Raw genomic sequence first — 57,277 nt, 5'->3', positions numbered from 1 at the left:
CAACATCAGACACGACGTTGCCAGCCCCAGCGCATGCACCTGACGACGCTCGCCAGCCAGCAGCGGATCGACACCCAGCGGCCAGTGCAACACGAAGTTGTTGATCAGTGCAGCACTGAAGAGCGTAAGCATGAGTTCGGTCATGGTTCTGCCGGTGTGAGCGGGCGGGTGTCACTTAAGATTAGGCATTATCGGACCGCCATGACGGTTGGGCCAGATATGAAAAATCCCACAGGCGCACGGGGTACGCCGGTGGGATCGGATCAGTGCAGAACCTTACTTGATGCGCTGACCTGGCTTGGCACCGCTGTCCGGGCTCAGCAGGTAGATTTCTTCACCGCCAGGGCCGGCTGCCATCACCATGCCTTCCGAGATGCCGAACTTCATTTTCCGTGGCTTGAGGTTGGCGATCATCATGGTCAGACGACCGTCGAGCTTGGACGGATCGGGGTAAGCGCTCTTGATCCCGGAGAACACGTTGCGTTGCTCGTCACCGATATCGAGAGTCAGACGAAGCAGCTTGTCCGCGCCTTCCACGTGTTCGGCCTTGACGATCAGCGCCACGCGCAGGTCGACGGCGGCGAAGGTGTCGAAGTCGATTTCCGGCGACAGCGGATCCCTGGTCAGTTCGCCATTACCGGCAGGCGCGGCGGCGCCGGTGTCGGTCTGGCTGGCGGTCAGGTCTTCTTTCGAGGCGTCGGTCATGGCTTGCACTTTTACCGGGTCGATGCGGGTCATCAACGGTTTGAATTCGTTCAACTGGTGGTTGGCCAGCAGGGTGGTGTGGTCGTTCCAGGTCAGCGGGGCGACGTTGAGGAACGCCTCGGCATCGGCGGCCAGCACCGGCAGCACCGGCTTGAGGAAGATCACCAGTTGGCGGAACAGGTTGATCGCGGTGGCGCAGACCGCCTGGACTTCATCCTGCTTGCCTTCCTGCTTGTTCAGCGACCACGGCGCCTTGTCGGCGATCCAGGCGTTGGCGCGGTCGGCCAGGGCCATGGTTTCGCGCATGGCACGGGCGAAATCGCGGGCTTCATAGGCGTCGGCGATGCTTGGCGCGGCAGCCAGGAAGGCTTCGGTCAGCTCCGGTGCGGCGTTGGTGTCAACCAGCAGGCCGGCGTTGCCCTTCTGGATGAAACCGGCGCAACGGCTGGCGATGTTGACGACTTTGCCGACCAGGTCGGAGTTGACCTTCTGCACGAAGTCTTCGAGGTTCAGATCGAGGTCGTCCACGCCACGGCCCAGTTTGGCCGCGTAGTAGTAGCGCAGGTATTCCGGCGACAGATGATCCAGATAGGTGCGGGCCTTGATGAAGGTGCCACGGGACTTGGACATTTTCTGGCCGTTGACGGTCAGGTAACCGTGCACGTTGATCCCGGTCGGCTTGCGGAAACCCGCGCCTTCGAGCATCGCCGGCCAGAACAGGGCGTGGAAGTTGACGATGTCCTTGCCGATGAAGTGGTACAGCTCGGCGGTGGAGTCCTTGCCCCAGAACGCGTCGAAGTCCAGCCCCGGCGTGCGGTTGCACAGGTTCTTGAAGCTGGCCATGTAGCCGATCGGTGCGTCCAGCCACACGTAGAAATACTTGCCCGGCTCGCCCGGAATCTCGAAGCCGAAGTACGGCGCGTCGCGAGAGATGTCCCACTGTTGCAGGCCGGCATCCAGCCATTCGGCGATCTTGTTGGCCACGGCGTCCTGCAGCGTGCCGCTGCGGGTCCAGGTCTGCAGCATCTGCTGGAAGTCCGGCAGCTTGAAGAAGAAGTGCTGGGAATCCTTCAGTACCGGAGTGGCGCCGGAGATGGCCGACTTCGGATCCTTCAGATCGGTCGGGGCATAGGTCGCGCCGCATTTTTCGCAGTTGTCGCCGTACTGGTCTTCGGTGCCGCATTTAGGGCAGGTGCCCTTGATGAAACGGTCGGCCAGGAACATTTTCTTTTCCGGGTCGAAATACTGGGTGATCGAGCGCTGGGCGATGTGCCCGGCATCACGCAGCTTCAGATAGATCTGGCTCGACAGCTCACGGTTTTCTTCGGCGTGAGTGGAGTGGAAGTTGTCGAAATCCACCAGAAAGTCGGCAAAGTCGGCGCTGTGTTCGGCCTGGACGTTGGCGATCAATTGTTCCGGGGTAATGCCTTCCTTTTCCGCGCGCAGCATGATCGCCGAGCCGTGGGCGTCGTCGGCGCAGACATAAATGCACTGATTGCCGCGATGTTTCTGGAAGCGCACCCACATGTCGGTCTGAATGTACTCCAGCATGTGGCCAAGGTGGATCGAACCGTTGGCATAGGGCAGGGCGCTGGTGACGAGAATCTTGCGTGGTTCGGACATGTGGGGCTTCGCTACTTGATGAAACGGAGGTCGGCCACTATAAAACGCCCGAGCATATTTTTCACCCTGTGAGCGCGTTATCGGGTTTGTGTCGTAGGATACCCGCCATCTTTTCCAGTCTTGTTATCGGAGTTGCCCATGAGCGCCGTCACTCGCGCAGCGGTGGAAGCCGTCCTCAGCCAATACACCGACCCTTACCTGAACCAGGATCCGGTCAGCGCCGGTTGCGTGCGCAACATCGACATCGCCGGTGACCGCGTCAGCGTGCAGCTGGAAATCGGCTATGCCGCCGGTCTGTTCAAGAGCGGCTGGGCGCAACTGCTGCAACTGGCCATCGAAAACCTCGACGGTGTCGTGACAGCCAGGGTCGAGGTCAACAGCGTGATCGCCGCGCACAAGGCCCAGGCGCAGATTCCGGGGTTGGCCAACGTCAAGAACGTGGTCGCGGTGGCATCGGGCAAGGGCGGTGTGGGCAAGTCAACCACCGCCGCCAACCTGGCGCTGGCGCTGGCCCGCGAAGGCGCGAAAGTCGGGATTCTCGACGCCGATATCTACGGCCCGAGCCAAGGGATCATGTTCGGCATTCCCGAGGGCACCCGTCCGCAGGTCAAGGATCAGAAGTGGTTCGTGCCGCTGCAGGCCCATGGCGTGGAAGTGATGTCGATGGCCTTCCTGACCGACGACAACACGCCAATGGTCTGGCGTGGGCCGATGGTGTCCGGTGCACTGTTGCAACTGGTCACCCAAACTGCCTGGGGCGATCTGGATTACCTGGTGATCGACATGCCGCCAGGCACTGGCGACATTCAATTGACCCTGGCGCAGAAGGTCCCGGTGGCTGGTGCCGTGATCGTCACCACGCCGCAGGATCTGGCGCTGCTCGATGCGCGTAAAGGTGTGGAAATGTTCCGCAAGGTGAACATTCCGGTGCTGGGCGTGGTGGAAAACATGGCCGTGCACATCTGCTCGAACTGCGGACATGCCGAGCATCTGTTCGGTGAAGGCGGTGGCGAGAAACTGGCGACCCGGTACGGCGTCGAACTGCTGGCTTCGCTGCCGCTGTCGATGTTGATCCGCGAGCAGGCCGATGGCGGCAAGCCGACGGTGATTGCCGAGCCGGACAGCCAGATCGCCATGGTCTATCAGGAGCTGGCCCGCCACGTCGGCGCGCGGATCGTGTTGCAGGAAGCGGCGTCGCCGGCGATGCCGAACATCACCATCAGCGACGATTGATTTTGCCGCGCCGCTGAAAAAAAACTGTGGGAGCGACGGTTCGACGGTTCGACTTGCTCCCACATTTGGTTTTGTGTTGTCGGCTAGATGCGCAAACCGCCATCCATCTCCAGGATCCGGCCGGTGTAGTAATCGTTCTCGAAAATGTACGCCGCCGAATGGGCGATTTCTTCCGGCTTGCCCATGCGCTTGAGCGGAATGCCCGACGTCATTTTCTCCAGCGCTTCGGGTTTCATGCCCAGAGTCATCTCGGTTTCGATGAAGCCCGGTGCGATGCCGGCCACGCGAATGCCGTAACGCGCCAGCTCCTTGGCCCAGGTCACGGTCGCCGCAGCGACACCGGCCTTGGCGGCGGAGTAGTTGGTCTGGCCGACGTTGCCCGCGCGGGAGATCGACGAGATGTTGATGATCGCGCCGCTGTTCTTCAGCTCGACCATTTTGGCTGCGACTTCACGGGTGCAGAGGAACACGCCGGTCAGGTTGACGTCGATCACCGCCTGCCACTGGGCCAGGCTCATTTTGGTCATCTCGCCGTCCTTGACCTTGAGCAGCAGACCGTCACGCAGGATCCCCGCGTTGTTGACCAAGCCGTGGATCGCGCCGAAGTCTTCGGCGACCTGGGCGACCATGTGCGTCACCTGCTCTTCATTGGCAACGTTGCACAGGTAGCTGCGGGCTTCGACACCCTTGGCCTTGCAGGCCGCGACTGCGTCATCGAGCTTTTCCTGGTTCAGATCGACCAGTGCCAGTTTCGCGCCCTTGCCTGCGAAATACTCGGCCATCGAGCGGCCCAGGCCTTGGCAACCGCCGGTGATAATGATTACTTTGTCGTTGAGTTGCATTCGCATGCCCCCGAGAGCAGGTGAGAGTGGTGTTGCTTGCAGGGCGGCTCTCGATCTGCACCGGCTTTGGGCAGGTTGCACATGAGAATTGCCCGATGGTGTAAACGGGACTTGATCCCGAGCGCCCGTCCGTTTTTATGACGGATTTTATTTAAGGAGTCATAAATTGAGCGTTGAAGCGGCCAAGAATGCCCGAGAATTGCTTCTCAAGGAATACCGTGGCGTATTGTCGACCCACTCCAAATCAATGCCCGGTTTTCCGTTCGGCTCCGTGGTTCCCTACTGCCTGGACGAGCAGGGCCGGCCGTTGATCCTCATCAGCCGCATCGCCCAGCACACCCACAACCTGCAAAAAGACCCGAAGTGTTCGCTGCTGGTGGGTGAGCGCGACGCCGATGACGTGCAGGCCGTTGGCCGCCTGACCTACCTGGCGGAAGCGGAAAAGCTCGAAGACGCTGCGGCCATCGAAGCGGCTGCCGAGCGTTACTACCGCTATTTCCCCGAATCGCAGAATTACCACAAGGCCCACGACTTCGATTTCTGGGTGCTCAAGCCTGTGCGTCATCGCTACATCGGCGGTTTTGGTGCGATTCACTGGGTCGATCACCTGACCCTGGCCAACCCGTTCGCCGGCAAGGCCGAGATCAGCATGGTCGAACACATGAACAGCGATCATGCCAAGGCCATCGCGCATTACGTCGATCTCGCCGGGCTGCCGAAAACCGTCCCGGCACAAATGGCCGGGATCGACACCGAAGGCATGCACCTGCGCATTGGTCAGGCGCTGTACTGGCTGCCGTTTCAAGCGCCTTGTCATACGCCGATACAAGTGCGCGAGGCCTTGGTTTCTCTGGCTCACGCGCAGGTCTGGCCAAAAAATGCGGTGGCCGGCGCTTGAATTCACGAAAGGGCGACGTCATCTAGGGCTTACTGCAAGGCATTTCTTGCGTTGAGGAAATTTTGATGCGCCCTTTCTTGTTGCTCTTTCTACTGTTCCCGGTGCTGGAGCTGTTCGTATTCGTCAAGGTGGCAGGATCGATCGGATTTTTCCCGGCCCTGCTGCTGATCATTCTCGGCTCTATGTTTGGCGTATTCGTGCTGCGCATCGCCGGCCTGGCCACGGCCCTGCGTGCCCGTGAAAGCCTGAACCGCGGCGAACTGCCTGCGCAAACCATGCTCGAAGGCCTGATGCTGGCGCTGGCCGGTGGCCTGTTGATCCTGCCGGGCTTCATCAGTGACGTGGCGGGTCTGGTGCTGCTGTTGCCGTTCAGCCGTCGTCTGTTTGCCAACAAAATGCGTCAGCGCGCCGAAGAGCAGGCCATGCGTCAGCGTGCGTTCGCCGATGACCTGCAACCTCGCGGCGGTCCTGCACCGCGCCAGCCTCTGGGCCGCGAAGGCGATGTGATCGAAGGCGAATTCGAACACCGCGACAGCAAGTGACTTCTGCACTCGCACGGCACCTTCGGGTGCCGTGTTCGTTTGTGGGGCAAATCGATGAAGCTCACCGCAAAAATTTTAGCCCCCACCCTTGTAATAAGCATATGCGCCCCTATGTATCGGTCACCGAAAGGTTTCCGGTTATCTGAACCGGACAGACTTGCGCGGTTCGCTCGACGAACCGCAACCGGCGCAGGCCGGATTCGTTAAACCCGCCGGGACTACACCGGCCGATGAAAACCACAATTAGGAGAGATCGACAATGAAGCTTCGTCCTCTGCATGACCGCGTCGTCATCCGTCGCAGCGAAGAAGAAAAGAAAACCGCTGGCGGTATCGTCCTGCCAGGTTCGGCTGCCGAGAAAGCCAACCACGGTGAGATTCTGGCTGTAGGCCCGGGCAAGGCACTGGAAAGCGGTGAAGTGCGCGCACTGTCGGTAAAAGTGGGCGACAAGGTTGTGTTCGGTCCGTACTCCGGCAGCAACACTGTGAAAGTCGACGGCGAAGACCTGCTGGTAATGAGCGAGAACGAAATCCTCGCTGTTATCGAAGGCTGATTACCCGCTCATTTTCCCGCTACTACAAAGTATTTAAGGAATATCGATCATGGCTGCTAAAGAAGTTAAATTCGGCGATTCCGCTCGCAAGAAAATGCTGGTTGGCGTAAATGTCCTGGCTGACGCGGTAAAAGCGACCCTGGGCCCGAAAGGCCGTAACGTGATCCTCGAGAAAAGCTTCGGCGCTCCGACCATCACCAAGGACGGCGTTTCCGTTGCCAAGGAAATCGAGCTGGAAGACCGTTTCGAAAACATGGGCGCGCAGCTGGTCAAAGACGTTGCCTCCCGTGCCAACGATGACGCCGGTGACGGTACTACCACCGCTACCGTTCTGGCTCAGTCGATCGTCAACGAAGGCCTGAAAGCCGTCGCTGCCGGCATGAACCCGATGGACCTCAAGCGCGGTATCGACAAGGCGACCATCGCCATCGTCAAAGAGCTGAAAGCCCTGTCCAAGCCATGCGCCGACACCAAGGCCATCGCTCAGGTCGGCACCATCTCCGCCAACTCCGACAACTCCATCGGCGACATCATTGCCGAAGCCATGGAAAAAGTCGGTAAAGAAGGCGTGATCACCGTTGAAGAAGGCTCGGGCCTGGAAAACGAACTGTCGGTTGTAGAAGGCATGCAGTTCGACCGTGGCTACCTGTCCCCGTACTTCGTCAACAAGCCGGACACCATGGTTGCCGAGCTGGAAGGCGCGCTGATCCTGCTGGTCGACAAGAAGATCTCGAACATCCGCGAAATGCTGCCAGTACTGGAAGCCGTCGCCAAAGCCGGCCGTCCGCTGCTGATCGTTGCCGAAGACGTCGAAGGCGAAGCCCTGGCGACGCTGGTCGTGAACAACATGCGTGGCATCGTCAAAGTCGCAGCCGTCAAGGCGCCAGGCTTCGGCGACCGTCGCAAGGCCATGCTGCAGGACATCGCCGTTCTGACCGGCGGTACCGTCATCTCCGAAGAGATCGGCCTGAGCCTGGAAAGCACCACTCTGGAACATCTGGGCAGCGCCAAGCGCGTGACCCTGTCCAAGGAAAACACCATCATCGTTGACGGTGCTGGCAACCAGGCTGACATCGAAGCCCGTATCGCCCAGATCCGTGCCCAGGTGGCCGAGACTTCCTCGGACTACGACCGTGAAAAACTGCAAGAGCGTCTGGCCAAGCTGTCCGGCGGCGTTGCAGTGATCAAGGTTGGCGCCGGTTCCGAAGTAGAAATGAAAGAGAAGAAAGCCCGCGTTGAAGACGCCCTGCACGCTACTCGTGCAGCCGTTGAAGAAGGCGTGGTGCCTGGCGGTGGCGTTGCGCTGATCCGCGCTCTGCAAGCCATCAGCGAACTGAAAGGCGACAACGCCGATCAGGACGTCGGTATCGCTGTGCTGCGTCGTGCCGTTGAAGCACCGCTGCGTCAGATCTCCGCCAACAGCGGTGACGAGCCAAGCGTTGTGGTCAACGAAGTGAAGAACGGCAAAGGTAACTTCGGTTACAACGCTGCTTCCGGCGAATACGGCGACATGATCGAAATGGGTATCCTGGACCCAACCAAGGTGACCCGTTCGGCTCTGCAAGCTGCAGCTTCCATCGGCGGTCTGATCCTGACCACCGAAGCGGCTGTTGCCGAAGCACCGAAGAAAGATGCACCAGTGGGCGGCGGCATGCCGGACATGGGCGGCATGGGTGGCATGGGCGGCATGATGTAAGCCAGCCTTGCCCCGAAACGAAAAAACCCGCCTGCGATGAGCAGGCGGGGTTTTTTATTGCCCGTAAAAAAGCCTCGGGATCATCGGCCCGAGGCGTTTCGATCAGCGTTCACTGACTTGCGGATTGCCCTCTTTGGGGGCTTTCCAGCCAAGCAGCTGTTGCTTGAAACCATAACTGGCGGTCTGGTAATACGAGATCGCGCGGCTGATCAGCGGATCGTTGCTGTCGACCCGGGATTCGCGGCTTTCGCTCAGCGCATCGTCATGCCGGCGCAGGCCCTGGCGTGGGCTGAGAATCGCCAGGTCCTTGCCGTCGAACAGACCCAGGTGCTGATAGTTGCCCACCACGACCCGAGGCGGCAGCGGGTTGTCCTGCAGCAGATTGCGACCGAAGAACGTCGATTGATAATCCAGGTTCAGCAACCCCAGCAGGGTCGGCGCGAGATCGATCTGGCTGGCCAGTTGCGCGTTTTCCCGTGGCTCGATCAGCTTGGGCGCATAAATGAACAGCGGGATCTGGTAGTTGGTGATCGGCAGGTCTTCCTTGCCCGCACTGCCGGCGGTGTGGTCGGCGACGAAGATAAAGATCGTGTTGTCGAACCACGGTTTCTGCCGCGCCTGTTCCAGGAACTGGCCGATGGCATAGTCGGTGTACTTCACCGCGCCGTCGCGACCGTTACCCGACTTGATATCGATGCGGTTTTCCGGATAGGTGTACGGACGGTGATTGGACGTAGTCATCAGTTGCAACAGGAAAGGTTGCTGCCTGGCGTAATCGGCGTCCGCCAGTTTCAGGGTCTGCTTGTACAGATCCTCGTCGGCCATGCCCCAGGCATTCTTGAAGTGGATTTCCGACTCATCGACGCTGCTCTGATCGACAACGCGATAGCCGTTACCGCTGAAGAACGCGTTCATGTTGTCGAAGTAGCCACGGCCGCCGTACACGAACACGCTGTCATAGCCCACCGCGCTCAGTTGCTGGCCGAGGCTGGCGAAACCGCTTTCGCGACCGATGCGTTTGACGATCGAACGGCCCGGTGTCGGTGGAATGGCCAGGGTGATGGCTTCCAGACCCCGGTCGGTACGGGTGCCGGTGGCGTAGAAATTGTTGAAGTAAAGGCTCTGCTTGCGCAACGCGTCGAGGTTCGGCGTCAGGTTGCGCCCGTCACCGTTGCTGCCCAGGTATTTGGCACTGAGGCTTTCAATGGTCACCAGCACGATGTTCGGTTTGCGGGTGACACCGGGGTTGTCGATATTGCGGCGGATATCCTGTGGATCCTGACCGACGAAACGGGCATCGGGCTCATTCAGTTCGGCACGCATCTGACTGGCGACTTTATCCGTCGGCAGGCTCTTGTAGAACTGACTGTAATCCAGCTCGTTATTACGGAATGCGGCGAAGAACTGATACGGGCCATTGCTCGCCAGTTCGTTCTGATAGGCGTTGCCACCCTGGGCGCGCGGTGCGTCCTGGCTGATCAGTTGCAGACTCAGACCTGCTACCACCAACAGCGCCAGCGCATTGAGCAGCCGACCACGCAATGGCGGCAGCGGGGCGTCGAGTGCGGCGTTGAACGGCTTGCGCAGCGCGAAACTCAGCGCGATGGCCAGCACCGCCAGAAGGCTCAGCAACTTGCCGATCGGGTAGGACTCGAGCACGTTGTTCAGCACTTCGTCGGAATACACCAGATAATCGACGGCGATGAAGTTGAAGCGAACCCCGAACTCGTCCCAGAACAGCCATTCGGCCACGGCCGTGAACAACATGGCGTACAGGCTGACGGTCAGCAGTCCCTGAAGGAACCAGCGGTGACCGCGGCGGCGCCACAGTGCCGGCGGGCACAGCAACAGATACAGCCCCATTGGCAGGGCGGCATAGGCGAGGAAGGCCAGGTCGTACACCAGGCCAATGCCGAACACGGACAACGTTCCACCACCGGCCTCATTCAGATGAGTCAGCAGCAGTACGATACGGGTGAGGAGGAATACCGCCAGCCAGGTGCCGGTGACCAATTGCAGATAGCGCATCGGCGCCGTCTTGAGAAAAACCATTGTGTTTAGTTCCTTTTATCAATGGCGCGGGAGTTTCGCGGCGCCACTGTAATCAGGTTGTGAATCGATGGTGAAAACTTTGTTAAAAAATTATTTAAGTCGGGCAAATTCGGCTGTCGGGCCGCCAACCCTAGCCCTGAACCGAAACAGGCCGTAAGCTGCGCGGGCCATGATGGCCGTTACTGTGTACGCAAGAGGTGCCCATGCGAATTCTATTGGTCGAAGACAACCGCGATATCCTGGCCAACCTGGCTGATTACCTGGGCCTGAAGGGCTATACCGTCGATTGCGCCCAGGACGGTCTGTCGGGCCTGCATCTGGCAGCCACCGAGCACTATGACCTGATCGTGCTCGACATCATGTTGCCCGGCATCGATGGCTATACCCTGTGCAAACGCCTGCGCGAAGATGCCCGCCGCGACACGCCGGTGATCATGCTTACCGCCCGCGACCAGCTCGATGACCGCCTGCAGGGCTTCAAGTCCGGGGCCGACGATTATCTGGTCAAACCTTTCGCCTTGTCGGAGCTCGCGGCGCGAGTCGAGGCGGTGATGCGCCGGACCCAGGGCGGCGGTCGTCGCTCCCTGCAGGTCGGCGACCTGAGTTACGACCTCGACACGCTTGAAGTGACCCGCGAAGGCAAACTGCTCAAGCTCAACCCGGTCGGCCTGAAACTGCTTGCGGTGTTGATGCAGAAGAGCCCGCATGTACTGCGTCGGGAAATTCTCGAAGAAGCCCTGTGGGGCGATGACTGCCCGGACAGCGACAGCCTGCGCAGCCACGTCCACCAGTTGCGCCAGGTGATCGACAAGCCTTTCGCCAAACCACTGCTGCACACCGTGCACGGCGTGGGCTATCGCTTGGCCGAGGGCCGCGATGGAGTTTAAGCAAAGCCTTGCCCAGCGGATCATCATCGCTTTTGCATTGATGAGTGCACTGGTGGCAGGGGCCTTCGCCATGGGCATCGTCGCGACGGTGCACCTGGTGGAAGAAAAACTGATCTCCGCCGGGCTGGGCGGCGACCTGCAGCGCCTGTTGCTGATGGACAACGTCTCGGACTGGAGCCATCGGCCGGAGCCGGATCAGCTGTTCTATTTCAGCGGTGGTCCGGGCGACTTCGAACTGCCCAAGGATCTGCGGCACCTGGATTCGGGGTTCCACGAAGTTTTTCGCGAACAGCTGTCGTATCACGCGATGGTCGAAATCGTCGACGGCCGACGCTATGTGTTGCTGCAGGATCAAAGCGATTTCGAAGAGCGTGAGCGCGTGCTGTTTGCCGTGGTGCTGGTCGGCTTCGTGCTCAGTCTGGCGCTGGCGGTGTTCCTGGGCTGGGTGCTGGCGCGCAAGGTGATGGCGCCCGTGGTGCGGCTGGCGCGTCAGGTGCGTCACCGCGATCAGTTGTTGGGGCTGGCCCCGCCGCTGGCCCCGGACTACGCCGCCGATGAAGTGGGTGAACTGGCGGTGGCCTTCGATGCGACGTTGGGGCGTCTGCGCCAGGCACTGACCCGCGAGCGGCTGTTCACCAGTGATGTCAGCCATGAGCTGCGTACGCCTTTGATGGTGTTGGCCAGTTCCTGTGAATTGCTGCTGGAAAACCCGGATATCGATCAGCGCGGTCGTGCCCAGGTCGAGCGGATTGCCCGGGCCAGCGAAGAAATGCGCGAACTGGTGCAGACTTTCCTGATGCTGGCCCGCGCTCAGCGCGAAGATGCGGGGGCGGGCCCCCGGCACAGCCTCGGCCAGGTGGCGGACAATTTGTTGGGCCTGTGGCGCGAGCCGATCGAATCCAAGGGACTGAAGCTGATTTTCGAACCGGGCAACCCGCCGGACACTCTTTACAACGCCACGCTGCTCAATGCAGTGATGGGCAATCTGCTGCGTAACGCATTGCACTACACCGAGCAGGGTTTCATCCGGTTGACACTCAATGCCAACGGTTTTGTGGTCGAAGACTCGGGCGTGGGCATTCCCGAGGAGAAGCGTCAGGAGATGTTCAAGCCTTTCGTGCGTGGTAATGAAAAACGCGGAGAAGGCCTTGGCCTCGGGCTTTCACTGGTTCAACGGATCTGCGAAAACCAGGGCTGGAGCGTCACTTTGAGTACGATGGATCCCAATGGCTGCCGTTTCGAAGTAGATCTTGGCAAACGCGAATCCCTCTCAAACAGCACAAAAAAGCTGCCAACCTGAACAAATGCTGTATAACCTTGAAATAGTTCGTGGGTTTACGCGACGTTTTTTTCACAAAGGGATGACCTGACGCTGACACGCCCCTGCATAAGGTGGGGATATAAGCAATTCAGGAGTCCCGATAATGGCCGGCCCGATCAAGCTCGATTTTTCCGAGAAGTACGACGATAACCATGCGCAGAAATATCTGCGCAAGCACCAGGATGGCCTGGGGCGTCGCCTGTCCAACTGGCGTGATCAACAGTTGGCCCGCAAGGCGTTGACTCTGGTCGGCGAACCGGGACTGGTGTTGGATCTGCCGTGCGGTGCCGGGCGTTTCTGGCCGTTGCTGGCAGAAAAACCCAATCGGGTGATCATCGGGGCAGACAATTCCGAGTCGATGATCAGGACGGCGATGCAGGCGCAGCCGGCGGATGTGGTGAAGCGGGTACAACCCCTGCACACGTCGGCGTTCGACATTGCTTTGCCTGACAATGCCGTGGACAGCATTTTCTGCATGCGTCTGCTGCATCACATCGGCGAAGCCGAACATCGGCAGGCCATTCTGCGTGAATTCGAACGCGTGACCCGGGACAGTGTGATCATTTCGTTGTGGGTGGATGGCAATTTCAAGGCCTGGAAACGCAAGCGCGCCGAGAAACGGCGCGGACAGGAAGGTTACCAGAACCGGTTTGTGTTACCGGCCGCTACGGTTGAAAAGGAATTCGAAGCGGCGGGATTCAGGATCCAGGAACAACTGGACTTCATTCCGCTCTATGCCATGTGGCGAGTTTACGTATTACGCAAGAGGTAAGAGGATGGCAGTGCAATTTGCAGCAGAAACGGAAGTCGCTCCCCAGGATCGCTTCGACTATTACTGGAACCAGCGCGGTGAATGGGTGGAAGAACCCAACGTGCGTCGTGGTGGCGAAAGTGGAGTGCAGCGAGTGGTGGGGCGCGATGGGCAACTGCTGTATGCCAAACGCCAGACAGGACATATCTATCGCAGTTGGCTGCATCCGTTCGGACGGCCGACCGTATTGCGTGAACTCGATGCGCTGACCGGCGTGACACGGTTGGGCGTACGGGTACCGGAAATCGTTTTCTGTGGTGCGCAGCCCGATCCAGAGCACAAGTGGCGAGCGTTGCTGGTCACCAAATCGCTGGACGGTTTCCAGGAACTTGAACAGTGGGAAGCGGGAGGCGGCCGCGAGCGACACGGTGAAGCCGTTTATGAACGCGTGCTCAAGGACCTCGCCGAGAATCTGGCCCGCATGCACAAGGGCCGCTGGCAGCACAGCTGCATTTATATCAAGCACGTTTTTGTCAGTGTCACCGGCGAGGGTGAGTCGGCCAACGTTCAAGTGGCACTGATCGATCTGGAAAAATGCCGCCAGCGCCTGACCGCTTATCGTGCGGCGTCCCACGACATGAAACAGTTGCGTCGCCACTCGTCGTTCAGCCCGGCGGACTGGAAAAAACTCGTCTATTTTTACGAGACGGCGTTTGGCAGCGCTATCAAGGGTTTATAGCGATGAAACTAGAAATTGCACGAGGTTTGTTTCTGGTAGGAGCCTTGGCAGTTGCATCATTGGCGGTGGCGGCCTGGGAACAGCCACAAATGCAGGTGATCGGCAAATCGGGCAACGATGCCCATTGCCCCATGCCACGGGTGGCCAAGGCCACCGTGGCAACTCAACCGGACCATGATCTGCTGCTGTTCATGTTCGGGCTTTCTCAACGGATGAGGCCGCAGAGTTGAATCGATTGAAGCCTCTTTCTACAAGAGCCAAAGGCCTTGCACATGCGAGGCCTTTTTTATTGCGGCATCAGCTGGAAGGCTTGGGGTCGGGGCTCGCCAGCAGGGTATAGACACAGGGCAGGACAAACAGGGTAAACAGTGTCCCGATCGACATCCCGGTGGCAATCACCGTACCGATATCAAAACGGCTGACCGCGCCTGCACCCGTGGCCACGATCAGTGGCACCATGCCGAACACCATCGCGGCAGTGGTCATCAGCACCGGCCGCAAGCGAATGGCTGCCGCTTCCTCTACGGCCTCCCGAGCCGTCAACCCCTTTTCCTTGCGCAGCTGATTGGCAAACTCGACGATCAGGATCCCGTGTTTGCTGATCAGGCCGATCAGCGTCACCAGGCCGACCTGGGTGTAGATGTTCATGCTCGACCAGCCGAGGAACAATGGAATCAACGCGCCGCAGATCGACAGCGGTACGGTCACCAGGATTACCAGCGGATCGCGGAAGCTCTCGAACTGGGCGGCCAGCACCAGGAAAATGATCGCCAGCGCCAGGGCGAAAGTGACCCACAACGCGCTGCCTTCCTGCACGAACTGCCGTGAGGCGCCGCCATAGTCGAAGGCAAAACCGGCAGGGGCCTCTTCCCGGGCGATCTGCATCACACTGTCGATGGCTTCGCCCATGCTGACCAGCGGAAACCCGGACAGCTTCGCCGCATTGAGCTGCTGGAACTGGTTGAGCTGTCGCGGTCGTGCCCGGTCGGTCACGGTGATCAGGGTCGACAGGGGCAGCAACTCGCCCTGTGTGTTTTTCACGTAGTAATTGTTCAGCCAGTCCGGATTGTCGCGATAGGCCCGCTCGACCTGGGCGATGACCTTGTAGCTGCGACCTTCGATGGTGAAACGGTTGATTTCCGCCTCGCCCAGCAAGGTGGCGAGCGTGCCGCCCAGATCCTGCATCGACACGCCCATCTGTGCCGCCTTGGCACGGTCGATATCGACCACGACTTCCGGTTTGTCGAAGGCCAGATCCAGGTCGACGAACGCGAACTTGCCCGATTCCATCGCACGTTTCTTGATCCGGTCGGCCACCTGCAGCAACGGCTCGTAGTCATTGGCGGTGTTGATCACGAACTCGAACGGCAGACCTTCACCGGTGCCGGGCAGGGACGGCAGGTTGAAACCGAAGATCTGCAGGCCTGGAATGCTCCCGAGCTTGCCCTGGACTTCAGGAAGGATCTGCATCTGGGTACGGTGGCGTTCGTTCCATGGCTTGAGCAGGAAGCCGCCGATGCCGCTTTGCACACCGTTGTAGCCATTGATCTGGAACGACGAGTAGTACTCCGGGAATTCCTTGAAGATCTTCACGAACTCTTCGGTGTAGGTGTTCAGGTAATCGAGGTTGGTCGGTTGCGGGGCGTTGGCCATCATGAAAATGATGCCCTGGTCTTCATCCGGCGCCAGTTCCGATTTGGTGAACTTGAGCAGCACCGGAATCAGGCACAGCACGATCACCGCGAACACCAGCACCACCGGGCGCGTATCGAGGGTGCCGTGCAGCATGCGCTGATAACGGCGCTTGAGGCTGTCGAAGATCCGGTCGAGTCGATGGGCAAGGCCCGTGGGGTTTTCCTCGTGGCGCAACAGCAGTGCGCACATCATCGGCGACAAGGTCAGGGCGACGATGCCGGAAATCACCACGGCGCCGGCCAGAGTCAACGCGAACTCCTTGAACAGCGCACCGGTCAGCCCGGTGAGGAAACCGATCGGTGCATACACCGCCGCCAGGGTGATGGTCATCGATACCACCGGCATCGCGATTTCCCGTGCCCCCTCCAGAGCGGCCTCCAGCGGCGTCTTGCCTTCCTCGATATGCCGGTGGATGTTTTCCACCACGACGATGGCGTCGTCCACCACCAGCCCGATTGCCAGCACCATTGCCAGCAAGGTCAGCAGGTTGATCGAGTAACCCATCATCTGCATGAAGAACATCACGCCGATCATCGACAACGGGATGGTCACCACCGGGATCACCACCGAACGCAGGGCGCCGAGGAACAGGAACACCACCACGATCACGATCAGCACCGCCTCGAACAGGGTTTTCACCACCTCGTCGATGGACGCCTGGATGAACAGCGTGGCGTCGTAGGCGATCTCGCTCTTGAGGTTGGGCGGCAACTGGGCTTCCAGCTCCGGCATGATCTTGCGCACTTCCTTGATCACGTCCAGCGGGTTGGCCCCGGGGGTGGCCTTGATGCCGATGTACACCGACGGCGTACCGCCGAAGGAACTGATGGAGTTGTAGTTCTCCGCCCCCATTTCCACCCGCGCCACATCGCTCAGCAACACGCGACTGTCACCGTTGACCTTGAGCGGAATCTTGCCGAAGGCCTCGGCGGACTTCAGCTCGGTGTTGGCGTTGATGCTGGTGACCACGTATTCGCCTTTCACCTCACCGGCGGCCGAGAGGAAGTTGTACTGGCGCACGGCGTTGGTCACGTCGCCGGCGCTGAGGCCGAATCCCGCGAGCTTCACCGGGTCGATCCACAGACGCATGGCGAACACCTGGTTGCCGAGGATTTCCGCCTCGGCCATGCCCGGCAAAGTCGCCAGTTTCGGCTGGATCACCCGTGACAGGTAGTCGGTGATCTGCGGGTTGCTCAACTCCTTGCTGAAGAAGCTGATGTACATCAGCGCCGAAGCATCGGCGGACTCCTTGCTCAGCACCGGGTCTTCGGCATCCTGCGGCAGCTTGTTCTTGACCTCGTTGGCCTTGGCCAGCAGTTCGGTGAACAGGCGATCGCTGTTGGAGCCGATGCGCGCGTAGATCGAGATCACCGAGAAGTTCTGGCGGCTGACCGAGGTCATGTAGTCGATGCCCTCGGCGCTCGCCAGACTCTGTTGCATCGGCTGGGTGATATAGCCCTGAATGGTTTCGGCGTTGGCCCCGGGATAAGCGGTGGTCACCGTGATCAGGGCGTTTTCCATTTGCGGGTACTGGCGCAGCGGCAGCTTGCTCCAGGCCTGGAAGCCCAGCAGCACAATCAACAGGCTGACCACGGTGGCGAGCACCGGGCGGCGAATGAACGGATCGGTAAAGGCCATGGGGGTTCCTTGATCAGTCGACGCGGCGCAGACTGTTCTGTCCGCCGAGGGTCTTGTCGTCGCTGATGGCGATGTGGGCACCGTTGTCCAGTTTGATCTGGCCGGCCGTCACCACTTGTTCGCCGCTCTGCACGCCCTTGTTGATCATCACCAGGCCATCACGGCGTTCACCGGTCTCGATGAAGCGGCGCTCGGCGATCAGCACCGGCTGGCCCTGGTCGTCCTTCTCGACGCTGCCGTCCTCGGCCTTCTTCTGTCCGACCACGTACAGCGAGTTGCCGTAGAGGGTGTAGGTGACAGCGCTCTCCGGTACCACGACGTGCTTCTGCGGATCCGGCAGCAGCACTTCAAGGCTGGCGAACATGCCCGGCAGCAACTTGCCGTCAGGGTTGGCCAGCGTCGCGCGAACCAGAATGTTGCGGGTGGTGCTTTCGACGATCGGGTTGATGGCGCTGATGGCGCCGGGGAAGTTCTGCCCGGGGTAAGCCGCGACCGAGATCTGGACTGGCTGACCGATGGCCAGTTTCGGCACGGATTGTTCAGGCACGTAAAAGTCGGCGTAGAGGCTGCTCAGATCCTGCAGGGTGGCGATTTTCGTACCGCTGGCGAGGTAGTCGCCGACGTCCACCTGACGGATGCCGATGGTGCCGCTGAAGGGGGCGACGATGCGTTTTTTCGCCAGCGAGGCATTGAGTTGATTGACCGTGGCGCGGTTCTTTTGCAGGACCGCCGAGAGCCGGTCGTATTCGCCTTTGGAAATGGCGCTGCTGCCCACCAGTTGACTGCCGCGACCGAAATCCAGTTGCGCCAGACCGAGGTCGGCCCTGGCGGTTTCCAGCAGGGCGGACTCGACAGCGCTGTCGAGTTGCAGCAACGGTTGCCCGGCCTTGACCTTCTGCCCCGATTCGAATTTCAGCTCGGTGACGGTGCCGGCGACTTCCAGGCTCAGCTCGACGCCTTGCAGGGCCTTCAACGTGCCAACGGTGGGCAGACGCATCTGCCACGGGCGCTCTGTGGCAGTGGCCACGGCGACGCTGATCGGCGGCTTCGGTTTGGCAAAGCCCTGGATCATGGTGTAGATCGAGAAGGCCTTGTAACCGGCGAGAAGCAGAACGATCAGCAGTACAACACCCAACATGATCAGCATGCGGCGACGCAGCATATTCCGGTTCCTTGGAGAAAATCAGGCGAGACAGGCGGGCACATTACCCCGACTCCGGCAGGGATTCCAACTGCCAGTTTTTACAGGGTATGGGGGATAAGGCAGAGGAGGGGAGCACCGCCGACCGGACGGTCGGCGGCGATCTTCAGGCCATCAGGTGCAGATGGTTGTCCCAGAGCCCTGCGGGCAGATCCAGCGGCCTGGCCAGCAGTTCATCCTGGCGGCAATCGTAGTAGCGGCAACGTCCTTGCCCCGAAGTCACGACAAAGCCGTCTTTCACTGCACCGACGCCGGCGCAGTCGGGCAGTGGTGCATCGAGGCGCACTTCGCCGCTGTCCAGATCCCAGATGAAGAAGCGGTTGCCACGCGGTGCGGTCAGCGCCACCAGACGCAGTTCGCTGTGCACGGCGACGCTGGCGGTGTAGTGCCCCATCGACTGCAACTGATGATCCGGCACCGGAAACGCCACGAACGGCTGGCCCGGACGCTTGATCGCCAGCAATTCGGAGCGCTCCTGGGAAGGCCCCATGAACTGCTGGCCGGCGACGATGGTGCCGTCGCTGGCAATGCCCAGGTGACGCACGCTGTTCATCTGCTGGGCGAGGGTTTCCTTGCTCAGCAGGGTGCCGTCGCGTTGCATCAGCACCAGGCTCGGTTCCATGGCGTCGAGGTTCATGTCGACCCGGCTTTCGGCCTCGGTGCGGATTCCGCCGTTGGCCACCACCAGGGTTTCGCCATCGGGCATCCACGACACCTGATGCGGGCCGAGGCCGTGGGTGGAAATCTCGCCGCTGTGCACCAGCCGTTCACCCTCGAACCTGTACACCCCGAGCAGGCCGCGGCCCGGATCGCTGGTGTCGTTCTCGGTGGCGTACAGGTAATCGCCGCTGTGGTGGATCACCGCGTGGCCGTAGAAATGCCGGTTCGGCTGCGAGGTCACGGTCTGCAGCAAGGCACCGTCGCGCAGGTCGATCAGGTAGCTCTCGGTGCCCGGACGCCGGGCGACGAACAGCGCGATCGGCAGCGTCGGGTGATTGATGATGTCGTGGCAGCGCTGGCCGACTTCGGTGGCGAACACCCGGGTGCCGTCCAGCCGATAACCGACGGCGTAGTGCCTGCCGTCGGTGTCGTCCCGCGCCGACAGCAGCAGCGGGCTCTGATCCTTGCGCTTGAACAGCGTCCAGCCGCCCAATGTCACTGCTCCCAGCAGCAAACTACCTAAAGTCAGAGCCTGGCGTCGCAGCATGGCACTTGCCCTCATCAGTCACCGTCGTTGGCGTTGAAGCCCAGTTGAATGCCCAGCGCCTTGGCCAGTTCGCCTTCGTGCAGGCGATGGACGACGTTGAGGCTGTCGTAGATATCGTTGAGCTGCTGGCGACCGGCGTCGTCTTCGAGCATTTCGGTCAGCGAACGCTGAGTGCTGCCGAACAGCTTGAGCGAGGCCGCGTACGCCGCGTCGATCTTGTCCGCCAGCGGTTTCTGTTCGGCCGGCAGCAAGCCGCGCAGGCCTTTGTTGTCGACACCTTCCCAGACGGTTTTGGCAGCGGCCAGGCTGGCTTCCATCGCCGTCAGCGACGACTGGCTGCGCCATGCATCGGCCTGGAACGGTTGCGGCACGCCTTTGCTCTGACGGCCCATCGGGGTACCGAGCTTTTTCTTCAGGGTGTCGAGGGCGGTGACCTGTACCCGCAGCAGATCGGCGATCGCTTCGTGGGAGTCGGCGTAGCGCTGGTTGGGGAACTTGCTCATCTGCGCGAGCATGCCGTCGGTGTTGTTCCAGTTGCTCAGAATCTCTTCGGCCAGTTGTTTCTGGCGCTCGCCGATGGCCACCAGCAACGGGCAGTATCTGGCTTTCTGTTCGTCGTTGGCCACGTCAGGCTTGGCGTCGAACAGGATGTATTCGTAAGCCGACAACCCCTGGACCACGACACTGGACTTGGCCAGAGCGGCGGCATCGATCTGCGGCTGGCTGTTGACCAGTCGCTCGACCTGACGGCCGACCAGGTTTTTCTTGTCCGGCCAGAACTGCACCTGCCACGAACGGTTGCCTTCAGACAGCGGGCCGATCAGTAGCGGTTGAAGCTCGGCCCAGGCTTTCTGTGCGTGCAGGAAGTCGGCGCGGGCGGTTTCCAGATTTTCCTTGCCCTGGCAGTAGGCGAGGGCGCTGACGGCCAGTTGCCGGTCAGCCTCGACCCAGCGGGTGTAAGTCGGCAGGATCACCGATTTGGCGATGGCGGCCGAGGTGACGGCTTGCGGATCCTGCGGCGAGCAGGCGCCGAGGGCCAGTGCGGCAAGGCTGGTGAACAACAGCTTGGGACGGAACATGTCGGGCTCCCGATTCTTTTAAGTGTTTAAAGTGAATTCAAGAACGCCAGCAGCGCGGCACGCTGCCCGGCATTGAAAGACAAAACCTGTTGCTGCGCCGCACGGGCTTCGCCGCCATGCCAGAGCACGGCTTCGAGCAGGTTGCGGGCGCGACCGTCGTGCAGGAACTGGGTGTGACCGCTGACCGCCTGTGTCAGGCCGATGCCCCACAGCGGCGGGGTGCGCCAGTCACGGCCACCGGCCTGGAATTCGCTGCGGTTGTCCGCCAGGCCCTCGCCCATGTCATGCAGCAACAGATCGCTGTACGGACGAATCACTTGATTGGCCAGTTCAGGTTCGGCCGCGTTGGCGGCGGTGGTGTATTTCGGTGTGTGGCAGGACTGGCAGCCTGCCTGGAAAAACAGATTCTTGCCGGCCAGTACCTGCGCATCGTTGACGTTCCGGCGGGCGGGAACGGCCAGGTTGCGGGTGTAGAACAGCACCAGGCGCAGAATGTTGTCGCTGACTTCCGGTTCGCCGTCCGGGCCGTTGCCATCGGGCGCCTGTTTACAGGCGGTTTGCGCATCGGTGCAGTCATCGAACGGTCGCAGACTGGTCGTGAGGCCCATGTCTCCCGAGAACGCGTGAACATTTTGCTGATTGAGATTCGGTTGCCCGGCTTTCCAGCCAAATCGGCCCATTACGGTCTTTTGCTGCTCGTCGTCCCAGACCCGGTTGGGTCGGCCGTTGATGCCGTTGTTCTCTTTGGCCTGCGCGGTGGCGTTGGCGAGGATGGCTTCTTCCGGAATGGCTTCGAGCAGGCCCAGACCGATCATCGGTGGCGCGACCCGTGCGGAGAAACGTGTGTCCGGGTGCATCGGGCCATAGCCGAGCTGGCTGAACTGCAGGACCGGTTTGCGCAGCTCGACTTCGGTGCCGTCCTTGAAACGCACGGGCACTGGCGTGTAATCGACCCGCACCTTGCCTTCCGGCGCCACGCCCGGGATCGCCATATCCTGGAACTGCCCGCCGTAAACGGGCTCCGGCACCACCCCGAGCTGCTCGATCAATCTGGCGTACTGCGGCGCATCGGGAATCGACAGACGCACCAGCATTGACACGGCGTTGGGTGCATCCGGCGTCGGTGGATGGCCGCGCCCGTCCTTGATGTGACAACCCTGGCAGGCGTTGGTGTTGAACAGCGGGCCAAGGCCATCGCGGGCGGTGGTGGTCGACGGCGCGATCACCCAGGGGCTGCGAAAGAAACTGTTGCCGACGCTGAAGTCCACGCGGCGCGAGGGCGGCAGATTGGCCGAGGGCTGGGAGAATGCATTCTGATCCGTCTTGCGCACGGTCGCCGCGCCGCCGGAACGGGCCTCGCCGGGTTCGGCCTTGGTGAAACGCGGGGCGTCATCGCAGGCACTCAGGCCCAGGGCCAGAAACAGTGCGGACAAGCGAAGAGGCAACGACGGCATCAGACTTCCTGCGGACGGGCAAAAATAAAGGCGCAAAGTCTAACAGGGCGCGGGAGTTTGAATAAGAGGAATTATCGTTTGCTTGATGCAGGGCAGGGGTTTCACAAATCTTAAGCCTGGGTGCAAACCTTGTGGGAGCGAGCTTGCTCGCGAAAGCGCTGGTTCAGCCACCGATGCGTTGCCTGACAGGACGCTATCGCGAGCAAGCTCGCTCCCACAGGTTTCGTATATGGCGGAAATGAACAAGGCGACCCGAAGGTCGCCTTGTTCAGTCAGACAGTGTCGATCAGAACTCGTGATCGGCGTTGTCCGGGTTCAGGTCGCTGATGCCCAGTTTGCCGGCAGCCGCTTCGATCGAGGCGGTCTGCTTGACCAGCGAGGCAATGGCGTCACGGACGATCTGGTTGCCGGCGGTGTTGCCGGCGGCGATCAGCTGGTCGTAGTGCTCACCCTTGTTGGCGTGATCGACCATGACCTGGATCCTGGCTTCGGTAGCGGCCAGATCGGCTTTCAGGGCGGTGTCGGCAGCCGGGTCAACCTTGGCCACCAGCGACGACAGGCTCGGGCCGGTCATTTTGGTGCCGTCTACGCGGGTGTATTCACCCAGGTAAACGTTGCGAATGCCCTTGGCATCGTAGAAGTGCGAGTTGTGGGTGTTGTCGCTGAAGCAGTCCTGTTCGTCTTCCGGGGAGTTCGCTTCCAGTGACACCTTCATGCGCTCGCCGGCCAGCTCGCCGAGGGACAGGCTGCCCATGCCGAACAGCATTTTGCGCAGGCCGCTTTCAGCAGGCTCGGCTTCCAGGGTGGCGCGGTAGTTGTCGGCCACGTTCGGTTTCCAGTTGCCGACCATTTCTTCCAGGTCGCTGACCAGCAGTTGGGTCACGGCTTTCAGGTAGGCACGACGACGATCGTTGTGACCGCCGGTGGCACCGGCGCCTTCCAGGTAGTCCGAGGCCGGACGGTTGCCGGCGCCCGGGCCGGTGCCGTTCAGGTCCTGGCCCCAGAGCAGGAATTCGATGGCGTGGTAGCCGGTGGCGACGTTGGCTTCGGAACCGCCCAGCTCGTTCAGGCTGGCGAGTTTTTCCGGAGTGATGTCCTTGACGTCGACCTTGTCTTCGCCGACCTGTACTTCAGTGTTGGCAATGATGTTGGCGGTGGCGCCCGGATTGCCCAGTGCGTGTTCGTAGGATTTGTCGACGTAGTCGATCAGACCTTCATCCAGAGGCCAGGAGTTAACCTGGCCTTCCCAGTCGTCGATGATGGTGTTGCCGAAGCGGAACACTTCACTTTGCAGGTAAGGAACGCGGGCGGCGATCCAGGCTTCGCGCGCGGCTTTGAGCGTGTCGGCGTTCGGCTTGGCGAGGAATGCATCGATAGCGGTCTGCAGGGTTTTCGCAGTGGATTCGGCATCGCTGTAGACGGCGAAGACCATGTCGGCGTAGTGCGCGACCACAGCCTTGGCGGCGGCTTCGTCGACTTTACCGGCAGCGGCAGGTGCAGCCGGTGCGGCGGTGCTGGCGGCTGGCGTCGGCGCAGCCGGAGCGGCGGCCTTGTCTTTGCCTTCGCCGCAACCGGCGAGGGAAATGGCAATGGCCAGCAGACTGGCGGTAGCCAGAGGCATACGAATCATGGCGAACATCCTGCTTCGGTAATTGAGTGGACAGGCGCTTGGGTGCGCAAAAGCTGCGACATAATGCAAATCTTTCGCATTATGTGTAAAGGGTTGCAGCTGGAAATATTTCTTGTTTGCGCAGGGGTTGCCCTGGATCGACGGCGCCGGTTTCGCCCCGGCAGCGGTTGGCGGCGACAGGTTCAGAGAATCGCGGCGTTGCTGCGTTGCGCCTGCTTGAGATAGACGCTCAGCTCCCGCGCCGGCAGTGGCTTGCTGTAGTGATAGCCCTGACCTTCGTGGCAGCCCTCGGAGATGATGTAAGTCTCCTGCTCGGCGGTTTCCACGCCTTCGGCGATCACCTGCATGCCCAGGCTCTTGCCCAGTTGAATGATGGCGCGAACGATGGTCGCGTCATCGTCGTCGTCCAGCAGGTCCTGGACGAAACTCTTGTCGATCTTGATCTTGTCCAGTGGCAGGCTCTTGAGATAGCTCAGCGAGGAATAGCCGGTTCCGAAGTCGTCGATGGCGATCAGTGCGCCGGAGCGGCGCAGGCTCAGCAAGTGCTGGGCGGCGGTGCTGATGTCTTCCATCAGGCCGGTCTCGGTGACTTCCAGCTCCAGGCTGCGTGGTGGCAGGCGGTACATCTGCAGCAGGTTGTTGACCACTCGCGGCAGCTCGGCGTGGTGCAGTTGCACCGTGGACAGGTTGACCGCCATGCGCAGGTCGACGAAACCCTGATCGTGCCAGTCGCGCAGTTGCTTGCAGGCCTGATCCAGCACCCATTCGCCGATGGCAATGATCGTGCCGTTCTGCTCTGCCAGCGGAATGAACAGGTCCGGCGGCACCAGTCCGTGCTCCGGGTGTTGCCAGCGGATCAGCGCCTCGACGCCTACCACGCGATGATCGCGATAGCTGATCTGCGGTTGATAGACGAGGTAGAACTGATCCCGCAGCAAGGCGTCGCGCAAGTCTTTTTCCAGTTCGCGACGGCGGCGCATTTCGCTGTCGACGCTGGCGATATAAAACTGATAGCGGTTGCGCGAACGGGCCTTGGCCAGGGTCATGGTCTGCTCGGCTTTCTGCAACAGCTTCTCGGTGCTGTCGCCATCCTCCGGAAACAGCGTGATGCCGATGGTGGCGCGCAGGCGGATCTCTTGATGGTCGAGGGCGAAAGGGGCTTCCAGATCGTCGAGGATGCTTTGCGCCAGTTCCGCCGCTTCGTAAGGTTGTTCGATGTCGGCCTGCACCAGGGCGAACTGGTCGCCACCGAGTCGGGCGAGGGCGCCGAGACGGCCGCTGTGGGCGCGCAGACGATCCGCCAGGGCCAGTAGCAACTGGTCGCCGGTCTGGTAGCTGAATTGTTCGTTGATGCCCTTGAAGTCATCCAGCCCGACACACAACACTGCGACCCGACGCTGCAGCTTTCCGGCGTCCACCAGGATCTTGTCCAGTTGCTGTTGCAATTGCTGGCGGTTCGGCAGACCGGTGAGGAAGTCGTACTGGGCCATGCGCAGCAGGCTGTTTTCCGCTTCATGACGCAGATGGGTATTGCGTTCGATGGATTCGAGGAGCTGATTGGCGGTGTTGATCCAGATCCCGAGTTCGTTCTTCTCGTGTCCCTTGATCTGCGGAATCTTGTGTTCGCTGGGCCGGTCCGGGTTGATTTCGGTGAGGTGTTCGATGATCCGCGACAGCGGTTTGGTCAGCAGCCAGTGATAGACCAGATACAGCACCAGCCCCAGGGCCAGTGCGCGCAACACGCCGGAAATGAAGATGATCACCGAACTGACGATGAAACTCTGGCCGTAGGTCGCGGTATCGAGGGTGATGCTCAGGTCGCCGTAATACTCGCTGTAGGGGCCGCGACCCACCAGTTGGGTGGTGAACGTGCGTTCCTGGCCGAGGATCAGGTCGGTCAGCCAGCGGCTGCTCGATTGCTGCAATTCACGGGACTTTTGCGCGAGCATCGCTTCGTTGGGATGCCCGATGGATGCCTGGCGCACGGCGTCGTCCTGGAACAGGCCTTCGATCACCTGCATGCCCATTTCCCGGTCCAGGCTGTAGACCGCCTGGGTGGAGGGATCGCGGAACATGTCGAGGATGCGTTCGGCGTCGCCGGCGACCGCCTGGCGTGTCTTGTAGGCATCGAAAACGATTTGCGCGCAGCTCAAGACCACGCCGACGATCAATGCCGAAAGGAGCACGACCCGGAGCAACTTCACCGACAAGCTGTTCTTGAGTTCCAGCTTCAAAGGGTTATTCCTTGTTCCGTGCGGGTAGCGTCAAGTTGCCATGAGTATTGGCAATCCCGTGATGGCAGTCAAAGGGACAATCGAGCCGCGGAAAAATTGTCCGTGGCCTTGGCCGAAATGCGGCTGCCTGGAGCGTTTGCCCTGATTGTACTGTGTCGGTAGTTTTGCCCTGCAACTTGAGGGACGACAGACAATTTTTCCTCTGTTTGATGGTAGTCCGCCGTGGCTCTGGAGCAAGGGCGCAAGGGCTGCTTTGCGCGTGGGAAACGGCCCTGTTTGTGACGGAATTCGCCGACCTGATCGTGCAGAAATGAAAAACCCGGCAAAAGCCGGGTTTTTGTCTGGCGTGCAGCTCAAGCGGTGAAGGTCTTGCCTTCGAACTGCTCGGCCACGAACTTCCAGTTGACCAGGTTCCAGAACGCCTCGACATACTTCGGACGCAGGTTGCGGTAGTCGATGTAGTAGGCGTGTTCCCAGACGTCGCAAGTCAGCAGCGGGGTGTCGCCGCTGGTCAGCGGGTTGCCGGCGCCGATGGTGCTGGCCAGGGCCAGGGAACCGTCAGCCTTCTTCACCAGCCAGCCCCAGCCGGAACCGAAGGTGCCGATCGAGGTTTTGCTGAACTCTTCCTTGAACTTGTCGAACGAACCGAACGCGGCGTTGATGGCGTCAGCCAGTGCGCCGGTTGGCTGACCGCCGGCGTTTGGTGCCAGGCAGTTCCAGTAGAAGGTGTGGTTCCAGACCTGAGCGGCGTTGTTGAAGATACCGCCCGAGGAAGTCTTGACGATTTCTTCCAGGGTCTTGCCTTCGAACTCGGTGCCTGGCACCAGGTTGTTCAGGTTCACGACGTAGGTGTTGTGGTGCTTGTCGTGGTGGAATTCCAGGGTTTCCTTGGAAATGTGCGGCTGCAGGGCATCGTGTGCGTAAGGCAGCGGCGGCAATTCGAAAGCCATGATGATTCTCCTAATCAGGTCTGTTGCGGTGAGCGCAAGGCCGATCACGGGCGGCCAGAAATGCACCGGCGAGTTTTTACTCTTTGCGGCGCAGGGTTCGGATCATAGCACCGGGGGTGCGGCATAACCACGCAACAACTGTGTGGGATAGAGGTTCCAGAGCCTTTTGGAATAAATCACGAAGCCAATATCAATTGCCCGGCTACCGTGAACATCATCACCGCCACCAACAGATCGAGAATTCGCCACGTACCCGGACGCGCCAGCCACGGTGCCAGCCATGCCGCGCCGAACGCCAGGGTGAAAAACCACAGCAGCGAAGCACTCGCCGCGCCCACGACATAAGCGCCCGGCACCGACTGTTGCGCACCGAGGGAGCCGATCAGCAGCACGGTGTCCAGATAGACGTGCGGGTTGAGCAGGGTCACCGCCAGTGCACTGAGCATCACCGCCCGCAGTGAACGCACGGTCTGGTTTTCACCTTGTTGCAGACTCTGTTTCGAGCAGGCCCGGCGCAACGCCTGGCTGCCGTACCAGATCAGGAATACCGCGCCGCCCCAGCGGGCGACCGCCAACAGTGTCGGATTCTGCGCCAGCACCGTGGCCAGGCCGAATACCCCCGCCGCCACCAGCAATGCATCGCACGCCACGCACAGCGCGGCGACCGGCAGGTGATGTTCGCGACGCAGGCTCTGGGCCAGGACAAAAGCGTTCTGGGTGCCGATCGCCATGATCAGCCCGAAGGCCACCAGCAGGCCGTTGGTATAGCTTTGCCACATGACGGTTACTCCGCGTTGGCTGCGAGATCACGCAGTACTTGCATGGCGCGTTCGGCATCGGCCTGGCCGACGAACAGATGGTCGTGGTAGTAGCCGGCAATCACGTTGCAACTGATCCCGGCCTTGCCCAAAGCAGTGGCGAACGCGGCGGTCAGGCCGACGGCCTCCAGTGCCGAATGCACGTTCAAGGTGATCCAGGCCGCGACGTAGTCGTAGCTGAAACCGGCTCGCTCGGCGTGGGACCGTTCGAGAATCACCGTCAGGCCTTCCTCTTCACGGAAACTTCCGACAACGTCCAGACCGCTCGGCAACTGTCCGTCGCGCAAGGTGCAGAACACGTATTCGCCGGCATTGAGCTGCGGGCTCATGCTGCGCAGCAGGGTGGTCAACGAGGTTTCGCCAGCCATGGGGGTGGTCCTTGATAAAGAGTGCTTGCTGGCTATTCTCCCGGTTGACGCTGTATAAGAAAAACCAATAGTGCTGATCGCTCATTAGGAAAACTGATGTTCGACTACAAATTGCTTTCCGCTCTGGCCGCCGTGGTCGAGCAGGCCGGATTCGAACGGGCGGCGCAGGTGTTGGGCCTTTCGCAATCGGCAATTTCCCAGCGGATCAAACTGCTGGAAGCGCGGGTCGGCCAACCGGTGCTGGTACGCGGGACACCGCCGTCACCCACCGAGATCGGCCGGCGCCTGCTCAACCATGTGCAGCAAGTGCGTCTGCTCGAACGGGATCTGCAGACACTGGTGCCGGCGCTGGACGAAGAGGGCCTGCCGGAACGGCTGCGTATCGCCCTGAACGCCGACAGCCTCGCCACCTGGTGGGCTGAGGCCGTGGGCGACTTCTGCGCCGAACAACACCTGTTGCTGGACCTGATCGTCGAAGACCAGACCGTCGGCCTCAAGCGTATGCGCGCCGGCGAAGTAGCCGCCTGCCTGTGTGCCAGTGAACGACCGGTGGCGGGCGCCCGCAGCGTGCTGCTCGGCGCCATGCGTTATCGGGCGCTGGCCAGCCCGGCATTCATCGAGCGGCATTTCCCCGACGGCGTGCGGGCCGAACAACTGCCGCGCACCCCTGCGCTGGTGTTCGGCCCGGACGACTTTCTGCAACATCGTTATCTCGCGTCCCTGGGGGTCGATGGTGGTTTCGAACATCATTTGTGCCCGTCGTCCGAAGGTTTCATCCGCCTGACTGAGGCCGGGCTCGGCTGGGGGTTGGTGCCTGAACTGCAGGTGCGCGAGCAACTGGAGCGCGGCGTTTTGCGTGAACTGTTGCCAGATAAACCGATCGACGTGCCGTTGTACTGGCATCATTGGCGCAATGGCGGCCAACTGCTGGGGTTGTTGACCGAGCAATTGGTGCGTTCGTCGTCGCAATGGCTGGTGCCGTTGGACTGACGGCCAGCGTCAAGACTCACGAATCAGGCAAAACGAAAGACAGCGGAGCTCTACATGAAAATTCTGGTCACCGGCGCGAGCGGCTTCATTGGCGGACGCTTTGCGCGTTTTGCCCTGGAGCAGGGCCTGGACGTGCGGGTCAACGGCCGCCGGGCCGAAGGCGTCGAACATCTGGTGCGTCGTGGAGCCGAGTTCGTTCAGGGTGATCTGAGTGATCCGGAGCTGGTGCGTACGCTCTGCGCCGATGTCGAAGCCGTGGTGCATTGTGCCGGCGCCGTCGGGTTGTGGGGGCGCTATCAGGACTTTCATCAGGGCAATGTGCAGGTCACCGAAAACGTGGTCGAGGCCTGCCTCAAGCAGCGGGTGCGGCGCCTGGTGCATCTGTCGTCGCCATCGATCTACTTTGACGGCCGCGATCACCTCGGCCTGACCGAAGAGCAAGTGCCCAAGCGTTTCAAGCACCCCTATGCGGCGACCAAGTATCTGGCCGAGCAAAAGGTCTTCGGCGCCCAGGAGTTCGGCCTCGAAACCCTGGCCTTGCGCCCGCGCTTCGTCACTGGCGCCGGGGACATGAGCATTTTTCCGCGTCTGCTGAAGATGCAGCGCAAGGGGCGTCTGGCGATCATCGGCAACGGTTTGAACAAGGTCGATTTCACCAGCGTGCACAACCTCAACGAGGCTTTGTTGAGCAGCCTTCTGGCAGCCGGTTCGGCGCTGGGCAAGGCCTACAACATCAGCAACGGTGCGCCGGTACCGTTGTGGGATGTGGTCAATTACGTGATGCGCAAAATGGAAGTCCCACAGGTCACCCGCTACCGGTCCTACGGACTGGCCTACAGTGTGGCGGCCCTCAATGAAGGCGTTTGCAAACTCTGGCCGGGACGCCCGGAGCCGACGTTGTCGCGTCTGGGCATGCAGGTGATGAACAAAAATTTCACCCTCGACATCAGTCGCGCCCGGCATTATCTGGACTACGATCCGAAAGTCAGTCTCTGGACGGCCCTCGATGAGTTCTGCGGCTGGTGGAAGGCGCAGGACATTCATTGATACGAAGTGCTGAACCCAGCCGCAGGTCGAGGGTCAATCCCTGCGGTTGCGGGGTTTATACTGCGCCGCAATCAGCCATTACCGGGTTTCACAAAGGTTGCCTCAATGTCCATGCGTAACGATGCTCACGACGACGATTTCGACGATGTACCCAGTCTGCGTGCCGACACCCTCGATGATGACGATTTCCCCACCACGGCGCGCACGTCCGTGCATTCGCGCACGCCGCCGGCCGTCAAGGTCAAGTCTGCCAGTACCGGGCCGTTGTGGGCGCTGGTCGGCGCCTTGTTCTTTGCCTTCATCGGTCTGGCCTGGTGGAGTTTCCAGCAGATCTCGCTGATGGAGCAACAACTGGTGGCGACCCAGGAAAGTTTCGCGCGGATCAGTGAGGAAGCGGCAGGGCGTCTGCAGGATATTTCCGGCAAGGTCGTGGCCAGCCAGACCAACGTCAACACCGACAGCGAAGCGCTGAAATTGCAGATCAAGCAATTGCAGAATGCGCTTCAGGATCAAAGCAAACAGCAACAGGGCGTGGCCGGGCAGGCGACGGACCTGGACAAGCGTCTGGCGCAGATGAGCGCCCAGACCGCTGAGCAACAGAACGCCAACACCCAGTTGCAGGCCCAGGTCAAAGCCCTGAGCGCAGAGCTGGCGACGCTGAAAAGCACACCGGCCGATACCGGCAGGATCGACGCGCAACTCAAGGGCTTCGATGCGCAGTTCAAGAGCCTCGGGGCCGACATCACGGCCCTCAAGAAACAAGGCAGTTCGAACGCCGCCATCGAACGTCTGGAACAGGAAATCGTCGTGCTCAAGAGCGAGCAGGACAACCGCCCGGCAGCGCAGGGCGGCTCCAGCACCGCCGAGTTCGATGCGTTCCGCGGGCAGATGACCCGCAACATCAACACCCTGCAGGCGCAAATCCAGAACCTGCAACAGCAGATCAACGCCCGGCCTTGAGCCTTTTCTGTGGCGAGGCAGCAACCGCCCCCTCGCCACGGCAACATTCAGAAGCTTTCTGAATATCCCTGCATCCCTTAACGCCGTCTACGCTCTTGAAAACACCAACAGGAACGAGGGATGCGTCATGGGGTTTGTGCAAAGACTGGCCTGGCTCGGCGCGGTGCTGTTGTTGAGTTTGGGTCAGGCCGGTGCGGCCACGGAAAAGGACGACAGCAAGGCGGCCATCGCCCTGCTGGAAAAGGCGCTGGCCTACTATCACGACAACGGTGACAAGGCGTTCGCGGCATTCAGTCGCCAGGGCGAATTCGTCGACAGGGATCGCTACGTGTTCGTGGTCGATACCAAGGGTGTGATGCTCGCCAGCGGCGGGCCGTCATCGGCGCTGATCGGCCGGGATGTGAGTGAAGTGCTTGGGCCGGAGCTGCAGAAAGCCTTCAAGGATGCCTTGAAAGTGCCGGAAGGCAACGGCATCCAGCAGGCCGAGTACCGTTGGCAGAATCAGGCCGACGGCAGGGTCGAGCGCAAGCATGTGTTCTATCAGCGCATCGGTCAGCGGATTCTGGCGGTGGGTTACTACTTGCCGCGGGCGTCGGCGGAGCAGGCGAAATCCTTGCTCGACAAAGCCGCCACCGATCTGACCAAGGACGAAAAGGGGACGCTGACGGCGATCAATTCGCTCAAGGGCGGTTACCTGCAGGATGACCTGTATGTGTTCGTGGTGGATCTGAACACCCGGCGCTACGTCGCCCATGGCACCAATCTGCGGTTGATCAACACCGACTTCGCCAAGGTCAGGGACCCGCAAGGCAAACCGGTGGGCGAACCGATTCTGGCGCTGATCGGCAAGCAGGATGAAGGTGAATACGAATACCGCTGGAAGAATCCGGTGACCGGCAAAATCGAGGACAAGCACGCCTACCTGAAGAAGGTCGGCGGGTTCCTGGTGGCGGTCGGTTATTACAGCGCCTGAATGCATTTCGACTGTGGGAGCGAGCTTGCTCGCGATTCAATGTGTCATTCACCAATATCTTCGACTGACGCGCCCTCATCGCGAGCAAGTCGAGTCGTCGCACCGTCGCTCCCACAGGTGATACGGTGTTCTACAGTCAGCGTGAGCCGTGCTCACGCCCGCGCAACAAGCGATTCGGCATCGCAATCGCCGCTGCCAGCCCCAGCAACGAAACCCCGGCGCTGACCATCAGCAAATGCCGGAACGTCACCAGCAACTCGGCGCGCAACGCGTTCTGTGCATCACCGGGAGCTGCGTTCAACCCATCGAGCAACACATTGCCGGAATGGCCTTCACCGAGCAGCGAGGCGCCGGTCAGGTGGGCGAAGCTTGAGTCCTGCAACAACGCCAGCAACAGCGCCGACATCAGCGCCACGCCCACCGCGCCACCCAACGAGCGGAACAGATTGGTGGTGCTGGTGGCGACGCCGATGTCCTTTTGTTCCACCGAGTTCTGCGTGCCGACCAGCGATGTCGGGAACTGCATGCCACCGGCGATACCGCTGAGCAACATGAACAGGCTGCTGACCAGCGTCGCATTGGGCGGGCTGAAAGCCATGCCGAGAATCGAGATCGGCATCAGCAGCGCACCCGTGAGAATCTGCGGCTTGTAGCGCCCGGTGATCGAGGTACGGCGTCCGGCGAAATACGCGCCGATCGGCAACCCCATCGCCAGTGGCAGCAAGTGCAGTGCCGCGCTGTCGGCGCCGGCACCGGTCACGCTCTGAAAGCGCAGCGGCATCAGCACAATCAACGAAATTGCCTGGAAGCTGCAGAAGAAAATCGTGCACCAGCACAGCAGGGCGTTGCGGTTGGTGAACAGATGCATCGGCAGCAACGGCTCCTGCGCACGGCGTTCATGCCAGACAAACACCGCCAGCACCGCCACCGCGCAAGCGAACAGACCAAGCACTTCACGGCTGCGCCATGCATGACCCTGACCGACCTGCGTGATCGCCAGCAACAGCGCGGTCAGGCCGATGATCATCAGCAGTGTGCCGAGGTAGTCGATGACCGGTTTGCGCTGGGGAATCGGCAGACCCACCAGATTGCGTCGAGCCACCCAGTACGCGCCAAGGCCCAGCGGCAAGTTGATCAGGAACACCCAGCGCCACGAAAGATATTCGGTCATGTAGCCGCCGAGCACCGGGCCGGCAACGCTGGCCACCGCATACATGCTGCTGAAGTAGCCCTGATAGCGACCACGCTCCCGGGGCGGCACGATATCGCCGATGATCGCCTGGCTCACCGAAATCATTCCGCCGGCGCCGATCCCCTGGAAAATCCGCGCCAGCACCAGTTGCTCCATGCTCTGGGCCATGCCGCAGAACAGCGAAGAAAGAGTGAACAGGCCCATGCCGAACAGCATCAGTTTGCGCCGCCCGTACAGATCGCCGAGCTTGCCGTAGATCGGCACCGCCACGGTCATCGCCACCATGTAGCCGGAAATCACCCACGCCAGCAGGCTGACGTCCTTGAATTGCGCAGAGATGGCCGGCATGGAAACGGCGACGATGGTCTGGTCCAGTGCGCCTAGAAAAATCGCCAGCATCAGCGCGACCAGCACGCTGCGAATGGCCGGTTTGGGCGTTTCGGGGTGATTGAGAGTGGTCACGGGCAAACCTGTGGGCAGAATTGATATCCGCCGTGGCGAGCGGATCAGTGCTCGCCAGTGTAAGTCGATAGCAGGCTATTCGATAGCCTCATACGGAAGCCCCACGTAATTTTCTGCAATGGTTTTTTGTCCCGCTTCCGAGCTGACAAAGTAGTCCAGTTCCGAGGCGCTGATCCGCTGACTGAAGTCGTCGTGTTCGTCGAAACGATGCAGCATCGAGGTCATCCACCAGGAGAATCGCTCGGCTTTCCACACTCGCCGCAGGCAGATCTCTGAATACTTCTCCAAAAGTTCGGTGCGACCTTCGCGATAGACCTTCAGCAAAATCCTGAACAGCGTGCTGACATCGCTGGCGGCCAGATTCAGCCCCTTGGCCCCGGTCGGCGGAACGATGTGAGCTGCATCCCCGACCAGAAACAGGCGCCCGTACTGCATGGGTTCGACCACGAAACTGCGCAGCGGCGCGATGCTCTTTTCAATCGACGGACCGGTCACGAGTTTTTGCGCCAGATCCTGTGGCAGACGATGGCGCAGCTCATCCCAGAAGCGTTGATCCGACCAGTCGTCGACCTTTTCCTCGGCCGGCACCTGCAGGTAATAACGCGTGCGTGTCGCCGAACGCATGCTGCACAGAGCGAAGCCGCGTTCGTGACGGGCGTAGACCAGTTCGTCATGAACCGGCGGTGTGTCGGCGAGAATGCCCAGCCAGCCAAATGGATAGACGCGCTCGAAGACTTTCAGGCATTCAGCCGGAATCGACTGCCGGGCCACGCCGTGGAAACCGTCGCAACCGGCGATGTAATCGCAATCGACGCGCCAGGTTTCGCCGTCCTTTTCAAAAGTGACAAAGGCTTCGTCGCTTTTCATGCCGCCGGGAACGACATTGCAGGCCTCGTAGAGGGTCTGTCCGCCGGTCTCCCGACGAGCGGCCATCAGGTCGCGGGTGACCTCGGTCTGGCCATAGACCATCACGGTTTTGCCGGCGGTCAGCGTCTGCAGATCGATGTGTACCCGACGCCCGTCCAGGGCCAGTTCGAACCCTCCGTGCACCAGGCCTTCGGCGTCCATCCGCTGACCCACGCCAGCTTCGCGCAACAGCTCTACCATGCCTTGTTCAAGCACGCCGGCACGGATTCGTCCGAGGACATATTCAGGTGTCTGGCGCTCGATGATCAGGGTGTCGATGCCGGCGTTGTGCAGCAGTTGGCCGAGCAACAATCCGGACGGACCGGCGCCGATGATGGCGACTTGGGTTTTCAGCGTTTTCATTGTTTTTATGACTCGCAAGCTTCACACGACAACGGCCGGTGAATGATTTTCAGGATTCGAGTGCTTGCATTTTTCCCTTGCGGGTCTGTCAATTGAAGGTGAAAACTGAGCCGATACCTGTACATTCTGCCAATCGGTGCGATTATCGCCCGCAACCTTCGAGGCCTGGATTGAAGTGATGAACAAGCCTGACCTGCCTTCGATTCCGGTGTTCAAGCTCTACGGTGAAAGCCTGGACTGGCCGACCCCTGACTTGCTGCACTGTGAAACCATTTCCAAACGCAGCCGCGAACATCAATGGGAAATCAAACCACACCGTCACGCCGATCTGTGCCAGTTGCTCTTCGTATTCAAAGGTCAGGCAGAGCTTGAAATCGAAGGCCAGCGCACGCAACTGAACGACCCCGCGATCCAGATCCTGCCACCGCTGTCGGTGCATGGTTTCCGTTTTTCCGAGGACGTCGAAGGATTCGTCGTGACCCTCGCCACACCGTTGATCAACCATTTGCAAGCGCAGTTGGGCAGCGCGGTGCAGGCCCTGGCCCAGGCCGGGAGCTACCCGGCGGGACCGGATGCGGATTATCTCAATAGCCTGTTCGCCGCATTGCAGGCCGAATACAACGGTCATCAACCGGCGCGGGAAATGCTCATGCATTCGCTGGTGAGCGTGATCATGGTCTGGGTCAGCCGTCAGGCGATCCGCCGTCATAACGCCAGTCAACGTCCGCAGCGTCAGCGCGAATACCTCAACGGGTTCATTCAACTGGTGGAGGAAACCTACCGACAGCACGTCAAGGTCGAAGACCTGGCGCATCGTCTGGGCATTTCCGTTTCGCACCTCAACGGCACCTGCCGCGAACTGGCGGGGCAGCCGGCGTTGCAGATCATGCATGAGCGTCAGTTGCTGGAAGCCAAGCGCCTGCTGACCTACACCAGCATGACGATTTACGAGATGTCCGAGGTATTGGGTTTTTCCGATCCGACCAACTTCACGCGCCTGTTCCGGCGCCGGGTGGGGATCTCGCCAAAGGCATTCCGCGACCGACTCAAATCCGAACAACAAGAGAGTTAATAGATGGGAGCGAGCTTGCTCGCGAAGACGGTGTATCAGCCGGCGATTTTGCCACCTGACACGCCGCCTTCGTGAGCAAGCTCACTCCCACAGACGACCTGTATCAGCGCAGGGCGTTGAGGGTGGCGTTGTGAGGGATGCAGCGCTCGAAGTTGCAGCTCGCGTATTCACGGGGCAGTTGCCGCAACTGCTCCACGCGCCATGCCGCGGTGCCGTACAGCGCAAGCGTGGCTGCGCAGGTGATGAAAATCGCGAGGTATCTTCTTGTTCTGGTGCTCATGATCATGGCGGTGACCTCTGAACGAATACCCGTGGGTACTACTTTCAGCATAGGTCAGCGCCGGCGAGTTGCCAGCTGCGGTGCGAGCCTGTTTACAGGCCGACATCCCATTGCGGGTTTTCGGGAAATCGCACTACCAGGAAATCCAGCATGCTGCGCAGTGCCGCCGGCATATGCTTGCGTGAGGCGTACACCGCATAGATGTTCATCCGCCGAGGTTCGGCGTCGGGCAGCAGGCGCACCAGTTCGCTACTGTGAATATGCACGCCGGCCTGATAGGTCGGCAGCATAGCCACCCCGGCACCGGCCAGTGTGGCACGCAGCAGAGTGCTGGCCTCGTTGGCGCTGATGTTGCCCTGCACCGGCACCGAAACCGGCTCGCCATCCTCTTCGAAATGCCACAGGCTCTTGCCGAAATAGGAGTGGGTCAGGCAATTGTGCCGGCTCAGATCTTCAACCCGCTGTGGCTGCGGATGTTCCTGCAGATAGGCGGGCGCCGCGCAAACCACCGAGCGGCAGACCGTCAGGCGGCGGGCGATCAGGTTGGGGTCGAGGTCGTTGCTGGTGCGGATCGCCAGATCGATGCGTTCATCCACCAGGTTCACCGTGCGATCGAGCATTTGCAGGTCGATGCTGACGCCCGGATAGCGTTTGACGAACGCGGCCATGGCATCGGCCAGTTGCGCCTGGCCGAACGAGGTGCTGACGCTGATCCGCAACAGACCCCGTGGTGCGTCGTCGGGTTCGCTGACGGCGGCCTGCATGTCGCTGGACAGTTCGAGCATCTGCCGGCAACGCGGCAGGATTTCGTTGCCGGCGGCGGTCAGGCTCAGTTTGCGTGTGGTGCGATGCATCAGGCGCGCGCCGACCCAGTCTTCCAGTTCCGCCAGATACCGCGACACCACCGGCCGCGAAAGGTCCAGATGATCGGCCGCCGCCGACTGGCTGCCCAGATCCACCACCGTGACAAACACCCGCATTGCTTGGAGACGATCCATGATTTGCCCGCTTTCAGAAACAAACTATGTTCAAGCATCGCATTTTTTGTAATGAGTCTGGCAACTAAGCTCTGTCCCATCGCCAAACACGGCATTCGAACTGCGGAGCAACCCATGATCGGCTTCACTACTTTCAAGCGCGTTTTACTGGCCACCGCCACACTCGGCTTCGCTGCCCACGCAGCGGCCGCTAACCTGAGTCTCGATGTCTACAACCCTGGAACCAACGCTATCTTCCCGGTGACTTCGGTGCTGGTCAGCGGTGAGAAGGACGCGATTCTGGTGGACGCCCAGTTCGGCAAGTCCCAGGCCGAGCAAGTGGTGGAAAAGATCCGCGCCAGCGGCAAGCAACTCACGACCATCTACATCAGCCACGGTGACCCGGATTACTACTTCGGTCTCGATACCCTGACCAAGGCGTTCCCGAACGCCAAGGTGCTGGCCTCGCAGCCGACCGTCGATCACATCAAGCAAACCGTCGACGGCAAACTCGCCTTCTGGGGCCCGAAAATGGGCGCCGACGTGCCGGCCAAAACCATCGTGCCGGGCGTGCTCAAGGGCGACAGCCTGATGCTCGAGGGGCAGAAACTGCAGGTGGTCGGCCTGGAAGGCAAGCAACCGGATCGCAGCTTCGTGTGGATTCCATCGTTGAAAGCCGTGGTTGGCGGTGTGGTCGTCGCCGAGAACATCCACGTCTGGATGGCCGACACCCAGACTGCACAATCCCACGCCGACTGGCTGGAAACCCTGCACTCGATCGAAACCCTGAAACCGAAAACCGTGGTACCGGGTCATTACCTGGGTGACAGCACCCGTTCGCTGGCCGCCGTGAAATTCACCGCCGACTACATCAAGGCTTTCGACGAAGAAACCGCCAAGGCCAAGGACTCTGCCGCGCTGATTGCCGCGATGAAAAAACGCTACCCGACACTGGGCGAGGAAAGCTCCCTGGAGCTGAGCGCCAAGGTCGCCAAGGGCGAGATGAAGTGGTAACCCGATTCTGAAAAACGCAGCACTCTCAAGCCAACTGGAGAATGTCATGAGCAAGATCGCAATCATTGGCGCCACCGGCCGTGCCGGCAGCCAATTGCTGGAAGAAGCCCTGCGTCGCGGCCACAGCGTCACCGCCATCGCCCGGGATACCTCGAAGATCGGCACCCGCGCCGGTGTGGTCAGCCAGAACGTCGACGTGCTGGACGCTGCCGCGCTGCAAGCCGCCGTGACCGGTCACGATGTGGTGATCAGCGCCGCGCATTTCGCCACGGTGCCGGCCAGTGCGCTGATCGGCCCGGTGAAGCAGGCTGGGGTGAAACGCCTGCTGGTGGTCGGCGGTGCCGGTTCGCTGTTGCTGCCGGACGGCACCCGGGTGATCGACAGCGCCGGTTTCCCGGCCGAGTACAAGGCCGAAGCCAGCGCCGGTGCGGCGTTCCTCGATGCCCTGCGTCAGGAGAAGGAACTGGACTGGACCTTCCTGTCGCCGTCGGCGCTGTTCTTCGAAGGCGAGCGCACCGGCAAATTCCGCGTCGGCAAGGATGACTTGCTGGTGAGCGCCGAAGGCCAGAGCTCGATAAGCTTTGCCGACTACGCGATTGCGCTGATCGACGAAGTGGAAACGCCGAAGCATTCGCGTCAGCGGTTTACCGTCGGTTACTGAATCTCAACACCAATCCAATGTGGGAGCGAGCTTGCTCGCGAAGAGGGCGAATCAGTCAACATCAACGTTGAATGACACACCGTATTCGCGAGCAAGCTCGCTCCCACAGGATATTGGGGTGTTCAGCGGGTATGAGCCTGCTCCACCAGCCAGCCCATCAATTCCTGCAACTTCGCCGATGGCTCCGACGCCGGCGCCACGATGTAATAGCCCAGTCCCGTCTTCACCTTCAGATCGAACGGCATCACCAGTCGCCCGGCGCTCAAGTCATCGCCGATCAACGACCAGTCGCCAATCGCCACGCCTGTCCCGTGGGACGCCATCGACATCGCCTGATCCAGCGTCTCGAAATGCTGGCCGCTGCTGATGTTGTTCAAGTGCAGTTCGGCGGCTTCAAGCCAGAGTGTCCAGTCGTCATCGGTATGGGTCGGATGCAACAACAGATGTTGTTGCAAGTCCGACGGCGTGTGCAGGGCCGGTGAGCCCTTGAGCAACGTTGGCGAACAGACCGGCGTCAGTTGTTCATCGAACAGATGCAACGCGGCAGGCGATTCGTGGGGAGCGGGGCCATAGATCACGGCGGCGTCGAACTGCTCGCGATGAAAGTCCACGCCGTGTTGCAACGACGCCGTGAGTTTCACCGGCACGTCCGGGCGCTCGCGTTGCCATTGCAACAGCCGTGGCAACAACCAGCGCATCACGCAGCTCGGTGCCTTGAATTGCAGGGTCTCGCGCCTGGCGCCGATCTGCTCCACCGAATCGCCGATCAGGCTGAACACCTGCTGCACCCGCGGCAGCCATTCGCGACCTTCGGCCGTCAGTTCCAGGCCCCGGGCCAGGCGAATGAACAGCTCATAACCCAGATGTTTCTCCAGCCCGGCGATCTGCCGGCTCACTGCGCCTTGGGTGATGTGCAACTGCTCGGCGGCCCGGGTGAAGTTGCAGCACTGCGCGGTGATCAGAAACGTGTGCAGGGCGGGCAGGGGAGGCAGTCGTTTCATGTGGATCCAAGCCATGACGTGAGGACATGGCTAGTATGAGCTTTTATCGATTGTTGCGGCTACGGGTCGCCCGTTTCAATGAGGCCAATCATCGGTCCCTTTAAAGACCGGTGCCTCAACGAACAAGAAGGGCAAAGACATGGCGACGTGTGGCGAAGTACTGGTCAAGTTACTCGAAGGTTACGGGGTCGAGCAGGTGTTCGGCATTCCCGGGGTGCATACCGTGGAGCTGTATCGCGGGCTGGCCCGTTCGAGCATCAACCATGTGACTCCGCGTCACGAGCAAGGCGCCGGTTTCATGGCCGACGGCTACGCCCGCACCAGCGGCAAGCCGGGTGTGTGCTTCATCATCACCGGCCCGGGCATGACCAACATCACCACCGCCATGGGTCAGGCTTACGCCGATTCGATCCCTATGCTGGTGATCTCCAGCGTGCAGTCGCGCAGCCAATTGGGCGGCGGTCGCGGCAAGCTGCATGAACTGCCGAACCAGAGCGCGCTGGTCGGCGGTGTGGCGGCGTTCTCCCACACGCTGATGTCGGCGTCCGAATTGCCGGGTGTACTGGCCCGTGCGTTCGCATTGTTCCAGGCCGGGCGTCCGCGTCCGGTGCACATCGAAATTCCGCTGGACGTGCTGGTCGAAGAAGCCGACGAACTGCTGACCAGCGTGCCGGTCAACATCGACCGCGCCGGTGCCGCGCCGGCCGCCGTGAGCCGCATGGCCGAACTGCTGGCCGACGCCCGGCGTCCGCTGATCCTCGCCGGTGGCGGTGCCATCGATGCCGCTGCCGAACTCACCGCTCTGGCGGAGCGGCTTGATGCGCCGGTAGCCCTGACCATCAACGCCAAAGGCATGCTGCCCTCCAGCCATCCGCTGTTGATCGGCTCGACCCAAAGCCTGGTAGCGACCCGCGCCCTGGTGGCCGATGCCGACGTGGTGCTGGCGATCGGCACCGAGCTGGCGGAAACCGACTACGACGTGACCTTCGCCGGCGGTTTCGAAATCCCCGGCAAGCTGCTGCGCGTGGACATCGATCCCGACCAGACCGTGCGCAACTACCCGCCACATGTGGCGCTGGTCGCCGACTCGCGCAACGCAGCGCAAGCGCTGCTTGGTGCGCTGTCGCACAAAGCGCTGGCAGAACGCTGCAACGATTGGGGCCAAGTGCGAGCCGCCCGTCTGCGTGAAGACCTGGCAGCGACCTGGGACGCCCCGACGCTGGCCCAGACCCGCTTCCTCGAAACCGTACTGGACGAACTGCCGGATGCGGTGTTCGTCGGCGACTCCACGCAACCGGTGTACACCGGCAACCTGACCTTCAACCCGGAGCGCCCGCGCCGCTGGTTCAACTCGTCCACCGGTTACGGCACGCTCGGTTATGCCTTGCCGGCGGCGATTGGCGCTTGGCTCGGCGGCCATCCGGAACACGGCGCACGTCCGCCGGTGGTGTGCCTGATCGGCGACGGCGGTCTGCAATTCACCCTGTCGGAACTGGCCAGCGCCGTTGAGGCGCGCACCCCGGTGATCATCCTGCTGTGGAATAACCAGGGTTACGAAGAGATCAAGAAATACATGGTCAACCGCGCCATCGAACCGGTGGGCGTGGACATCTACACCCCGGACTTCATCGGCGTGGCCAAGGCCCTGGGGTGTGCGGCGCAAGCGATCAGCTCGGCCGAACACCTGCGCGGTGCACTGCGCGCTGCCAGCGATCGTCAGGGCCCGACCCTGATCGAAATCGACCAGACCCAATGGATGAAGGCGGTGGCCCAATGATGAATTTCCCGACCACACTCGACGGCCTGTACATCAACGGCCAATGGTCCGCCGGTCGCGAACACCTGCGCGTCATCAACCCGGCCACCGAAGCGCTGCTGACCACGGTCAACGGCGGTGATGAAAGTGCCGTCAATCAAGCGGTAACGGCAGCGACCGAAGCCTTCAAGGGCTGGTCGAAAACCACCGGGACCGAACGAGCGGTGATCCTGCGCAACATCGCCAATGGCGTGCGCAATGGCCGCGAACATTTGATGAAGTTGCAGTCGAGCAACAACGGCAAACCGCTGTTCGAAGCGGGCATCGATGTCGACGACGTGATCGCCACGTTCGAGTACTACGCCGGACTCGCCGAAGGCCTCGATGCAAAACAGGACAGCAACGTGCCGCTGCCCGGCGACGACTTCAGCGCACGTCTGCGTCGCGAGCCGTGCGGGGTGGTCGGGCTGATCGTGCCGTGGAATTTCCCGATGGTGACCACCGCGTGGAAACTCGCCCCGGCCCTGGCCGCCGGTTGCTGCGTGGTGCTCAAGCCATCGGAAGTCACGCCGTTGCCGGAACTGGAACTGGCGGCCATCATTGCCGAATCCGGTCTGCCAAACGGCGTGTTCAACCTGGTGTGCGGCACCGGTCTGGCTGTCGGTGCGCCGCTGTCGGCGGATCCGCGCATCGCCAAGGTGTCCTTCACCGGCAGCAACGCCGTCGGTGTGCAGGTGATGCAGCGCGCCGCAGAAACCGTGAAGGGGGTGAGCCTGGAACTGGGCGGCAAATCCTCGCTGCTGATCCTGGAAGACGCCGACCTTGATCTGGCGGTGGAGCTGGCCTGCGGCGGCGGTTTCTTCAACGCCGGGCAGATGTGCTCGGCCACCAGCCGGGTGCTGGTCGCCGATGAAGTGGCCGATGAATTCCTGATTCGTCTGAAGGTCCGTGCGGAGAAAATCCGCGTGGCCGATCCGTTCGATCCGGACGTCGAGATGGGCGCACTGGTCAATCAGGCGCAGTACCAGCGAGTGCTCGGCCACATCGACCGTGGACTGAGCGCCGGTGCCAGGCTGATCTGTGGCGGCAATCGCCCTGCGGATCTGCCGCGCGGCTATTTCTTGCAGCCGACGATCTTCACCGAAGTGCCCCTCGACAGTGCGCTGTGGTGTGAAGAAATCTTCGGCCCGGTGATCTGCGTGCGCAGTTTTGCTTCGGAAGCCGAGGCGATTGCCCTGGCCAACGACAGCCAGTTCGGTCTTGTGGCCAGCGTGGTCACGCGCAATGGCGATACGGCGGAACGCGTCGCCAACGCCCTTCAGGCCGGGATGGTGTGGGTCAACGCGCCGCAGGTGATCTTCCCGCAGACCGCGTGGGGTGGTTACAAACAGAGCAGCATCGGTCGCGAATTGGGGCCATGGGGTCTGGCGTCATTCCAGGAAATCAAACACGTGGTTCGCGCGCTTTGATCGCATCCTCCCCTGAAAAGGGGAGGTCATTTTCAGACACTCAAGCGCAGGCGCGCCAGATCCCGCAATGGTGGCGCGCCGAACAAACGGCTGTACTCGCGGCTGAACTGCGACGGGCTTTCATAACCCACCCGATACCCGGCTGCCGAGGCTTCCAGTCCTTCAGCCAGCATCAAGCGCCGCGCCTCTTGCAGGCGCAATTGCTTTTGATACTGCAACGGACTCATCGCCGTCATCGCCTTGAACCGGTGATGCAGGGTCGAGACGCTGAGGTTCACTTCCTTCGCCAGATCATCGATGCGCAGCGGCTGTTCGAAGTTGCCGTTGAGCCATTTGATCGCCTGGCTGATGCGGTGGCTCTGGCTGTTGGCGATGGCGATTTCGTAGAGCCGATGGCCCTGCGGACTGCGCAGCAGGCGATAGAGAATCTCCCGGCGGATCAGCGGCGCGAGCATGGCGATGTCTTTCGGCGTGTCGAGCAGACGGGCCAGACGCAGCACCGCATCGAGCATCGCGCTGTCGATCTTTTCCACATACAGACCGCGACCGGTGGGCCGGGTCGGCACGCCCATCGGGCCGGCATCGGCGATCAGTGCGGTGATCTCCGCCGGATCGATGTCCAGGCGTACGGCGAGGATCGGCTCTTCGGGCGAGACATTCACCACCCGCCCGCTCAGCGGCATCGAAACCGAGACCACCAGATAATTCAGTGGATCGTAATTGAAGTATTCGTCCGCCAGCCGCACCTCTTTGCGACCCTGGGCCATGATGCACAGCGCCGGTTGCGCGAGCACCGGGGCGAATTCGTGGGATTTTGTGTGGCGCGACATGAACAGCGAGCCGACAGCGGTGGCATAACTGCCATCTTCGGACGTGTTGCGACGAATGATCGCCGCCAGTTCCTCGCGTTGCTTTTCCATGTCGGCATCCGGCGGCGCCTGAAAACGATCGAATGACGTCATGCACAGCCTCCTCGGCAAGGGATGGAATGGGAGCAGAGCATAAGTTTGTGCAAGCGCAAGCGGTAGACACATCCTGCGAAATGCTTGCCTGATCCTGCATGGCGTTGCGTGCCTGCCCAGACATGACAGGGCGCATTGCGGAAAACTTGCTCGAAACCGGTGTGACAGGACAGTGACAGCGATTCACGATCTGTTACAGGTCTGAAAGACAGTCTCGCAGGATTGTGCAATGCGACGGCAGGAATCGACTAACGGCGAGCATTGCCCGGCCCTTAACCTTGGATCCTGTCGCAGCCCGTCCCCGGCTGCCACGCGACTCCCTGGGAGGGTTGAACATGTCCAAGCAGATTCCCGTCAGTCATATGGCCTTCGTTCGAGCGCGCGCCGGGCGTTCGGCGGAACTCGGCATGCGCCTGAGCGCGCTGATCGAACCGTCCCGTGCCGCCGCCGGTTGCCTGAGCTTTTCCCTGCAGCATTCACAGTGTGATCCCGAGCTGTGGCTGGTTTCCGGTTTCTGGAGCAACCAACAGTCGATGACCGCCTATTTCAGCAGCCCGTCAATGGAAGTGTTTGCCGAGCTGGTGCAGGACCTGGTGGTCAACAGCCTGGATTTCCATACGTTTAAAGACGTGTCGGCGGCGCAGGCGCCGGGCCAGGGTTGCGCGCCGATACACAAACTCGCCGGTTGAGGGTTTAATGGCCGACCTATCTGACAGCCAGGACCTGCGACATGGCACGTAAAGAATTCGAACACTTCGAAGCGGTTTCCGCTGTAGTCCCCGTCGAGTTGGGCAGCAACAAGGGTTATTTCGCGGCAATCGCGGTCAAGGCCCTGGTTGACGGCGGTGCGCCACGCTTTCACAAACTGTTGAATGACCAGGTATTCCCTGGTGCCATCGCCGCCGATGAAGCGGCCATCAATGAGCTGGACAAGCTCAAGGGCGTCACTGATGACGCCGAGCTGATCTGGTAACTCCGTTTACTTGACGGCGCCCGGGCGCCACATCTTGAACAAGGCTTCCGGCCCCAGCTGGAAGTAGTCCGCCGGCCCGCCGCCGCGCAGAATCGGTTCTGCGGCGGCGGTGTCGTAGATCCCGTCCTTCAACAGCCATTTGGCAATGTGCACGGCGACCACCTCGCCGAGCACCAGCCAGCTCGGCACCGTCTCGCCGTCGGCGCGCTGCAACTGAATGATCTGCGTGACCTTGCACTCGAAGGACACCGGGCTTTCGGCCACGCGCGGCACGGCAATCACCTTCGACGCCACCGGCGTCAGACCCGCCAGTTCGAACTCGTTGACCTCGGGCGCGACCGCCGCGCAGCTCTGGTTCATCTGCTCGGCCAATGGCCGGGTGGCGAGGTTCCAGACGAACTCGCCGGTCTGCTCGATGTTGTTCAGGCTGTCTTTGCGTCCGACGCTGGAGAACCCGATGATCGGCGGAATGTAGTTGAACGCGTTGAAAAAACTGTAGGGCGCCAGGTTCAGCCGACCCTCGGCATCCTGCGAAGAAATCCAGCCGATGGGACGCGGGCCGACGATGGCGTTGAACGGATCATGGGGCAGACCGTGGCCGTTGGCCGGTTCATAGAAATGGATGTCATCGGACATGGCGAGGGTGTTCCTGAAGGCTTTCGGAAGCGGGCAATAGTGCAAGTCCAGCCTGCGAAGATCAAATGCAGGTTCTGCAGAAATGAACAAGCCCGGCAATGGCCGGGCTTCGGTGTCTGCATTCGCCGATCAGCTGATGGCTGCGGCGGTACCGGTTTTGTCGAAACCGTCGGCAGCGAGGGCAGCGGCGGTGCCGGTCTTGTCGAAACCGTCAGCCGCAACGGCTGCAGCCGTACCGGTCTTGTCGAAGCCATCGGCCGCAACGGCTTTGCCGACGTTGGTTTTATCGAAACCGTCGGCGGCGTAGGCGCCCGAGTGGCGGGTTTCGATGGCGGCGCTGGCGCCGGAAATGAAATCGGCGGACTTGGTTTTGTCCGAGCCATCGGCGGCGAAGGTGTTGGCAGCCAGTACGGACAGGGTCAGGGCGAGGATCAGTTTGGTTTTCATGGTCGTTCTCCAGAATCGTTAGTCGTTGGCGATGTCTTGCATGGGATTTATGCTACGCCAACTAAATTGATTAAAAAGCGCAAAATAATGCTAAAAACAATCGATTAACTAGATATTAAGTGCGGCGCATTCAATTCGCTTCGTCGTGGGAGCGAGCGACGCGCAGTCAATCGATCAGGCAGGTAGAGGATGCGGCAGGGGCATTAACCGGTGATTAATCGCCGCTTTTGGCTTGTGTGACAGATTTTTCATACATTCCCGACCGGTTTTTCACCCTCGCAACGCCAGTCTGCCGGCGGCCAGAAAACCAAGAACCGGCCGTCACACACTGGAGCTTTGCTTGCAATGAACAAACTGCCTCAAATCACCCTGGCCTTCTGGGTCATGAAAATCTGCGCGACGACCCTCGGGGAAACCGCAGGGGATTTGCTGTCGATGACCCTCAACGTCGGCTATGCGATGAGCTCGCTGATCCTCATCAGCGTGTTCGTCCTGACGCTGGTCACGCAACTGATGTCCAGGACTTACAAGCCGCTGCTGTACTGGATCGTGATCCTGTCGACCAGCACCGCCGGTACCACCATGTCCGACTTCATGGACCGCACGCTGGAGCTGGGCTATGCCACCGGTTCCATGATCCTGATCGCGATCCTGCTGGCAATTTTTGCGGCGTGGCGCCTGAGCGGCGACTCGCTCAATGTCACCAAGGTGCAGAGCTTTCGCGGCGAGATGTTCTACTGGATGGCGATCCTGTTCTCCAACACTCTGGGCACCGCGCTCGGCGATTACCTGGCGGACGACTCGGGCCTGGGCTTTGCCGGCGGCGCGCTGTTGATCGGCTCGGCGATTGCCGTGGTGGTGCTGCTCAAGTACTTCACGAAGATTTCGACCGTCGCGCTGTTCTGGGTGGCGTTCGTGCTGACCCGGCCGTTTGGCGCGACCCTGGGCGACTTGATGACCAAGTCCCATGAGAAGGGCGGTCTGGATTTTGGCACCATCGGTTCGTCGGCGGTGCTGGGGGGGATTCTGCTGGTGATGATCGTGGGCGCGTCTTATGCGCAGAAGCGTTATGGCGGTAAACAGGGCGTTGCCGAGTTGTCCTGATATCGAGGTGACTTCAATCGCGAGCAAGCTCGCTCCCACAGGGTCAGTTGTACGCCGATCCAATGTGGGAGCGAGCTTGCTCGCGATGGGGCCAGAACAGCCACCATTGCAGTGGCTGAATAAACCCGATCAGTCAGTGACGATGCGCGAATGTTTCCGGGTGTCTTTCATGGTGATGTACACCAGCAGGGACACCGCGATGCACGCGGTCACGTACCAGTAGTAGCCGGTTTCCATGCCGATGCTCTTGAACCACAGCGCGATGTATTCGGCGGTGCCGCCGAAAATCGATACGGTCAGTGCGTACGGCAGGCCGACGCCCAGGGCGCGGATCTCGGTCGGGAACAGTTCGGCCTTCACCACGGCGTTGATCGAGGTGTAGCCGCTGACGATGATCAGCGCCGCCATGATCAGGAAGAACGCGCCCCACCAGGTCTGGATGGTGTGCAGGGTCATCAGGATCGGCACGGTGAAGATCGTCCCGAGCACGCCGAAGGCGATCAGAATCGGACGACGCCCGATCTTGTCGGACAGGCCGCCGATGATCGGTTGCAGGCACATGAACAGGAACAGCGTGGCCGCCGAAATGGTGGTGGAGTCGGAGATGCTCATGCCGACGGTGTTCACCAGGTATTTCTGCATGTAGGTGGTGTAGGTGTAGAACGCCAGCGTACCGCCCATGGTCAGGCCGACCACGGTGAGCAGTTCCTTCGGGTGACGCAGCAGGGTGCGCATGGCGCTTTCCCTGGACTTCTCTTTTTTCACGAAGGATTCGGTTTCTTCCATGCCGCGACGCAGGTACAGCGCCACGATGGCGCACAGCGCGCCGATGGCGAACGGAATGCGCCAGCCCCAGGCGTACAGCTGTTCGGTGGTGAGTATCTGTTGCAGCACGATCAGCACGCCGAGTGCGATGAGCTGGCCGGAAATCAGGGTCACGTACTGGAAACTGGAGAAGAAGCCGCGACGTTCCTTGGTCGCCATTTCTGACAGGTAGGTGGCCGAAGTGCCGTATTCGCCACCGACCGACAGACCTTGCAGCAAGCGGGCGAACACCAGCAGGATCGGCGAGATGATGCCAATGGTTTCATAACCGGGGCTGAGGGCGATCAGCAAGGAGCCGAAGCACATCAGGTACACCGAGGCCATCAGCGCTTTCTTGCGGCCGACCTTGTCGGCGTACAGGCCCATCAGCCAGCCACCGATCGGGCGCATCAGAAAGCCCACGGCGAAGATCGCGGCGGTGTTCATCAATTGGGCGGTGGTGGAACCGGCGGGGAAGAAGGTCTTGGCGAAGTACAGCGAGAAGGCGGCATAGACATACCAGTCATACCACTCGACCATGTTGCCGACGGAACCGCTGAAGATCGACTTGATGCGACTGGCGGTGGTTTTTTCTTTGACCGGCACGGCTGCCGACCCAAGAGGCAGGGCGTTGGAGTTATCCATTGAAGGATCCTTCGTTTAATTGTTTTTGTGGGGCGCGTCGAAGCGCAGCCTGCGGGGGCTATAGCAGGAGCTGTGCCAACGGGGAGAGGGCCGGTTTAGAGGGGGAAGGGAGATTTGTTGAGCGGGTTTTTGCCGATGACCAGGAATGAATGAGCGGATTTCCGCCTATCTGATCGTTCCCACGCAGAGCGTGGGAACGATCACGTGGGAGCGATCAATCGGGTACGAACATTTCCCGGGTCAAACCATGCCGCTGCATCTTTTCATTGAAGGTGCGCCGGGGCAGTTGCAGTTCTTCCAGTACGGCTTTCACATCGCCCTTGTGCCGGGTCAAAGCAGCTCGCAAACACTGCGCCTCAAACGCCTCCTGCTGCGCCGCCAGCGACTGGCCCGGATCGATACCCTGCACCGGCTCATCCAGCCCCAGCACCTGCCGCTCGGCGACGTTCGCCAACTCGCGAACGTTGCCCGGCCAGTCGTGACTCAGCAGATGGCTCAATTGCGCACCACTGAGCGGCGGGAAGGTTCGGCCCAGGCGCTGGGCGGCATTCTGGGCGAACGCTTCGAACAACAACGGAATGTCTTCGCGACGATCCCGCAGCGGCGGCAGGTGCAGCTGCGCAACGTTCAGGCGATACGCCAGATCCTCGCGAAAGCGCCCGGCTCGGGCTTCGTCCAGCAGATCGGGTTTGGTGGCCGCCACGATGCGCAAGTCCACACGAATGCTCTGGTTCGACCCCAATCGTTCCAGCTTCTGCTCCTGCAACACCCGCAGCAGTTTCACTTGCTGGGCCAGCGGCATGCTTTCGATTTCATCGAGAAAGAGCGTGCCGCCATCGGCGTATTCCAGCTTGCCGATGCGTTTGCCGGAAGCCCCGGTGAAGGCGCCGCTCTCATGGCCGAACAACTCGGCTTCGAACAACTGCTCCGGGATCGCTGCGCAGTTGAGCGCCACGAAGGGTTTGTCGGCGCGGGGGCCGAAGTCGTGCAGGCAGCGGGCGACCAGCTCCTTGCCGCTGCCGGTTTCGCCACGGATCAGCACGTTGACCGGCAGCGTCGCCAGATCCAGCACCTGCCGGCGCAAGGTCTGCAAGCCACGGGACACACCGAGCAACGTTGCGTCGAGTTTCGCGCGGTTGTCGGCCTGCGTGTGCAGTGCGCGGTTCTCCAGTACCAGCCGGCGTTTGTCGAGCGCCCGGCGCAGACTGCCGAGCAGGGTCTCGGGGCTGAAGGGTTTTTCGAGAAAATCATAGGCGCCGTCGCGCATGGCTTCGACTGCCATCGGGACATCGCCATGGCCGGTAAGCAGGATCACCGGCAGGTCGGCATCGCGGCGCCGGACTTCGGCCAGCAGCTCAAGACCGCTGAGGCCGGGCATGCGCACGTCGCTGAGAATCACCCCGGCAAAGTGTTTCGGCAGCGCCGCCAGGCAATCCTCGGTGCGGCTGAACAGCTGCACTTCGAATCCGGACAGGCTCAGCCACTGCTCGACGGCGCTGCGGATGCTGCTTTCGTCATCGACCACCATCACCGCGTTGAGCATCAGATATGCGCCTCCAGATCGATCGGCAGGGTCAGGCTGAACACCGCGCCGTTGTCGCCATTCTCGGCGCTCAGGCGACCGCCGGATTCATGGACGATGGCGAAGGATACCGCCAGTCCCAGACCGAGGCCGTCGCCCACCGGTTTGGTAGTGAAGAAAGGATCGAACACCTGACTCAGATGCTCTTCGGCAATGCCGCCGCCATTGTCGATGACGCTCAGGCGCCACAACTGTTCATCGGCTTCCAGACGGATTTCCAGACGTTTGCAAGGCTTGCCCTGCATCGCATCGAGGGCGTTGCGCAGCAGGTTGATCAGCACTTGCTCAAGACGAATTGCATCGCCGCGCACCCAGGCCGGACGGGTCAGGTGCAGCACGAGGCTGACCTGTTCGTCGCGCATTCTGGCGTCCAGCAATTGCAGGGCCTGATCGACCACCGTCGCCAGGTCCAGCCGCTCGCGCAAACCGCTGGGGCTCTTGCGGGCGAAGGTTTTCAAGTGAGCGGTGAGGGCTGCCATACGCGTGAGCATCTCGTCCACCGGTTTGAGCGCCTTGCAGGCGTCATCGACGCGGCCATGATCGAGCAGCAGGCGCAGGGTCGCCAGTTGCATGCGCTGGGCGGTCAGCGGCTGATTGATTTCGTGGGCCAGCGCGGCGGACATCTGCCCGAGGGCCGCCAGTTTGGCTGATTGCACCAGACCATCCTGAGCAGTGCGCAAATCCCGGGTACGTTCCTCGACCAGTTGCTCAAGCTCTTCGCGGCTGCGCTGGCGCACTTTCGCCAGGCGCCAGCGTTGATTGAGGAACAACAACAGGAACACCAGCGCCAGCCACACCCCGGCGGCGGCGAGCCCGGCATTGCGCTGGTCTTCGAAGGACAGCTGCGGACGACGCAGCAGGTGCAGGGTCCAGCCTTCGGCCGTCAGCGGCAGGGATTCCCACAGATAATCTGCCGTGCCCTGCGGCCCCTCGACCCGACGCAGGTCGCTGTTGTCATCGAAGCGGCGCAGCGACAGATGAGTCAGCGGCACCAGCGATTGTTTGTCGTACTGGCGAGTGGTCTTGATCTCCCGGTAATCGGCCGGGGTCAGCGGGTGCAGCAGGCGATAGCGCCAGTCGGGCTGGTTGGCGATGAAGATGATGCCCCGGGCATCGCTGACCAGCAGCGTGTCGTTACCGTGGCTCCATTCGCGCTCCAGCTCCGGGAATTCCAGCTTGACCACCATCGCTCCGAGGAACTCGCCGTTGTCGCCGAGCACCGCGCTGGACAGGAAATAACCGGGAATCCCGCTGGTCACCCCGACCGCATAAAAGCGCCCGGTGCCCTGGGTGCGGGTCTGACTGAAGTACGGGCGAAAGCCGTAGTTGTGGCCAACGTAACTGCTGGGCAGACGCCAGTTGCTGGCGGCTACCGCAAGGCCGGTGTGATCGAGCAATTCAAGGGTGGAGGATTGTGCGGCGCCGTTGATTTTTTCCAGCTTCAGGTTCAGCGCCGCTTGCTGCTCGGCATCCACGGGAGCTGCCAGCGCCGCACGCAATTGCGGGTCCAGCGCCAGCACGGCGGGCAGGGCGCGATAGCGGTCGATCAGGGTGTGCAGCGAGTTGGCGTAAAGCGCCAGTTGCTGGTTGGCCCGGGCGGCGTCCTCCACCAGCGCCTGGCGTTCGGCGTGACGGATCGCAAGCGTTGCAGCGAGGGCGGCGCCGGCGAGGATCAGCAGGGTGTATAGCAACAGACGCAGGGTACGGGAAGTCGGCAGCATGCTGGGTCAGCGGTTGGCAGGTGGGGCGGGCACGATAGCATGCGCGGGCGGAGTCTCCCACGCATGCTCGATTCGGCGGTTCCGCCTTTTCGAAACCGTTTGTCATGGAATGCGATCCTGGACTCAATGACGATCGTATGCGCGTTTGCGATCGCGTGCCTGCTTCATCAGGTAGCGGCCATCAGAGGTTGCGTCCTGCCTCATCCAGAACACAGTTGTCCGTGTGCTTTCAATCATGCCGAGTACAGCGCTGGTCTGTTCTTGCAGGTCTCGGCGCACGATTCGTTGCGAGCCAGAAGTTACAATCTGCAGATTCAATTCGGCGAACGCCTTTTCAGCATCTGCCGAGCGTTTTCTGACCGCCGATTCCCAGCTGTCCAGCATTTTTTCGATCTTCAGCAGTTTGACCGGATCCAGTCCGGACTTGATGTCCTCGGCCTCCTGTACCCGCGAACCCATGCCCAGCGCCACGTTGACGCCTGGAACGGTTGATCCGACGACATTGTTCAGAAATATGCCGATGAACGTCTGCAGCCAGTCCGTTTCTTCAATTGATGGGTCGATACCGACTTCGCGATCAATGGTTTGCACAGTCATTTTCGACGTTTGCGGAATCAAGGGTCTGATCAGGTGTGCGCTCGGAACAAATTGACTGAAAAGCCCGCCCGCAATTTCGGCGCCGATGTTTCCTCCCACCAGGCCTTGCGAAAACGGGGGCCTGGTTTGAGACGTGAAGTTGGCCACATGTGGATCGTCCGGCAGGAGAAAGTCGAAGTTCTGGCTACCCAAATAGCCACCGACAAAGGCAACAGCCGCATTGATGGATTCGCCAATCAGATTCTTCAGCAGCGAGCGGCCGATGTTTTTCTGGTGAGCAATGGCATCCATGAGATCCATCGTGTTGGAGGCATAGTTGCCGAGTCCGGTAATGAACGCCGAGTAATCGAGAATGGCGCGCTCTTCCTTCTGTTTGCCTGCTTGATCCACATACCTGAGCGGATTATTTCCGACAAATCCATACAGGTTCAGACCGTCAACCTCTCTCGCCGGGTCGGCGCTCACCCAGCGACAAAACCACGGCGCGTAATACCGCGCCCCGTAGTAATAAAGCCCGGTGACATCCATTTCCTTGCCGCAATAGCGGGTGAACTTGTAGTCCGCTTCGATCTGCGAGCGGGCAGCCAGCGACGCGGTATTGCCGAAAGGGTAATAGCTTTCGCGGCTGATCACCTGCGCCCGTTGATCGAGCTGCGTGACGCTCGATCCCAAGTGGTCGGAATGGGAATAACACACCCGATCAGCATCGATGCCGGGCGGCTTGCCGGCGACCCAGTGCAGACACGTCACCTCGCCGACGCCGGTGGCGACAGTGATCCGGTGCAGTTCTTCACCGTTGCTTTTGGTGCGGATTTCCAGACTTCTCGCGTAATGCACTTCAGTCACATGGCTGACTGTGCTGGTATGGGTTTCATGGCGTTTGTATACCCTTTTGCCCTGACTGTAGTGATACAGCTCCTGGTCGGGCGGACCGCCGACGTGATCCACGAGGATCAGCGACTCCAGCTGATGGCGGCTGTTCCAGTGCAGCGGTTGACCGGGTTGCAAGGCCAGCAGATTACCGGCGCGGTCGAAAAGGGTGCTGAAGTCAGGCGCCGGGTCCCCCGGTTTCCAGCGCACGCCGCGATTGCTGGCAGGGTCGATGAACATCTCGCGGGTGTAGGTGTTGCCGTCGCGTACGTGGGTCAGTTTTTTCAGGTTGTTGCCGTCGTCGTATTCGAAAGACTCGACATAGTTGCGTCGGTCATCGGGATCGGTGGGTTGCGGCCGCCCGGGGTTATCTGCAGGCGGGGCGTCGCTATAACCGGTGGCGCGGACCAGGCGGTACATCGAGTCATAGCCAAATGTGCGTTCACCGTCGACCCGCTGGTTGTGGAAAAACGTCGCTGTGCGGGTGTGGTCGACAATGCGGACGGGGTTGCCCACCCGGTCGTATTCATACTGGAAATCCTGAATCGCCGGTTCCGAAGCCTTTTGCGCATATTGTCGAAGCAGACGTCCGTCGGTCTCGCGGTAATGCCAGTGGCTGGTCACGCCGTTGCCGAGTCGCTGTTCGGTGATCTGGCCCGCGGCGTTGTAATCCGCGCCGTTCAAAATGCCCAGAAAGTTTTGACCGCTGAGCTGTAGTCGCGCCCGGACAAGCTGTCCGGCGATGTCGTAGGACGATTGTTGTACATGGCCGCCGGCGTCGGTGGTTTGCAACAGCGCACCCATTGCGCTGAAGCGCTGACGACTGGTGCAGGCCTTGCCGTTCTTGAAGGTGCGGGTTTCTTCCAGCACCTGGCCGCTCATGGCGAAGCTGTTGAATTGCACCGCGCCGGACGGATCGCTCAGCGCCGTCATTTGCCCGCGCCGGTTGTGCGTCGGGTCGGCCGAGGCATTGTCGTAGCTGAAGCTTTCGAAGCCGGTTACCCCGTTTTCCGTGACGCTGCGCAGACGCCGTTGCGGGTCGTAGCTCATCTGCCGGTGGTTTCCGTTCGCGTCCCAATTCTGCAAAGGCTCGCTGTCGAGTGCTGGCAGGACCGTGTTTTCGCCACCGTCGACGTTGCGGGCCTTGACCGCCATGCCGTCCAGCCTGAATACCGTTGTTGTATTGGGCGTGGGCAGACGCGGGTCCCGCTGTGCAACCCGATGACCGGCTGCGTCATAGTGCAGTCGACTGATGAGCGCTCGCACGGCTTCCCCGGCCACCGTGCGCAGGTATTCGACTTGCCTGACGGTTTCGCCGCGGGGGCCGATTACCGACATTATCGGTGTGAGGGGGTGCACACTGGCGCTCATGATTTGGTTCGTTTTGCGGGTTTTGCAGGCGCCGGTCTTTTCGCAGGCCTGGCCAGTGGCGGTTCTTCCGTGTCGTTGTAGTCATAACTGAGCTTGAACCATGGATGCAGAATGTCGAACGCCAGATGGCCGAGGGCATTGATCGTCCGGATCTGCCGACCCGGGGCGTCGTAGAACATCCGGTCGTGATAGCCGTGCTCGCGCATCGTGCTGTCATTGATGCAGCGAGGAGTGTTGAGGAAATAGGGCCGGTAAACCCGGATGGTTTCGCCCTTGTGGTTGTATTCAACACGACTCTGCACCCGCCAGCGCTGAAGGGCTGGCAGTTCAATCGGCCTGCCATCGGCGCCGGTCGCGAGGCCGTCCTCGGGCGTGGCGACAAAGGCATCGCCCGGCGGGACGAGTTGTTTGCTTTGCAACTCGCGACCAAAGCCGTCCACGTAGCGGATGGTCATCTGAATCTGTTGCAGCGGATCGGTGTGGTAGCGGTCGGCGACCAGGTTGAGACTGTGTACCGGTTGCCTGAGGGCTGAATGGATGAGATCGAGCAGTTTCTGTTCACTGGCCGTGGTTTTTTTCCGGTTCAGCCAGCGCAGCGCGCAGGCGCGGATGTGGCCGTCGGGCAGGATCAGGCCATCGGCGATCCATTGCTTTCTTTCGCGCAGCACCGCGTTGCGCGGGAGTAACGGCATCCAGCTGAACAGCTCGGTGCGCACCGCGCTGGCAGCGGATGCCAGTACGGTTTTCGGATGGGCCAGGGCGTATTCGACGCTCAGGTCAGGCTGCGGCGGGTAAGCGGACAAGGGTTCGAAACCGGCTGGCAGTCCCTCTTCGGTGCCATGAAAACTGTGGGCAATCGGCTGGCCGCCCGGTTCGTACAACACTTCCTGAATGTTCTCGTTGGGGTCCGTGATGCTTTGCGGCAGCAGGGTGTGCGTGTCGTGGTTCACGGACGTCACGCAGCCGTCCGGCAGGGTGATGGCAATGCTCAGCAGATGGTCTGCGTCCCAGGTGATGTGTGTCACGCCATGGCTGGCGGTCTGCTGCACGTCGGTGACATGGTAAAAACCGCTGGCATCGGCATAGGTGAAAAAGCCGCTTTTTGCCGACCACAGGTTTTTCCGCTGATCTTCATCCGTGTCCGGCGGAAAAAACAGGTTCATGGGTTCGTAACCGATTTTTGTCAGCTCGTCCCGGATGACGATCGGCACATCGTCGTACGCCGCCAGGGCTTTCCTGTCGAACACGGCCTGCTCGGTCGGCCCTTGTCGTGGCGGATAGAGGATATGGCCGTCGTCCTCCAGATACGTGTGCTGCGTGAGCGAGGTCAGTTCCCGGGCGGCTGTCCACTCGGCGCTGTCCTTGTACCGGTCGAAGTTTTCGAAACTGATGTCTTTTACTTGCAGCCCGCCCGGCAATGCCCCCTTGGGCAATATCAGCGCGTTGCCGCGCTGACGCCAGGGCAGGCCGAGCAGCCAGTGGCCGTCAGTGGTCAGGTGAGTGAAAGCGGCAAGGGTTTCGGTCAGATAAAAGGACTGCTGCTGCTCATCGTGGCTGTCCTCCCAGGCTCGCCGTTGATCCTCTCGATCAAAGGGCGATTTGTCCGTTTCGGTGCGGCGACGAGCACAGTAGACCGTGAAACCATGAGACAAATGACCGTACGCGTCCCACGCCAGATTGACGCTGTGCTGACAGTTCGGGTCGTCCATGAAGCGTTCGTATTGATGGCTGCGCTTTTCCTGTTCGAGCACCAGCAGACTGGACGGACTGTCGTTCACCACGCGCACCCGATAGCGAAATTCGCTCAGGGAAAACAGGCGTGCCGGGGCGGGATCATCCGCCTGACAGACCTCGGTGCGCAGCAGGCGACCGGCCAGGGCATAAGCCATTTCACGATCGTCATCGGTGTCGCGGCGTCTGTTTATGCGGTCCTTGCGGTGCCTGGCGTCAAACGTTGAAATGACGGTAGGCCCCAGTGGCGCGACTTCATCGTCGAGTTCGCAGATGTCTTTCAAGTCCGGATCGATGCGAGTGCCGGTGTGAAACCAGTGCGTCGTGCGCATCGGCGCCGTATGGCCGCTTTCCGCCTGGCCCGGTTCCAGTTCACTGTCGGTCTGGCAAATCTTGCCGAAACCGCGAAACTCACGTTCGAAACGGTCGTAGTAACCCCCGAAATATTCGTGGAACTGCATCAGGCAGTTGCCGGTGATTTCATCGTCCTGACGCAACCCGTGAAGCACCATCTGAGGAAAGGGCAGAAGGCAGACCGGACGCCGGCGTGCCATCAGTTCAAGACGTTTCTCGTCCAGCCAGAACTGCGCACTGC

49 protein-coding genes (2 of these 49 only partly in view) are annotated in these 57,277 nt (G+C 61.0%); 22 read left to right on the top strand and 27 right to left on the bottom strand.

Annotation, left to right across the window (positions count from 1 at the left end; all coding sequences use genetic code 11):
• A protein-coding gene (locus tag BBF94_RS08615; protein ID WP_065258616.1) for an Rnf-Nqr domain containing protein crosses the window boundary here: on the bottom strand, window positions 1-144 show its start. It extends 426 nt beyond the left edge of the window; only the first 144 of its 570 coding nucleotides appear in the window; its start codon is at window positions 142-144; the stop codon falls past the left edge of the window.
• A gap of 132 nt (window positions 145-276) precedes the next feature.
• Window positions 277-2,328, bottom strand: coding sequence for a methionine--tRNA ligase (gene metG, locus BBF94_RS08610; protein WP_065258615.1), 2,052 nt, complete (start codon window positions 2,326-2,328; stop codon window positions 277-279).
• 138 nt (window positions 2,329-2,466) lie between these two features.
• On the opposite strand from metG, the gene apbC reads away from it, so the two are divergent.
• Window positions 2,467-3,561, top strand: a complete 1,095-nt coding sequence (apbC, locus tag BBF94_RS08605) for an iron-sulfur cluster carrier protein ApbC (RefSeq protein WP_065258614.1) — start codon at window positions 2,467-2,469, stop codon at window positions 3,559-3,561.
• An 83-nt stretch (window positions 3,562-3,644) separates the two neighbouring features.
• Here the strand turns inward: apbC and BBF94_RS08600 are convergent, their stop codons facing one another.
• Entirely contained in the window at window positions 3,645-4,403 is a 759-nt protein-coding gene (locus BBF94_RS08600) for an SDR family oxidoreductase (protein WP_065258613.1), read from the bottom strand.
• Window positions 4,404-4,569: 166 nt separating this feature from the next.
• On the opposite strand from BBF94_RS08600, the gene BBF94_RS08595 reads away from it, so the two are divergent.
• The 4 genes from BBF94_RS08595 (at window position 4,570) to groL (ending at window position 8,092) form a co-directional block, all read left to right on the top strand.
• Window positions 4,570-5,301, top strand: a complete 732-nt coding sequence (locus BBF94_RS08595) for a HugZ family pyridoxamine 5'-phosphate oxidase (protein WP_065258612.1) — start codon at window positions 4,570-4,572, stop codon at window positions 5,299-5,301.
• Window positions 5,302-5,366: 65 nt separating this feature from the next.
• Entirely contained in the window at window positions 5,367-5,843 is a 477-nt protein-coding gene (locus BBF94_RS08590; protein WP_065258611.1) for an FxsA family protein, read from the top strand.
• Between the two features lie 259 nt (window positions 5,844-6,102).
• Window positions 6,103-6,396 (top strand): co-chaperone GroES, encoded by a 294-nt coding sequence (locus BBF94_RS08585; protein ID WP_011335724.1) that lies wholly within the window; start codon window positions 6,103-6,105, stop codon window positions 6,394-6,396.
• A gap of 49 nt (window positions 6,397-6,445) precedes the next feature.
• Window positions 6,446-8,092, top strand: a complete 1,647-nt coding sequence (gene groL / locus BBF94_RS08580) for a chaperonin GroEL (protein WP_065258610.1) — start codon at window positions 6,446-6,448, stop codon at window positions 8,090-8,092.
• Window positions 8,093-8,194: 102 nt separating this feature from the next.
• Here the strand turns inward: groL and BBF94_RS08575 are convergent, their stop codons facing one another.
• Complete coding sequence (locus tag BBF94_RS08575; protein WP_065258609.1) at window positions 8,195-10,144, bottom strand: LTA synthase family protein; 1,950 nt, start codon at window positions 10,142-10,144, stop codon at window positions 8,195-8,197.
• A 203-nt stretch (window positions 10,145-10,347) separates the two neighbouring features.
• Here BBF94_RS08575 and colR point away from each other — a divergent pair, with 203 nt between their 5' ends.
• From colR to BBF94_RS08550, 5 genes are all read left to right on the top strand, one after another.
• Window positions 10,348-11,031, top strand: coding sequence for a two-component system response regulator ColR (colR, locus tag BBF94_RS08570; RefSeq protein ID WP_065258608.1), 684 nt, complete (start codon window positions 10,348-10,350; stop codon window positions 11,029-11,031).
• Window positions 11,021-12,331, top strand: coding sequence for a sensor histidine kinase (locus tag BBF94_RS08565; protein ID WP_065258607.1), 1,311 nt, complete (start codon window positions 11,021-11,023; stop codon window positions 12,329-12,331). Before colR ends, BBF94_RS08565 begins: the two co-directional genes overlap by 11 nt.
• Before the next feature lie 124 nt (window positions 12,332-12,455).
• Window positions 12,456-13,124 carry a class I SAM-dependent methyltransferase gene (locus tag BBF94_RS08560; RefSeq protein WP_065258606.1) on the top strand — a complete coding sequence of 223 codons (669 nt, stop codon included), beginning with the start codon at window positions 12,456-12,458 and terminating at the stop codon, window positions 13,122-13,124.
• Between the two features lie 4 nt (window positions 13,125-13,128).
• Entirely contained in the window at window positions 13,129-13,842 is a 714-nt protein-coding gene (locus tag BBF94_RS08555; RefSeq protein ID WP_065258605.1) for a lipopolysaccharide kinase InaA family protein, read from the top strand.
• A 2-nt stretch (window positions 13,843-13,844) separates the two neighbouring features.
• Window positions 13,845-14,072, top strand: a complete 228-nt coding sequence (locus BBF94_RS08550) for a hypothetical protein (protein ID WP_065258604.1) — start codon at window positions 13,845-13,847, stop codon at window positions 14,070-14,072.
• Between the two features lie 67 nt (window positions 14,073-14,139).
• Here the strand turns inward: BBF94_RS08550 and BBF94_RS08545 are convergent, their stop codons facing one another.
• The 10 genes from BBF94_RS08545 to BBF94_RS08500 form a co-directional block, all read right to left on the bottom strand.
• Entirely contained in the window at window positions 14,140-17,175 is a 3,036-nt protein-coding gene (locus BBF94_RS08545) for a multidrug efflux RND transporter permease subunit (protein WP_065258603.1), read from the bottom strand.
• Window positions 17,176-17,188: 13 nt separating this feature from the next.
• Window positions 17,189-18,337 carry an efflux RND transporter periplasmic adaptor subunit gene (locus BBF94_RS08540; RefSeq protein WP_065258602.1) on the bottom strand — a complete coding sequence of 383 codons (1,149 nt, stop codon included), beginning with the start codon at window positions 18,335-18,337 and terminating at the stop codon, window positions 17,189-17,191.
• Window positions 18,338-18,482: 145 nt separating this feature from the next.
• Window positions 18,483-19,583: a DUF1513 domain-containing protein gene (locus BBF94_RS08535; protein WP_065258601.1), complete on the bottom strand. Its 1,101-nt coding sequence runs from the start codon at window positions 19,581-19,583 to the stop codon at window positions 18,483-18,485.
• A gap of 14 nt (window positions 19,584-19,597) precedes the next feature.
• The gene (locus BBF94_RS08530) at window positions 19,598-20,662 is read right to left on the bottom strand and encodes an imelysin family protein (protein WP_065258600.1); all 1,065 of its coding nucleotides are present in this window, start codon (window positions 20,660-20,662) and stop codon (window positions 19,598-19,600) included.
• Window positions 20,663-20,688: 26 nt separating this feature from the next.
• Window positions 20,689-22,116, bottom strand: a complete 1,428-nt coding sequence (locus BBF94_RS08525) for a di-heme oxidoreductase family protein (protein WP_065258599.1) — start codon at window positions 22,114-22,116, stop codon at window positions 20,689-20,691.
• 286 nt (window positions 22,117-22,402) lie between these two features.
• Entirely contained in the window at window positions 22,403-23,746 is a 1,344-nt protein-coding gene (locus BBF94_RS08520) for an imelysin family protein (RefSeq protein ID WP_065258598.1), read from the bottom strand.
• A gap of 182 nt (window positions 23,747-23,928) precedes the next feature.
• On the bottom strand, window positions 23,929-25,980 hold the full coding sequence (locus tag BBF94_RS08515; protein ID WP_065258597.1) for a putative bifunctional diguanylate cyclase/phosphodiesterase: 2,052 nt from the start codon (window positions 25,978-25,980) through the stop codon (window positions 23,929-23,931).
• Window positions 25,981-26,333: 353 nt separating this feature from the next.
• On the bottom strand, window positions 26,334-26,930 hold the full coding sequence (locus BBF94_RS08510; RefSeq protein ID WP_016773431.1) for a superoxide dismutase: 597 nt from the start codon (window positions 26,928-26,930) through the stop codon (window positions 26,334-26,336).
• 176 nt (window positions 26,931-27,106) lie between these two features.
• Window positions 27,107-27,709: a LysE/ArgO family amino acid transporter gene (locus BBF94_RS08505; RefSeq protein WP_065258596.1), complete on the bottom strand. Its 603-nt coding sequence runs from the start codon at window positions 27,707-27,709 to the stop codon at window positions 27,107-27,109.
• Window positions 27,710-27,714: 5 nt separating this feature from the next.
• Window positions 27,715-28,116 carry an ACT domain-containing protein gene (locus BBF94_RS08500; RefSeq protein WP_065258595.1) on the bottom strand — a complete coding sequence of 134 codons (402 nt, stop codon included), beginning with the start codon at window positions 28,114-28,116 and terminating at the stop codon, window positions 27,715-27,717.
• A 96-nt stretch (window positions 28,117-28,212) separates the two neighbouring features.
• On the opposite strand from BBF94_RS08500, the gene BBF94_RS08495 reads away from it, so the two are divergent.
• The 4 genes from BBF94_RS08495 (at window position 28,213) to BBF94_RS08480 (ending at window position 32,086) form a co-directional block, all read left to right on the top strand.
• The gene (locus BBF94_RS08495) at window positions 28,213-29,106 is read left to right on the top strand and encodes a LysR family transcriptional regulator ArgP (RefSeq protein WP_065258594.1); all 894 of its coding nucleotides are present in this window, start codon (window positions 28,213-28,215) and stop codon (window positions 29,104-29,106) included.
• A gap of 54 nt (window positions 29,107-29,160) precedes the next feature.
• Window positions 29,161-30,153, top strand: coding sequence for an NAD-dependent epimerase/dehydratase family protein (locus tag BBF94_RS08490; protein WP_065258593.1), 993 nt, complete (start codon window positions 29,161-29,163; stop codon window positions 30,151-30,153).
• 105 nt (window positions 30,154-30,258) lie between these two features.
• Window positions 30,259-31,113, top strand: a complete 855-nt coding sequence (locus BBF94_RS08485; protein WP_065258592.1) for an ATPase — start codon at window positions 30,259-30,261, stop codon at window positions 31,111-31,113.
• A gap of 127 nt (window positions 31,114-31,240) precedes the next feature.
• Window positions 31,241-32,086 (top strand): cache domain-containing protein, encoded by an 846-nt coding sequence (locus BBF94_RS08480; protein WP_065258591.1) that lies wholly within the window; start codon window positions 31,241-31,243, stop codon window positions 32,084-32,086.
• Between the two features lie 136 nt (window positions 32,087-32,222).
• Here BBF94_RS08480 and BBF94_RS08475 read toward each other — a convergent pair whose 3' ends face one another.
• Complete coding sequence (locus BBF94_RS08475; protein ID WP_065258590.1) at window positions 32,223-33,740, bottom strand: MDR family MFS transporter; 1,518 nt, start codon at window positions 33,738-33,740, stop codon at window positions 32,223-32,225.
• Between the two features lie 75 nt (window positions 33,741-33,815).
• The gene (gene pobA, locus BBF94_RS08470) at window positions 33,816-35,000 is read right to left on the bottom strand and encodes a 4-hydroxybenzoate 3-monooxygenase (RefSeq protein WP_176704436.1); all 1,185 of its coding nucleotides are present in this window, start codon (window positions 34,998-35,000) and stop codon (window positions 33,816-33,818) included.
• Between the two features lie 187 nt (window positions 35,001-35,187).
• Here pobA and BBF94_RS08465 point away from each other — a divergent pair, with 187 nt between their 5' ends.
• Window positions 35,188-36,081 carry a helix-turn-helix domain-containing protein gene (locus tag BBF94_RS08465; RefSeq protein ID WP_065258588.1) on the top strand — a complete coding sequence of 298 codons (894 nt, stop codon included), beginning with the start codon at window positions 35,188-35,190 and terminating at the stop codon, window positions 36,079-36,081.
• Window positions 36,082-36,184: 103 nt separating this feature from the next.
• Here the strand turns inward: BBF94_RS08465 and BBF94_RS08460 are convergent, their stop codons facing one another.
• Both BBF94_RS08460 and BBF94_RS08455 read right to left on the bottom strand, forming a co-directional pair.
• Window positions 36,185-36,412: a hypothetical protein gene (locus tag BBF94_RS08460; RefSeq protein WP_065258587.1), complete on the bottom strand. Its 228-nt coding sequence runs from the start codon at window positions 36,410-36,412 to the stop codon at window positions 36,185-36,187.
• Between the two features lie 41 nt (window positions 36,413-36,453).
• Window positions 36,454-37,359 (bottom strand): LysR family transcriptional regulator, encoded by a 906-nt coding sequence (locus tag BBF94_RS08455; RefSeq protein ID WP_218060134.1) that lies wholly within the window; start codon window positions 37,357-37,359, stop codon window positions 36,454-36,456.
• A gap of 114 nt (window positions 37,360-37,473) precedes the next feature.
• Here BBF94_RS08455 and BBF94_RS08450 point away from each other — a divergent pair, with 114 nt between their 5' ends.
• Both BBF94_RS08450 and BBF94_RS08445 read left to right on the top strand, forming a co-directional pair.
• Window positions 37,474-38,352 (top strand): MBL fold metallo-hydrolase, encoded by an 879-nt coding sequence (locus tag BBF94_RS08450; RefSeq protein WP_065258585.1) that lies wholly within the window; start codon window positions 37,474-37,476, stop codon window positions 38,350-38,352.
• 46 nt (window positions 38,353-38,398) lie between these two features.
• Window positions 38,399-39,013, top strand: coding sequence for an NAD(P)-dependent oxidoreductase (locus tag BBF94_RS08445; RefSeq protein WP_065258584.1), 615 nt, complete (start codon window positions 38,399-38,401; stop codon window positions 39,011-39,013).
• Window positions 39,014-39,135: 122 nt separating this feature from the next.
• Here BBF94_RS08445 and BBF94_RS08440 read toward each other — a convergent pair whose 3' ends face one another.
• Window positions 39,136-40,014 carry a LysR substrate-binding domain-containing protein gene (locus BBF94_RS08440; RefSeq protein WP_065258583.1) on the bottom strand — a complete coding sequence of 293 codons (879 nt, stop codon included), beginning with the start codon at window positions 40,012-40,014 and terminating at the stop codon, window positions 39,136-39,138.
• Between the two features lie 139 nt (window positions 40,015-40,153).
• Between BBF94_RS08440 and BBF94_RS08435 the strand changes: the two genes are divergently transcribed.
• Both BBF94_RS08435 and BBF94_RS08430 read left to right on the top strand, forming a co-directional pair.
• Complete coding sequence (locus BBF94_RS08435; protein ID WP_065258582.1) at window positions 40,154-41,791, top strand: 5-guanidino-2-oxopentanoate decarboxylase; 1,638 nt, start codon at window positions 40,154-40,156, stop codon at window positions 41,789-41,791.
• Window positions 41,791-43,239 carry an aldehyde dehydrogenase family protein gene (locus BBF94_RS08430; RefSeq protein ID WP_176704435.1) on the top strand — a complete coding sequence of 483 codons (1,449 nt, stop codon included), beginning with the start codon at window positions 41,791-41,793 and terminating at the stop codon, window positions 43,237-43,239. Before BBF94_RS08435 ends, BBF94_RS08430 begins: the two co-directional genes overlap by 1 nt.
• Before the next feature lie 32 nt (window positions 43,240-43,271).
• On the opposite strand, the gene BBF94_RS08425 is transcribed toward BBF94_RS08430, so the two are convergent.
• Window positions 43,272-44,201, bottom strand: a complete 930-nt coding sequence (locus BBF94_RS08425; RefSeq protein ID WP_065258580.1) for an AraC family transcriptional regulator — start codon at window positions 44,199-44,201, stop codon at window positions 43,272-43,274.
• A 335-nt stretch (window positions 44,202-44,536) separates the two neighbouring features.
• On the opposite strand from BBF94_RS08425, the gene BBF94_RS08420 reads away from it, so the two are divergent.
• A complete protein-coding gene (locus tag BBF94_RS08420) occupies window positions 44,537-44,890 on the top strand; it encodes a putative quinol monooxygenase (protein ID WP_065258579.1) in 354 nt (117 codons plus the stop codon).
• 41 nt (window positions 44,891-44,931) lie between these two features.
• On the top strand, window positions 44,932-45,174 hold the full coding sequence (locus BBF94_RS08415) for a hypothetical protein (RefSeq protein ID WP_065258578.1): 243 nt from the start codon (window positions 44,932-44,934) through the stop codon (window positions 45,172-45,174).
• Window positions 45,175-45,180: 6 nt separating this feature from the next.
• Here the strand turns inward: BBF94_RS08415 and BBF94_RS08410 are convergent, their stop codons facing one another.
• Together BBF94_RS08410 and BBF94_RS08405 are read right to left on the bottom strand one after the other, a co-directional pair.
• Window positions 45,181-45,810, bottom strand: coding sequence for a flavin reductase family protein (locus tag BBF94_RS08410; RefSeq protein ID WP_065258577.1), 630 nt, complete (start codon window positions 45,808-45,810; stop codon window positions 45,181-45,183).
• Window positions 45,811-45,939: 129 nt separating this feature from the next.
• Complete coding sequence (locus tag BBF94_RS08405; protein ID WP_065258576.1) at window positions 45,940-46,257, bottom strand: hypothetical protein; 318 nt, start codon at window positions 46,255-46,257, stop codon at window positions 45,940-45,942.
• A gap of 345 nt (window positions 46,258-46,602) precedes the next feature.
• Between BBF94_RS08405 and BBF94_RS08400 the strand changes: the two genes are divergently transcribed.
• On the top strand, window positions 46,603-47,361 hold the full coding sequence (locus BBF94_RS08400; RefSeq protein WP_065258575.1) for a COG4705 family protein: 759 nt from the start codon (window positions 46,603-46,605) through the stop codon (window positions 47,359-47,361).
• 129 nt (window positions 47,362-47,490) lie between these two features.
• Here the strand turns inward: BBF94_RS08400 and BBF94_RS08395 are convergent, their stop codons facing one another.
• The 5 genes from BBF94_RS08395 to BBF94_RS08375 all read right to left on the bottom strand — a co-directional run.
• Window positions 47,491-48,810: an MFS transporter gene (locus tag BBF94_RS08395; protein ID WP_065258574.1), complete on the bottom strand. Its 1,320-nt coding sequence runs from the start codon at window positions 48,808-48,810 to the stop codon at window positions 47,491-47,493.
• A gap of 214 nt (window positions 48,811-49,024) precedes the next feature.
• Window positions 49,025-50,353, bottom strand: a complete 1,329-nt coding sequence (locus tag BBF94_RS08390; protein WP_065258573.1) for a sigma-54-dependent transcriptional regulator — start codon at window positions 50,351-50,353, stop codon at window positions 49,025-49,027.
• Window positions 50,353-52,113, bottom strand: a complete 1,761-nt coding sequence (locus BBF94_RS08385) for a sensor histidine kinase (protein WP_065258572.1) — start codon at window positions 52,111-52,113, stop codon at window positions 50,353-50,355. Before BBF94_RS08385 ends, BBF94_RS08390 begins: the two co-directional genes overlap by 1 nt.
• Before the next feature lie 123 nt (window positions 52,114-52,236).
• Window positions 52,237-54,951 (bottom strand): RHS repeat domain-containing protein, encoded by a 2,715-nt coding sequence (locus tag BBF94_RS08380; protein WP_065258571.1) that lies wholly within the window; start codon window positions 54,949-54,951, stop codon window positions 52,237-52,239.
• Window positions 54,948-57,277, bottom strand: partial view of a SpvB/TcaC N-terminal domain-containing protein gene (locus BBF94_RS08375; protein ID WP_065258570.1) — the 3' portion only. It continues 2,134 nt past the right edge of the window; the window shows 2,330 of its 4,464 coding nt (coding positions 2,135-4,464); its start codon lies beyond the right edge, outside the window; the stop codon is at window positions 54,948-54,950. Before BBF94_RS08375 ends, BBF94_RS08380 begins: the two co-directional genes overlap by 4 nt.

The organism is Pseudomonas bananamidigenes (genome assembly GCF_001679645.1).
Classification (GTDB): domain Bacteria; phylum Pseudomonadota; class Gammaproteobacteria; order Pseudomonadales; family Pseudomonadaceae; genus Aquipseudomonas; species Aquipseudomonas bananamidigenes.
This window is presented reverse-complemented; position numbering and strand designations above follow the sequence as displayed.

What these genes read in the sequence shown, in the direction of transcription:
- groL (WP_065258610.1), top strand. Translation starts at nt 6,446, where the DNA reads ATGGCTGCTAAAGAAGTTAAATTCGGCGATTCCGCTCGCAAGAAAATG.
- BBF94_RS08460 (WP_065258587.1), bottom strand. Translation starts at nt 36,412, where the DNA reads ATGCTGAAAGTAGTACCCACGGGTATTCGTTCAGAGGTCACCGCCATG.
- BBF94_RS08495 (WP_065258594.1), top strand. Translation starts at nt 28,213, where the DNA reads ATGTTCGACTACAAATTGCTTTCCGCTCTGGCCGCCGTGGTCGAGCAG.
- BBF94_RS08525 (WP_065258599.1), bottom strand. Translation starts at nt 22,116, where the DNA reads ATGCCGTCGTTGCCTCTTCGCTTGTCCGCACTGTTTCTGGCCCTGGGC.
- BBF94_RS08600 (WP_065258613.1), bottom strand. Translation starts at nt 4,403, where the DNA reads ATGCAACTCAACGACAAAGTAATCATTATCACCGGCGGTTGCCAAGGC.
- BBF94_RS08440 (WP_065258583.1), bottom strand. Translation starts at nt 40,014, where the DNA reads ATGAAACGACTGCCTCCCCTGCCCGCCCTGCACACGTTTCTGATCACC.
- BBF94_RS08435 (WP_065258582.1), top strand. Translation starts at nt 40,154, where the DNA reads ATGGCGACGTGTGGCGAAGTACTGGTCAAGTTACTCGAAGGTTACGGG.
- colR (WP_065258608.1), top strand. Translation starts at nt 10,348, where the DNA reads ATGCGAATTCTATTGGTCGAAGACAACCGCGATATCCTGGCCAACCTG.
- BBF94_RS08405 (WP_065258576.1), bottom strand. Translation starts at nt 46,257, where the DNA reads ATGAAAACCAAACTGATCCTCGCCCTGACCCTGTCCGTACTGGCTGCC.
- BBF94_RS08385 (WP_065258572.1), bottom strand. Translation starts at nt 52,113, where the DNA reads ATGCTGCCGACTTCCCGTACCCTGCGTCTGTTGCTATACACCCTGCTG.
- BBF94_RS08505 (WP_065258596.1), bottom strand. Translation starts at nt 27,709, where the DNA reads ATGTGGCAAAGCTATACCAACGGCCTGCTGGTGGCCTTCGGGCTGATC.
- BBF94_RS08400 (WP_065258575.1), top strand. Translation starts at nt 46,603, where the DNA reads ATGAACAAACTGCCTCAAATCACCCTGGCCTTCTGGGTCATGAAAATC.
- BBF94_RS08510 (WP_016773431.1), bottom strand. Translation starts at nt 26,930, where the DNA reads ATGGCTTTCGAATTGCCGCCGCTGCCTTACGCACACGATGCCCTGCAG.
- BBF94_RS08430 (WP_176704435.1), top strand. Translation starts at nt 41,791, where the DNA reads ATGAATTTCCCGACCACACTCGACGGCCTGTACATCAACGGCCAATGG.
- BBF94_RS08540 (WP_065258602.1), bottom strand. Translation starts at nt 18,337, where the DNA reads ATGCTGCGTCGCCGCATGCTGATCATGTTGGGTGTTGTACTGCTGATC.
- BBF94_RS08465 (WP_065258588.1), top strand. Translation starts at nt 35,188, where the DNA reads ATGAACAAGCCTGACCTGCCTTCGATTCCGGTGTTCAAGCTCTACGGT.
- BBF94_RS08550 (WP_065258604.1), top strand. Translation starts at nt 13,845, where the DNA reads ATGAAACTAGAAATTGCACGAGGTTTGTTTCTGGTAGGAGCCTTGGCA.
- BBF94_RS08425 (WP_065258580.1), bottom strand. Translation starts at nt 44,201, where the DNA reads ATGACGTCATTCGATCGTTTTCAGGCGCCGCCGGATGCCGACATGGAA.
- BBF94_RS08585 (WP_011335724.1), top strand. Translation starts at nt 6,103, where the DNA reads ATGAAGCTTCGTCCTCTGCATGACCGCGTCGTCATCCGTCGCAGCGAA.
- BBF94_RS08555 (WP_065258605.1), top strand. Translation starts at nt 13,129, where the DNA reads ATGGCAGTGCAATTTGCAGCAGAAACGGAAGTCGCTCCCCAGGATCGC.
- BBF94_RS08500 (WP_065258595.1), bottom strand. Translation starts at nt 28,116, where the DNA reads ATGGCTGGCGAAACCTCGTTGACCACCCTGCTGCGCAGCATGAGCCCG.
- BBF94_RS08395 (WP_065258574.1), bottom strand. Translation starts at nt 48,810, where the DNA reads ATGGATAACTCCAACGCCCTGCCTCTTGGGTCGGCAGCCGTGCCGGTC.
- BBF94_RS08480 (WP_065258591.1), top strand. Translation starts at nt 31,241, where the DNA reads ATGGGGTTTGTGCAAAGACTGGCCTGGCTCGGCGCGGTGCTGTTGTTG.
- BBF94_RS08445 (WP_065258584.1), top strand. Translation starts at nt 38,399, where the DNA reads ATGAGCAAGATCGCAATCATTGGCGCCACCGGCCGTGCCGGCAGCCAA.
- BBF94_RS08545 (WP_065258603.1), bottom strand. Translation starts at nt 17,175, where the DNA reads ATGGCCTTTACCGATCCGTTCATTCGCCGCCCGGTGCTCGCCACCGTG.
- BBF94_RS08390 (WP_065258573.1), bottom strand. Translation starts at nt 50,353, where the DNA reads ATGCTCAACGCGGTGATGGTGGTCGATGACGAAAGCAGCATCCGCAGC.
- metG (WP_065258615.1), bottom strand. Translation starts at nt 2,328, where the DNA reads ATGTCCGAACCACGCAAGATTCTCGTCACCAGCGCCCTGCCCTATGCC.
- BBF94_RS08420 (WP_065258579.1), top strand. Translation starts at nt 44,537, where the DNA reads ATGTCCAAGCAGATTCCCGTCAGTCATATGGCCTTCGTTCGAGCGCGC.
- BBF94_RS08520 (WP_065258598.1), bottom strand. Translation starts at nt 23,746, where the DNA reads ATGATTCGTATGCCTCTGGCTACCGCCAGTCTGCTGGCCATTGCCATT.
- BBF94_RS08415 (WP_065258578.1), top strand. Translation starts at nt 44,932, where the DNA reads ATGGCACGTAAAGAATTCGAACACTTCGAAGCGGTTTCCGCTGTAGTC.
- BBF94_RS08560 (WP_065258606.1), top strand. Translation starts at nt 12,456, where the DNA reads ATGGCCGGCCCGATCAAGCTCGATTTTTCCGAGAAGTACGACGATAAC.
- apbC (WP_065258614.1), top strand. Translation starts at nt 2,467, where the DNA reads ATGAGCGCCGTCACTCGCGCAGCGGTGGAAGCCGTCCTCAGCCAATAC.
- BBF94_RS08535 (WP_065258601.1), bottom strand. Translation starts at nt 19,583, where the DNA reads ATGCTGCGACGCCAGGCTCTGACTTTAGGTAGTTTGCTGCTGGGAGCA.
- BBF94_RS08450 (WP_065258585.1), top strand. Translation starts at nt 37,474, where the DNA reads ATGATCGGCTTCACTACTTTCAAGCGCGTTTTACTGGCCACCGCCACA.
- BBF94_RS08485 (WP_065258592.1), top strand. Translation starts at nt 30,259, where the DNA reads ATGTCCATGCGTAACGATGCTCACGACGACGATTTCGACGATGTACCC.
- BBF94_RS08455 (WP_218060134.1), bottom strand. Translation starts at nt 37,359, where the DNA reads ATGGATCGTCTCCAAGCAATGCGGGTGTTTGTCACGGTGGTGGATCTG.
- BBF94_RS08575 (WP_065258609.1), bottom strand. Translation starts at nt 10,144, where the DNA reads ATGGTTTTTCTCAAGACGGCGCCGATGCGCTATCTGCAATTGGTCACC.
- BBF94_RS08530 (WP_065258600.1), bottom strand. Translation starts at nt 20,662, where the DNA reads ATGTTCCGTCCCAAGCTGTTGTTCACCAGCCTTGCCGCACTGGCCCTC.
- BBF94_RS08565 (WP_065258607.1), top strand. Translation starts at nt 11,021, where the DNA reads ATGGAGTTTAAGCAAAGCCTTGCCCAGCGGATCATCATCGCTTTTGCA.
- BBF94_RS08490 (WP_065258593.1), top strand. Translation starts at nt 29,161, where the DNA reads ATGAAAATTCTGGTCACCGGCGCGAGCGGCTTCATTGGCGGACGCTTT.
- BBF94_RS08410 (WP_065258577.1), bottom strand. Translation starts at nt 45,810, where the DNA reads ATGTCCGATGACATCCATTTCTATGAACCGGCCAACGGCCACGGTCTG.
- BBF94_RS08590 (WP_065258611.1), top strand. Translation starts at nt 5,367, where the DNA reads ATGCGCCCTTTCTTGTTGCTCTTTCTACTGTTCCCGGTGCTGGAGCTG.
- BBF94_RS08380 (WP_065258571.1), bottom strand. Translation starts at nt 54,951, where the DNA reads ATGAGCGCCAGTGTGCACCCCCTCACACCGATAATGTCGGTAATCGGC.